This is a genomic window from Amycolatopsis lurida, assembly GCF_900105055.1.
In the GTDB taxonomy this organism is placed as follows: Bacteria; Actinomycetota; Actinomycetes; order Mycobacteriales; family Pseudonocardiaceae; genus Amycolatopsis; species Amycolatopsis lurida.
Map to the genome: position 1 here is coordinate 343,320 of NZ_FNTA01000004.1, position 56,505 is coordinate 399,824.

At 69.2% G+C, this 56,505-nt stretch carries 52 protein-coding genes and 2 pseudogenes (1 of these 54 cut by a window edge); 17 read left to right on the forward strand and 37 right to left on the reverse strand.

Translation table 11 applies throughout. The annotated features are described in order from the left end of the window. The 8 genes from BLW75_RS06865 to BLW75_RS06900 all read right to left on the reverse strand — a co-directional run. A protein-coding gene (locus BLW75_RS06865) for a type I polyketide synthase (protein WP_034316540.1) crosses the window boundary here: on the reverse strand, positions 1 to 2,761 show its start. 3,659 nt of this gene lie to the left of the window's left edge; only the first 2,761 of its 6,420 coding nucleotides appear in the window; it begins with the start codon at positions 2,759 to 2,761; the stop codon falls past the left edge of the window. Continuing rightward, positions 2,758 to 4,518 carry a fatty acyl-AMP ligase gene (locus BLW75_RS06870; RefSeq protein ID WP_034316542.1) on the reverse strand — a complete coding sequence of 587 codons (1,761 nt, stop codon included), beginning with the start codon at positions 4,516 to 4,518 and terminating at the stop codon, positions 2,758 to 2,760. The genes BLW75_RS06865 and BLW75_RS06870 overlap by 4 nt, the downstream gene beginning before the upstream one ends. A gap of 306 nt (positions 4,519 to 4,824) precedes the next feature. Continuing rightward, the gene (locus tag BLW75_RS06875; RefSeq protein WP_034316544.1) at positions 4,825 to 5,742 is read right to left on the reverse strand and encodes a helix-turn-helix transcriptional regulator; all 918 of its coding nucleotides are present in this window, start codon (positions 5,740 to 5,742) and stop codon (positions 4,825 to 4,827) included. Between the two features lie 174 nt (positions 5,743 to 5,916). After that, on the reverse strand, positions 5,917 to 7,686 hold the full coding sequence (locus BLW75_RS06880; RefSeq protein WP_034316546.1) for an alpha/beta hydrolase: 1,770 nt from the start codon (positions 7,684 to 7,686) through the stop codon (positions 5,917 to 5,919). Between the two features lie 253 nt (positions 7,687 to 7,939). Next, a complete protein-coding gene (ppk2, locus tag BLW75_RS06885; RefSeq protein WP_241783827.1) occupies positions 7,940 to 8,935 on the reverse strand; it encodes a polyphosphate kinase 2 in 996 nt (331 codons plus the stop codon). A gap of 10 nt (positions 8,936 to 8,945) precedes the next feature. Continuing rightward, positions 8,946 to 9,401: a flavodoxin family protein gene (locus BLW75_RS06890; protein ID WP_034316549.1), complete on the reverse strand. Its 456-nt coding sequence runs from the start codon at positions 9,399 to 9,401 to the stop codon at positions 8,946 to 8,948. A gap of 63 nt (positions 9,402 to 9,464) precedes the next feature. Next, positions 9,465 to 10,367 (reverse strand): serine hydrolase, encoded by a 903-nt coding sequence (locus BLW75_RS06895; RefSeq protein WP_034316552.1) that lies wholly within the window; start codon positions 10,365 to 10,367, stop codon positions 9,465 to 9,467. Then, the gene (locus BLW75_RS06900; RefSeq protein ID WP_034316555.1) at positions 10,364 to 11,245 is read right to left on the reverse strand and encodes a LysR family transcriptional regulator; all 882 of its coding nucleotides are present in this window, start codon (positions 11,243 to 11,245) and stop codon (positions 10,364 to 10,366) included. Before BLW75_RS06900 ends, BLW75_RS06895 begins: the two co-directional genes overlap by 4 nt. A 75-nt stretch (positions 11,246 to 11,320) precedes the next feature. Here BLW75_RS06900 and bla point away from each other — a divergent pair, with 75 nt between their 5' ends. Beyond that, a complete protein-coding gene (bla, locus tag BLW75_RS06905; RefSeq protein WP_034316557.1) occupies positions 11,321 to 12,214 on the forward strand; it encodes a class A beta-lactamase in 894 nt (297 codons plus the stop codon). Positions 12,215 to 12,262: 48 nt separating this feature from the next. Here the strand turns inward: bla and BLW75_RS06910 are convergent, their stop codons facing one another. The 3 genes from BLW75_RS06910 to BLW75_RS06920 all read right to left on the reverse strand — a co-directional run bounded on the left by BLW75_RS06910 (position 12,263) and on the right by BLW75_RS06920 (position 15,599). Then, the gene (locus BLW75_RS06910) at positions 12,263 to 14,137 is read right to left on the reverse strand and encodes a Calx-beta domain-containing protein (protein ID WP_034316558.1); all 1,875 of its coding nucleotides are present in this window, start codon (positions 14,135 to 14,137) and stop codon (positions 12,263 to 12,265) included. A 334-nt stretch (positions 14,138 to 14,471) separates the two neighbouring features. Further along, positions 14,472 to 15,014 carry a hypothetical protein gene (locus BLW75_RS06915; RefSeq protein WP_034316560.1) on the reverse strand — a complete coding sequence of 181 codons (543 nt, stop codon included), beginning with the start codon at positions 15,012 to 15,014 and terminating at the stop codon, positions 14,472 to 14,474. Between the two features lie 108 nt (positions 15,015 to 15,122). Beyond that, complete coding sequence (locus BLW75_RS06920) at positions 15,123 to 15,599, reverse strand: MarR family winged helix-turn-helix transcriptional regulator (protein WP_034316561.1); 477 nt, start codon at positions 15,597 to 15,599, stop codon at positions 15,123 to 15,125. 92 nt (positions 15,600 to 15,691) lie between these two features. Between BLW75_RS06920 and BLW75_RS06925 the strand changes: the two genes are divergently transcribed. The 3 genes from BLW75_RS06925 to BLW75_RS06935 all read left to right on the forward strand — a co-directional run bounded on the left by BLW75_RS06925 (position 15,692) and on the right by BLW75_RS06935 (position 17,569). Continuing rightward, a complete protein-coding gene (locus BLW75_RS06925; protein ID WP_091596985.1) occupies positions 15,692 to 16,117 on the forward strand; it encodes a Rid family hydrolase in 426 nt (141 codons plus the stop codon). Positions 16,118 to 16,198: 81 nt separating this feature from the next. Further along, on the forward strand, positions 16,199 to 16,588 hold the full coding sequence (locus BLW75_RS06930) for an ATP-binding protein (protein WP_241783825.1): 390 nt from the start codon (positions 16,199 to 16,201) through the stop codon (positions 16,586 to 16,588). A gap of 12 nt (positions 16,589 to 16,600) precedes the next feature. After that, a complete protein-coding gene (locus BLW75_RS06935) occupies positions 16,601 to 17,569 on the forward strand; it encodes a S66 peptidase family protein (RefSeq protein WP_244175779.1) in 969 nt (322 codons plus the stop codon). Here the strand turns inward: BLW75_RS06935 and BLW75_RS06940 are convergent. The 4 genes from BLW75_RS06940 to BLW75_RS06955 all read right to left on the reverse strand — a co-directional run bounded on the left by BLW75_RS06940 (position 17,511) and on the right by BLW75_RS06955 (position 20,555). Next, positions 17,511 to 18,281: an alpha/beta fold hydrolase gene (locus BLW75_RS06940; RefSeq protein ID WP_034306932.1), complete on the reverse strand. Its 771-nt coding sequence runs from the start codon at positions 18,279 to 18,281 to the stop codon at positions 17,511 to 17,513. The genes BLW75_RS06935 and BLW75_RS06940 overlap by 59 nt on opposite strands. After that, a complete protein-coding gene (locus BLW75_RS06945; RefSeq protein ID WP_034306934.1) occupies positions 18,278 to 18,796 on the reverse strand; it encodes a PadR family transcriptional regulator in 519 nt (172 codons plus the stop codon). Before BLW75_RS06945 ends, BLW75_RS06940 begins: the two co-directional genes overlap by 4 nt. Before the next feature lie 89 nt (positions 18,797 to 18,885). Next, positions 18,886 to 19,635 (reverse strand): aminoglycoside adenylyltransferase domain-containing protein, encoded by a 750-nt coding sequence (locus BLW75_RS06950; RefSeq protein WP_091596989.1) that lies wholly within the window; start codon positions 19,633 to 19,635, stop codon positions 18,886 to 18,888. Between the two features lie 17 nt (positions 19,636 to 19,652). Continuing rightward, positions 19,653 to 20,555 (reverse strand): NmrA/HSCARG family protein, encoded by a 903-nt coding sequence (locus BLW75_RS06955; RefSeq protein ID WP_034306937.1) that lies wholly within the window; start codon positions 20,553 to 20,555, stop codon positions 19,653 to 19,655. A gap of 97 nt (positions 20,556 to 20,652) precedes the next feature. Here BLW75_RS06955 and BLW75_RS06960 point away from each other — a divergent pair, with 97 nt between their 5' ends. Further along, positions 20,653 to 21,204: a TetR/AcrR family transcriptional regulator gene (locus BLW75_RS06960; protein ID WP_034306939.1), complete on the forward strand. Its 552-nt coding sequence runs from the start codon at positions 20,653 to 20,655 to the stop codon at positions 21,202 to 21,204. A 53-nt stretch (positions 21,205 to 21,257) separates the two neighbouring features. On the opposite strand, the gene BLW75_RS06965 is transcribed toward BLW75_RS06960, so the two are convergent. Continuing rightward, positions 21,258 to 24,938, reverse strand: coding sequence for a CARDB domain-containing protein (locus BLW75_RS06965; RefSeq protein ID WP_034306941.1), 3,681 nt, complete (start codon positions 24,936 to 24,938; stop codon positions 21,258 to 21,260). Between the two features lie 271 nt (positions 24,939 to 25,209). Between BLW75_RS06965 and BLW75_RS06970 the strand changes: the two genes are divergently transcribed. The 4 genes from BLW75_RS06970 to BLW75_RS43905 all read left to right on the forward strand — a co-directional run bounded on the left by BLW75_RS06970 (position 25,210) and on the right by BLW75_RS43905 (position 27,805). Continuing rightward, complete coding sequence (locus BLW75_RS06970) at positions 25,210 to 25,554, forward strand: hypothetical protein (protein ID WP_034306944.1); 345 nt, start codon at positions 25,210 to 25,212, stop codon at positions 25,552 to 25,554. A gap of 314 nt (positions 25,555 to 25,868) precedes the next feature. After that, a complete protein-coding gene (locus tag BLW75_RS06975; protein WP_034306946.1) occupies positions 25,869 to 26,522 on the forward strand; it encodes a S1 family peptidase in 654 nt (217 codons plus the stop codon). Between the two features lie 67 nt (positions 26,523 to 26,589). After that, positions 26,590 to 27,588 carry a LuxR C-terminal-related transcriptional regulator gene (locus BLW75_RS06980; RefSeq protein WP_034306948.1) on the forward strand — a complete coding sequence of 333 codons (999 nt, stop codon included), beginning with the start codon at positions 26,590 to 26,592 and terminating at the stop codon, positions 27,586 to 27,588. Positions 27,589 to 27,673: 85 nt separating this feature from the next. Further along, a complete protein-coding gene (locus BLW75_RS43905) occupies positions 27,674 to 27,805 on the forward strand; it encodes a hypothetical protein (RefSeq protein WP_277814939.1) in 132 nt (43 codons plus the stop codon). Here the strand turns inward: BLW75_RS43905 and BLW75_RS43150 are convergent. The 3 genes from BLW75_RS43150 to BLW75_RS06990 all read right to left on the reverse strand — a co-directional run bounded on the left by BLW75_RS43150 (position 27,795) and on the right by BLW75_RS06990 (position 29,876). Beyond that, positions 27,795 to 28,025 carry a hypothetical protein gene (locus tag BLW75_RS43150; protein WP_158005351.1) on the reverse strand — a complete coding sequence of 77 codons (231 nt, stop codon included), beginning with the start codon at positions 28,023 to 28,025 and terminating at the stop codon, positions 27,795 to 27,797. The genes BLW75_RS43905 and BLW75_RS43150 overlap by 11 nt on opposite strands. Before the next feature lie 55 nt (positions 28,026 to 28,080). Then, a complete protein-coding gene (locus BLW75_RS06985) occupies positions 28,081 to 28,833 on the reverse strand; it encodes a trypsin-like serine protease (RefSeq protein ID WP_034306950.1) in 753 nt (250 codons plus the stop codon). 74 nt (positions 28,834 to 28,907) lie between these two features. Beyond that, positions 28,908 to 29,876, reverse strand: a complete 969-nt coding sequence (locus tag BLW75_RS06990) for a LysR family transcriptional regulator (protein WP_034306952.1) — start codon at positions 29,874 to 29,876, stop codon at positions 28,908 to 28,910. Between the two features lie 93 nt (positions 29,877 to 29,969). Between BLW75_RS06990 and BLW75_RS06995 the strand changes: the two genes are divergently transcribed. After that, entirely contained in the window at positions 29,970 to 30,932 is a 963-nt protein-coding gene (locus tag BLW75_RS06995) for a M64 family metallopeptidase (protein WP_034306955.1), read from the forward strand. Positions 30,933 to 30,939: 7 nt separating this feature from the next. On the opposite strand, the gene BLW75_RS07000 is transcribed toward BLW75_RS06995, so the two are convergent. The 5 genes from BLW75_RS07000 to BLW75_RS43910 form a co-directional block, all read right to left on the reverse strand. Further along, positions 30,940 to 31,389: an SRPBCC family protein gene (locus tag BLW75_RS07000; protein ID WP_034306957.1), complete on the reverse strand. Its 450-nt coding sequence runs from the start codon at positions 31,387 to 31,389 to the stop codon at positions 30,940 to 30,942. A gap of 68 nt (positions 31,390 to 31,457) precedes the next feature. Beyond that, positions 31,458 to 32,348, reverse strand: a complete 891-nt coding sequence (locus BLW75_RS07005) for an AraC family transcriptional regulator (RefSeq protein WP_034306959.1) — start codon at positions 32,346 to 32,348, stop codon at positions 31,458 to 31,460. Between the two features lie 10 nt (positions 32,349 to 32,358). Beyond that, the gene (locus tag BLW75_RS07010) at positions 32,359 to 33,414 is read right to left on the reverse strand and encodes an LLM class flavin-dependent oxidoreductase (protein ID WP_034306961.1); all 1,056 of its coding nucleotides are present in this window, start codon (positions 33,412 to 33,414) and stop codon (positions 32,359 to 32,361) included. A 71-nt stretch (positions 33,415 to 33,485) separates the two neighbouring features. Then, positions 33,486 to 34,097, reverse strand: a complete 612-nt coding sequence (locus tag BLW75_RS07015; protein ID WP_034306963.1) for a SecDF P1 head subdomain-containing protein — start codon at positions 34,095 to 34,097, stop codon at positions 33,486 to 33,488. Between the two features lie 18 nt (positions 34,098 to 34,115). Further along, on the reverse strand, positions 34,116 to 35,120 hold the full coding sequence (locus tag BLW75_RS43910) for a YbhB/YbcL family Raf kinase inhibitor-like protein (RefSeq protein ID WP_034306966.1): 1,005 nt from the start codon (positions 35,118 to 35,120) through the stop codon (positions 34,116 to 34,118). A gap of 55 nt (positions 35,121 to 35,175) precedes the next feature. Here BLW75_RS43910 and BLW75_RS07025 point away from each other — a divergent pair, with 55 nt between their 5' ends. Continuing rightward, positions 35,176 to 35,829: a GntR family transcriptional regulator gene (locus BLW75_RS07025; RefSeq protein ID WP_034306968.1), complete on the forward strand. Its 654-nt coding sequence runs from the start codon at positions 35,176 to 35,178 to the stop codon at positions 35,827 to 35,829. A 66-nt stretch (positions 35,830 to 35,895) separates the two neighbouring features. On the opposite strand, the gene BLW75_RS07030 is transcribed toward BLW75_RS07025, so the two are convergent. The 4 genes from BLW75_RS07030 to BLW75_RS07045 form a co-directional block, all read right to left on the reverse strand. Next, complete coding sequence (locus BLW75_RS07030; RefSeq protein WP_034306970.1) at positions 35,896 to 36,777, reverse strand: hypothetical protein; 882 nt, start codon at positions 36,775 to 36,777, stop codon at positions 35,896 to 35,898. Positions 36,778 to 36,790: 13 nt separating this feature from the next. Continuing rightward, positions 36,791 to 38,086 (reverse strand): choice-of-anchor B family protein, encoded by a 1,296-nt coding sequence (locus BLW75_RS07035; protein ID WP_034306973.1) that lies wholly within the window; start codon positions 38,084 to 38,086, stop codon positions 36,791 to 36,793. A gap of 83 nt (positions 38,087 to 38,169) precedes the next feature. After that, positions 38,170 to 39,333 (reverse strand): epoxide hydrolase family protein, encoded by a 1,164-nt coding sequence (locus tag BLW75_RS07040; RefSeq protein WP_034306976.1) that lies wholly within the window; start codon positions 39,331 to 39,333, stop codon positions 38,170 to 38,172. A gap of 157 nt (positions 39,334 to 39,490) precedes the next feature. After that, a complete protein-coding gene (locus BLW75_RS07045) occupies positions 39,491 to 39,931 on the reverse strand; it encodes a hypothetical protein (protein ID WP_034306978.1) in 441 nt (146 codons plus the stop codon). Between the two features lie 131 nt (positions 39,932 to 40,062). Between BLW75_RS07045 and BLW75_RS44155 the strand changes: the two are divergent. Then, positions 40,063 to 40,386, forward strand: a pseudogene (locus BLW75_RS44155) (hypothetical protein); the annotation flags it as partial. Here BLW75_RS44155 and BLW75_RS07055 read toward each other — a convergent pair. Then, complete coding sequence (locus BLW75_RS07055) at positions 40,312 to 41,565, reverse strand: HNH endonuclease signature motif containing protein (protein WP_034307425.1); 1,254 nt, start codon at positions 41,563 to 41,565, stop codon at positions 40,312 to 40,314. The pseudogene BLW75_RS44155 and the gene BLW75_RS07055 sit on opposite strands and share 75 nt — an antisense overlap. 195 nt (positions 41,566 to 41,760) lie before the next feature. Here BLW75_RS07055 and BLW75_RS07060 point away from each other — a divergent pair. After that, positions 41,761 to 42,015: pseudogene (locus tag BLW75_RS07060) on the forward strand (AMP-binding enzyme); the annotation flags it as partial. On the opposite strand, the gene BLW75_RS07065 reads toward BLW75_RS07060, so the two are convergent. After that, on the reverse strand, positions 42,012 to 42,917 hold the full coding sequence (locus BLW75_RS07065) for an Lrp/AsnC family transcriptional regulator (RefSeq protein ID WP_034306983.1): 906 nt from the start codon (positions 42,915 to 42,917) through the stop codon (positions 42,012 to 42,014). The pseudogene BLW75_RS07060 and the gene BLW75_RS07065 overlap by 4 nt on opposite strands. A gap of 209 nt (positions 42,918 to 43,126) precedes the next feature. On the opposite strand from BLW75_RS07065, the gene BLW75_RS07070 reads away from it, so the two are divergent. Both BLW75_RS07070 and BLW75_RS07075 read left to right on the forward strand, forming a co-directional pair. Next, positions 43,127 to 44,788, forward strand: coding sequence for an amidohydrolase (locus BLW75_RS07070; protein ID WP_034306986.1), 1,662 nt, complete (start codon positions 43,127 to 43,129; stop codon positions 44,786 to 44,788). Next, on the forward strand, positions 44,785 to 46,074 hold the full coding sequence (locus tag BLW75_RS07075; RefSeq protein WP_034306988.1) for an MFS transporter: 1,290 nt from the start codon (positions 44,785 to 44,787) through the stop codon (positions 46,072 to 46,074). Before BLW75_RS07070 ends, BLW75_RS07075 begins: the two co-directional genes overlap by 4 nt. On the opposite strand, the gene BLW75_RS07080 is transcribed toward BLW75_RS07075, so the two are convergent. The 5 genes from BLW75_RS07080 to BLW75_RS07100 form a co-directional block, all read right to left on the reverse strand. Continuing rightward, a complete protein-coding gene (locus tag BLW75_RS07080) occupies positions 46,071 to 47,645 on the reverse strand; it encodes a succinic semialdehyde dehydrogenase (protein ID WP_034306991.1) in 1,575 nt (524 codons plus the stop codon). The genes BLW75_RS07075 and BLW75_RS07080 overlap by 4 nt on opposite strands. Positions 47,646 to 47,658: 13 nt before the next feature. Continuing rightward, the gene (locus BLW75_RS07085; protein WP_034306993.1) at positions 47,659 to 49,287 is read right to left on the reverse strand and encodes a GMC family oxidoreductase; all 1,629 of its coding nucleotides are present in this window, start codon (positions 49,285 to 49,287) and stop codon (positions 47,659 to 47,661) included. A gap of 117 nt (positions 49,288 to 49,404) precedes the next feature. After that, complete coding sequence (locus BLW75_RS07090) at positions 49,405 to 50,244, reverse strand: LLM class F420-dependent oxidoreductase (protein ID WP_034306995.1); 840 nt, start codon at positions 50,242 to 50,244, stop codon at positions 49,405 to 49,407. A gap of 44 nt (positions 50,245 to 50,288) precedes the next feature. Beyond that, entirely contained in the window at positions 50,289 to 51,455 is a 1,167-nt protein-coding gene (locus BLW75_RS07095) for a CaiB/BaiF CoA transferase family protein (protein WP_034306997.1), read from the reverse strand. Then, positions 51,452 to 52,609 (reverse strand): acyl-CoA dehydrogenase family protein, encoded by a 1,158-nt coding sequence (locus BLW75_RS07100; RefSeq protein ID WP_034306999.1) that lies wholly within the window; start codon positions 52,607 to 52,609, stop codon positions 51,452 to 51,454. Before BLW75_RS07100 ends, BLW75_RS07095 begins: the two co-directional genes overlap by 4 nt. Positions 52,610 to 52,738: 129 nt before the next feature. On the opposite strand from BLW75_RS07100, the gene BLW75_RS07105 reads away from it, so the two are divergent. Both BLW75_RS07105 and BLW75_RS07110 read left to right on the forward strand, forming a co-directional pair. Continuing rightward, positions 52,739 to 53,083, forward strand: a complete 345-nt coding sequence (locus tag BLW75_RS07105; protein ID WP_034307001.1) for a hypothetical protein — start codon at positions 52,739 to 52,741, stop codon at positions 53,081 to 53,083. A 61-nt stretch (positions 53,084 to 53,144) separates the two neighbouring features. Beyond that, a complete protein-coding gene (locus BLW75_RS07110) occupies positions 53,145 to 54,530 on the forward strand; it encodes an alpha/beta hydrolase family protein (RefSeq protein WP_034307003.1) in 1,386 nt (461 codons plus the stop codon). Here BLW75_RS07110 and BLW75_RS07115 read toward each other — a convergent pair. Both BLW75_RS07115 and BLW75_RS07120 read right to left on the reverse strand, forming a co-directional pair. Continuing rightward, positions 54,527 to 55,186 carry a S1 family peptidase gene (locus tag BLW75_RS07115; protein ID WP_034307005.1) on the reverse strand — a complete coding sequence of 220 codons (660 nt, stop codon included), beginning with the start codon at positions 55,184 to 55,186 and terminating at the stop codon, positions 54,527 to 54,529. The two genes, BLW75_RS07110 and BLW75_RS07115, sit on opposite strands and share 4 nt — an antisense overlap. 76 nt (positions 55,187 to 55,262) lie before the next feature. Then, positions 55,263 to 56,285, reverse strand: a complete 1,023-nt coding sequence (locus BLW75_RS07120) for an LLM class flavin-dependent oxidoreductase (protein ID WP_034307007.1) — start codon at positions 56,283 to 56,285, stop codon at positions 55,263 to 55,265. Positions 56,286 to 56,505: the final 220 nt, after the last annotated feature.

Sequence of the window (56,505 nt, forward strand, 5' to 3'; positions counted from 1 at the left end):
CGTCGAGCACGACGGGCTGCCCGAGAGTGTGGAGCCGGGCGAGCGTGGTCAGGAACGCCAGTCGCTCGTCGCCCTTGCGGCTCGCCGTCGGAAACGCGACCGCGCCGGTGCTCTGCTCGATCGCGGCCAGTGCCACCGGATGCGGCGAGATCTCGACGAACACGCCGTATCCGTCGGCGGTCGCCGCCGCCAGCGCCTGGCTGAAGCGCACGGGACGGCGCAGATTCGCCGCCCAGTACTCGACGTCGAACACCACTGACCTTTGTGGATCATCGAGAACGCTGCTGTAACAGGGAATCCGCACCGGTCGCGGGGGCAGGCCGCCGAGTTCGGCGCGGAGCCTGCCGAGAACCGCGTCAACGGCTTCCGAATGGCCCGCACCCCCGACCGGCAGCCGCTTCGCGAGCCTGCCGAGGCTCTCGACGTGCGAGACCAGCGCCTCGACCTGTTCGGCGCCGCCGCTGACGGTGCACTGGACCGGCGAGGCGTAGACCGCGACGGTGATCCCGGGGAAGTCCGTTTCCAGGTCGGCGAGTTCGGCCGCGGACAGTTCGACCACCGCCATCGCGCCGTCGCCGGACGCGTCGACCTCGGCCAGCAGCCGGGAGCGGATGGCCATCACGCGAAGGCCGTCGGCGACGTCCAGCGCCCCCGCGACGACGGCGGCCGCGACCTCGCCCATCGAATGCCCGAGCACCGCGGCCGGGACGACGCCGTGCGCGCGCCAGAGCCCGGCGAGGGCCAGCTGCATGCCGAACAACGCGAGCTGTGTCGCCGCGAGATCCGGCAGGTCCCGCGCGCCGGAGAACACCTCGCTCAGGGTGAAGCCCGCTTCGGCACGGAACACCGGATCGAGTGCCTCCACCTCGGCCCGGAACGCGGGCTCGGTGCGCAGCAGGAGGCGGCCCATCCCAGGCCACTGGGAGCCGTAGCCGGAGAAGACGAACACGACGCCCGGCACAGGTCCGGCCTCGCCGAAGACGACGTCACCGCTCGCGCTTCCGGCGGCCAGTTCCCGCAACGCGGAGGCCACCCGTTCGCGTCCCTCCGCGACCACCGCGCCCCGGAGGGGTAAATGGTCACGGCTCCGGGCCAGTGTCGCGGCGACCGTGTCCAGCGGGATCGAGCGGTGGGCGGGATCCTCCAGCCAGTCCGCCAGATCGGCCGCCCGCGCCCGGAGCACCTCGGCCGACCGCGCGGACAGCGCGAAGATCCGCGGGCGCCCGGTCTCCGTCCCGCGAGCGGCGAACGACGCGGCAGGCCATTCTTCGAGGACCACATGGGCGTTGGTGCCACCGAAGCCGAACGCGGAGACCCCGGCGCGCACGACGTCGGTGTAGCGCGGCCAGTCCGTCGCGGTGTCCACCACCCGGAGGCCGAGACCGGTGAAATCGACATGCGGGCTGGGTTCGTGATGACGCGGGGTCGGCGGCAGCCGCCGGTGGACCAGCGCGAGGACGACCTTGATCAGCCCGGCCATCCCGGCCGCGCCCTCCAGATGGCCCAGGTTCCCCTTCACCGAGCCGATCAGGAGCGGGCGGGCGGGTTCGCGTCCGGCTCCGAGCACCTCGCCGAGCGCGCCCGCCTCGATCGGATCCCCCACCTCGGTCCCGGTCCCGTGCGCCTCCACGTAGTCCACAGAGGACGGTTCGACACCCGCCGCCGCGTACGCGTCCCGCAACAGGTCGGCCTGCGCGCCGGGACTGGGCGCGACGAGACCATTGGACCGGCCGTCGGAGTTGACCGCGCTGCCGCGGATCACCGCGAGCACGCGGTCCCCCGCACGACGGGCGGCCTTCAGCGATCTGAGCACGATCACGCCGCAGCCTTCACCTCGGGCGATGCCGTCGGCGGCGGCGTCGAACGGTTTGCAGTACCCGTCCGGGGCCAGTACCCCGGCCCGCTGGAAGGACGCGGTGACCACCGGCGAGAGCAGCAGGTTCACCCCGGCGGCGAGCGCCGTCCCGCATTCGCCGCGGCGCAGGCTCTGCACCGCTTGATGCACCGCGACCAGCGACGACGAGCACGCGGTGTCGACGGTGAGACTCGGCCCGCGCAGATCGAAAAAGTACGACAGCCGGTTGGCGGCGATACTCGTCGCGGCACCGGTGGCGGACCAGACGTCGACGGTGGAGGGATCGGCCATCGTCAGGTGGCCGTACTCGCCCGCCGAAAGCCCGACGAACACCCCGGTCCGGCTTCCCCGCAACGTGGACGGCGGGATCCCGGCGTGCTCCAGCGCCGCCCACGCCACTTCGAGCAGCATCCGCTGCTGGGGATCCATCGCTTCGGCCTCGCCCGGGGTGATGCCGAAGAACTCGGCGTCGAAACCGGCGATGTCGCCGAGGAACCCGCCGCGCGAGGGGATCTCCCAGCGGTCCTCCGGAACGTCGCGGATGCCGTCGCGGCCGGCCTCCAGGAGACGCCAATAGCGCTCCGGGGAGTCCGCGCCGCCCGGCAGGCGACAGCCGACGCCGACGATTGCGATCGGTTCCTCTTCACGGCCTTCACCGCGCGCGAGCGTGGAGTCATCCACAGTGGACAGACGCGCGGCGAGGGCGGTGATCGTCGGGTACTGCCACACCAGGGTCGGCGGCAACGGACGGCCGAGATGCCGTCCCAGCTCCGCCGCCAGTTCCATCGACTCCCGCGAGGAAAGCCCGCTCTCGTGCAGCGGCCGGTCCGGATCGACATGCTCCGCGGGCGACCCGGTCCGCTTCGCCACCCGCGCGATGAGCCAGGCACGGATCTCCGCGGTCACCCGAGCCGCCGCGCGGTCAGCGAACCGTCCAGATAGGACTGCCGGCACCGGGCACGACTGATCTTGCCGCTGGAGGTGCGCGGCACCTCGCCCGGGGCGAGGAAGACCACGTCGTGCGGCCGCAGACCGTGCACGGCCGAGACCGCCCTCCGGATCTCCGTGGTCGCCACGGCGAGGTCGGCCCCGGTCTCCTTGGCACGCTCCACCAGCACCACCGCCGCTTCACCGTCTTCGCGCTCGATCGCGAAAGCCGCGGCGGAATGCGGCCGGACCGCGGGATGCGTCTCCACGGTCTGTTCGATGTCCTGCGGGTAGTGGTTCCGGCCGTCGACGATGACGAGATCCTTGAGTCTGCCGGTCATGAACAGTTCGCCCTCGTACCGCACGCCGAGATCGCCGGTCGCGAGCCAGCCCGCGCCGGACTCCGGATCGATGGGTGGCAGGCCGAACACGCCCTCGGAAGCGGCGGGCCGCCCCCAGTAGCCCACGCCGACGTTCGGGCCGTTGACCTGGATCTCCCCCACCCTGCCCGGTTCGACCAGCGCGCCGGTGACCGGATCGGCGATGCGGACCCGTTGTCCCACCGGGAATCCGCAGGAGACGAGCGTGGTGGCCGCCGCGCCGGGCAGTGCGGGCGTCGCGAGTCCGGCGGCGAGCCGGTCGCGGTCGAAGGCGACTTGCCGTGGTGCCTTGCCCGCTTCGGTGACGGAGACGAGCACTGTGGCCTCGGCCAGTCCGTAGGAGGACCGGTGCACCTCTGGGCGCAGCCCGCATTCCTCGAAAGCGCCGTGGAACTTCGCGATGGTCGAAGGAAGGACCGGCTCGCTGCCGTTGATCAGTGAGACGACCCGGCTCAGTTCGAGGTAGCTCTTCTCGTCCTCGGTGACCCGGGAAGCGGCATAGGAGTACGCGAAGTTCGGTGCCGCGCTGATCGCGCCGGGGCTGGCCGAGAGGGCGCGCAGCCACCGTGACGGACGTTCCAGGAAGGCGCGCGGATCCATCAGGACCGACGCCGCCCCCGCCGCCAGTGGCGCGCCGATCCCGAGGATCAGGCCCATGTCGTGGAAGAGCGGCAGCCAGCTGACGGTGGAGGTCGTCCCGGTTTCGATCGCGTAGGCGTCACAAGCCTGACGGGCGTTGGTGAGCGCGTTGCGGTGGGTCAGCATCACGCCCGCCGGCGTCCGCGTGGAACCGGACGTGTACTGCAGGTACGCCACTCCGTCCGGTTCCGGTCGCGGCCAGGAGCGATCACCGGCCGCGACCGGAGCTGTGGTGTCGACGGCGAGCACGGCGGGCCGCTCGAAATCCGTCGAGGCGAGGAAACCGGCGGCTTCGCCGAGTCCGTCGGTGGTCGTGAGCACGACCCTCGGGGCGCAGTCGGCGAGCACGGCGGCCAGCCTGCCCGCGTGCCCGGGGAGGCCCGGGGAAAACAGCGGGACCGCGACCAGCCCTGCTCGGATCGCGCCGAGGAAGGCGACGACGTAATCGACGGACTGCCCGGCCAGGATCGCGGCCCGGTCACCCGGACCGGTGAACCCGGTCAGCCGGATGGCGAGCGCGTCGACCCGGTCGTCGAGTTCGCGCCAGGACAGGGTGATCGCCCGGCCGTCCGCCCCGGCTCGATGGTCGAGGTAGGTCACCGCGACGTCGTCGCCGAGCCGCCACGCCCAGTACCTCAGCAGCGTCGCGAACGACTCCCCGCCGCGTGCGTCGTCCGGCGCGTGGGCGGCGACGACCGATTCCGAAATGGTTTCCATGGCCCCTCGTCGTGACGATTCGTGCAGGAGCGGGTGAATTCGGAACGGCGCCGTTGCCGAAAGCGGATTCCATTCCGGAGACCGTTCTTTTATCTGCCCGGAACTGTATTGACGTCCCGGGAAGAGTGTCAATGAAAGGATGATGGAACGCCGGCGAAAGCGCGGACGTGCTCACGGGGACGTGAGAAAGGGGGCACTCCGCTTGTCACTTCGGCACGAACTTCGGCGCGGGCGGATCGGCAGAACCCCGGCCACGCCCGTGTCGTCCGTCCAGTCACGCGTGATCGCCACTCGAGCACCGGCGATTCAGAGCCACCCCTGGCGCGAAGCCTGCGCTCCGAGCTGGAACCGGGTCCGCGCGCCGAGCAGTTCCTGCAACCGGCTGATCCGCCGGAGCACCGTTCGCTCACTGATGCCGAGCTCGCGCGCGATCGCCTCGTCGGTCAGGCCCCCGCTCAGCAGCGCGAGCAGGCGGCGCGTGGCGACGGTCGGTTCCTGCGCCGCTTCCGCCTCGTCCGGACCGCCCGCCCGCACCGGCACGGCCATCCGCCAGAACGATGCGAACAACTCGATCAGCGCGCTCAGCAGCATCGACGGATGGATCAGCAGGGCGAGCACGTCACCGGCGTCGGAATTCGGGACGGCGATCAGCGCCCGGTTGCCGTCGGCGATCACCAGCTTCAGCGGCAGCCCGGGGAACACCCTGGCCTGCTCCCCCAGGGCGATACTCGACTGCACCTGGGCGAACCCGTCGTCGTGCTGCAGCACGGACGAGTCGTAGACGACGCGGTACGCGATGCCGCGCGCCATCGAACCGGGCTGCACCGTGCTCACTTCGGCCTTCGGACTCATGTACGACCCCGGGTCCAGCGCGACGATGTCGACGGCCGCCTGGGTCTGCATGGCTTCGAAGGTGGCGATCACCTCGTCCCGGCTGCGCAGCACTTCGACGAAGTCCGCGTCCCGGCCCGTCCGCAGCGAGTAGGCGGCGCCGAGCACCTCGGCCGCTTCCCGCGCACGGATCGCCGCGGCCTCGTGCTGCGCCGCGAACGCCGACAGCGCCGCACGCGGCGGGCACACCTCGACCCCGGACGCACCCGCCCGGACCAGGCCGAACCGCTCCAGCTCCGCCAGCTCGGCGCCGGGCGTGATCGGACGCCCGTCCAGCAGGGCGCGGTACAACTGCTCGGCCTCCATCGACAGGCCCCGCGACTCGGCGAGCATGACGCTTCTCCTCCCCACCCCGGGATCGATCGACGTGACATCGATGTCACGATTCACCGTTCTTGAGGGGGAAAACGGCCGGATCGTGCGCCTGGACCGATAACGAAAGCGTCACAGATCATGACGGAGAGGCTCCCGCGAACCGCGGGAGCCTCTCGTCGACACCGTCCGAGATCAGGCGTTGGCGGGCATGCCCTTCTCGTCGGCTTCCGGCGTAGCGGTGCCTTCCAGCAGCTCACGGACGATCTCGTTCGCCTTGCGCACCTGGGGCGTGATCATCTTGATCTTGATCTTCCCGTCGTGCCCGAGGTGACCGCCGACCTCGACCGTCTTGTCCTCACCCGGCAGCGGCAGGCCCTGGCAGCCGGTGAACTTCTTCTTGGGCGTGAGCCCGGTCTGGAAGTAGGCGACGATCGGGTCGTCGACGCAGTCGGTGTTGTACGGGAAGATCCCGTGACTGCCTTCGTTGTCGACGCTGATCATCTTGGCGCCCGGCAGGCCCTTCGCGGTGGCGAGCGCGCCCTCGTACGGCGTGGCCGCGTCGAGTTCGGTCTGCGCGATCAGCAGCTTCGGGAACGTCTTGGCGTCCGGCGCCGGCTTGGCGTTGGCGGTCGGCCAGAACGCGCACAGCGGCGCGCCCGACAGGGCCATGATCGGCGCGATGAACGGCGCGTTCACGGTCAGATCGGCCTGCCAGAAGTTCCAGTAGTGCAGGTTCTGGTTCCACTGGCCGTCCTGGCAGCGGATCGCCTCGAACGCGGCGTCCCAGGTCTCGACCTCGGCACCACCCTGGTAGGAGGCCTTGCGCTCGACCGAATCCTTCTTCGCGATGGCCTCCAGCGCGTTGCCCTTGGCCTTGGTCAGGAACGCCTTGTTCGCGTCGGTCAGCCCGGGAGTGGCGAGCGCCTTCGCGACGACCTGCTCCAGCTTCTCCGCGTCGGTCCCGGCAGGCGCCGGTCCCTTCGCCAGCGCGGCCACCATCGAGGCCGCGGACGGGTACTGAGACGTGTCGTACATCGCCGGGATGATGAACCACGCGGCGTAGAGCATGCCCGCGAATTCCCGGGTGCCGCCCGCCTTCTCCCAGTTGCGGCGGATCTCGAGCGGGTCGGTGCCCACCTTGTACTTGGCGTCGTTGCGCGCGACGTAGGGCAGCAGCGCCTCCTGGAACTGGCGATCACGGCTGCGCGGCTGCAGGTCCCAGGTCTTCTCCAGCGTCGAGCGGCTCGCGTCGGTCGACGAGTCGAGCAGGAACCGGTGCGCCTTGGACGGGAACGTGGTGGCGTACCAGGTGCCGAGCCACGTGCCGTACGAGTAACCGATGTAGCTGGTCTTCTTCTCCCCGAGCAGCACCCGGATGAAGTCCATGTCGTACGCGGTCTGCTCGGTGGTGATGAACTTCGTCAGCGGGTTCTTGAGGCAGCCCTCGACCTTCGCCCGGCTGATCACGTTCTGGTCCGTGCTGTCCGGGACGGTGTAGCTACAGGTCAGCGGGGTGCTCTGGCCGACGCCGCGGGGGTCGAAACCGACGAAGTCGTACTGCGAGGCCAGCACGGGGCTGCGCATCGCCATCGCGGCGCCCCACGGGAGGCCTTCGCCGCCGGGGCCGCCGGGGTTGACCAGCGCGATGCCCTGCCTGCCGGTGCCGGGGTAGGCGGTCGCGGTCTTGGAGACGCGGACGCCGATGGTGTTGCCGTCCTGCGGGTTGTGCCAGTCACGCGGCACCTGGACGGTGGCGCAGGCGAGACCCTTGACCTTCTTCAGCTCGGCTTCCGTCGCCGGCGCGACCGAGGGGAACGAGCACTCGCCCCAGGCCACGGCCTGTTTGGCCAGCGCGCCGGCGAGCGCCGCGGTGTCCGGCTCGGCCTTGACCGCGGGTGCCGCACCCGCTGCCGGGGCCAGCACCAGGCCGGAGGCCAGGAACGCGCCGGCGACCACGGCCACCGTGCCCCTCCGCGTCTTTCTCGTACTACTGATCACCATGATCCCTTTCGACAGGAGCCCCCGACGTCCGTACGTGAAGTAAAGACGGGTGATCAGGTTTCCCACACGGCCGGTAGATGGCGGATACCCGACATGGCAGGATCTCGACACTCGCGTGATCAGACCCGTAACTCGCGTGATCAGAGGCGTAACTCGCGTGTTCCGCATTCAAGCACGCGAGTTACGTCCCTGATCACGCGAGTTACGCCTTCCCTCACGGATGCAGGCCGGGTCCGTGATCGGGGTCGGTCGACGGCGCGATCGGGGTCGGGCTGAGCGACGCCTCGTCCTCCCCCTCCTCCAGCAGGGTCGCCGCAGCGCCGACCACTTTCAGATCCGGGTCACCGACGGCGTCCTCGTCCTTGTCCGCGTAGTCCACGCGGGCGAGGACGCTGCGCATCGCCTCGATACGCGCACGCTTCTTGTCGTTGCTCTTGACCACCGTCCACGGCGCGATCTCCGTGTCGGTGGACCGGAACATCGCGACCTTCGCCTCGGTGTAGGCGTCCCAGCGGTCGAGCGACTTGATGTCGTTGGGACTCAGCTTCCATTGCCGCACCGGGTCGACCTGCCGGATGAGGAACCGGGTGCGCTGCTCGGATCTCGACACCGAGAACCAGAGTTTGACGAGCACGATCCCGTCGTCGACGAGCATCTCCTCGAACGTCGGCGCCTGCCGCATGAAGCGCTCGTACTGCTCGTCCGTGCAGTACCCCATCACCCGTTCGACGCCGGCCCGGTTGTACCAGGATCGGTCGAACAGCACGAGCTCGCCCTCGGTGGGCAGGTGGTTCACGTAGCGCTGGAAGTACCACTCCCCCTGCTCGCGTTCGGTGGGCTTGCTCAGCGCCACCACTCGCGCGCCACGCGGGTTGAGGTGTTCGGTGAACCGTTTGATGGTGCCACCCTTGCCCGCCGCGTCGCGTCCCTCGAACAGAATCACCATCCGGCCGCCGGTGTCCTTGATCCAGTACTGCAGTTTCAGCAGTTCGATCTGCAGCGACCGTTTCACGACGTCGTATTCCTCACGCGACATTCGCGTCGTGTACGGGTAGTTCTCCCGCCAGGTGTCGATCGGCGAGCCGTCGGGGCGGAGCAGGACCGGATCGTCGGCGTCGTCGTAGTCGACGACGAGACGCTGGTCCCTCAGTTCCGGGAAGTACGAGTGATCGAGCACGCGCCGCTGATACCCACGCCGGACGGCGCGCAAACGCGGCGCGTCAACCACCGAGCCCTTCGGCGAACCGTCGCGCCGCTTCGAGATCGACCGTACCGGGTCGGTTCTTGCCGATCCCGCCGACGAGCCTGAATGGCAGCCAGGTGTCGAAACCCCGGCACGAGAACGCGCCCACCACGTCGAAGCCTTTACGGCCTAGCGTCCGTGCCAGACGACGGGTGTAGCGCCGGAATCGCGGTTCCGGCAACCCGCTGGCGCTGAACACGAACGCCTTCCTTCGCTGCTTCGGCGGCATCTCCTCGGCGAGACGCCGCAGGCGGGGATGGAAGTCCATGCCGAAGATCCCCGAGCCGAAACCCACAAGGTCACAGGAATCGAGCTCGGCGGGGTCGATCTCCTCGGGGCTGACGACGCGGGCGCCGAGAACCCCGGCCAGCACTTCGGCGACCCTCGCCGTGTTGCCGTGGGACACCGAAACGCACACGATGACGACCTTCATGCCGATCCTCCACTTCGCCGGTTCTTTCCCCTTGAGAACCGGGCAGCGGCGTAGAACGTGACGTCACCCTTCGCGCAGGTGATCCCGCAGCGCCCGCGCCACGCGGGCCATCAGCACTTCGGCCTCCGGCTGGATCGCGGCGGGCACCCGGGATCCGGTCAGCGCGGCGATCGCGTACAGCCCGCCGTCGGCGTGTTCGACCACCCCGACCTCGTGCCGCAGGTTGAGCACCGTGCCGGTCTTGGACGACCATTTCGCGGCGTCGGAGACGAAATCCGGGCTCAGCCGCTGACGCAGCAGGTTCAGCCCCATGAGTTCACGCACCCGCGCCGCCACTTCCGCGTCTACTTTGGACGGCTTCCACAGCGCTTCGAGCAGGTTCACGAACGCGCGGGCCGAACCGGAACTCGCCCGGGTGACGTCGAGCTGCGGAACGGGATGGCCTTGCCCGGCGGTGCCCGCGTTGATCGCGAGCGCGTGCGCGAGGTGGACGTCGGCCGGGGCGAACCGTTCGGCGGGCGTGTCGCTGAGGTCTGCGGCCGGATGCCGTGCGGTGATCCCCGAAACGCCCCATTCGCGCGTCATCCTGGTGACCTCGGCGGGAGGTGTCAGCGCGAAGAGCGCGTCCGCGGCAGTCTCGTCGCTGATGGCCATCGTCAGGTAGAGCAGGTCGTCGATCGCCACCCTGGCCGGATGCCGGAACCGCGTCAGCCCGGTCGGTCCGGGGGCGGTGGCCCGCCCCGGCTCGACGTCGATCGGCGCGGAGCCGTCCAGCTCGCCCCGGCGGATCCGCTCCAGGGTCGCCGCGGCGAGCGGGATCTTCACCAGCGAGGCGCTCGGGAACTCCAGGTCCGGGTCGATGCCGACTTCGTATCCGGTCCGCAGATCGCGCACGAGGAACGAACCCCGCAGGCCGCCGTCGTCCAGCTCGGCGCGCAGCCCGAGGAGCAGGGTCTCCGTGTTCATGTCGTCTCCTCCGCGCCGAGACACCGGGCGATGTCCGGCCACAATCGTGCCCGGAGCCGCTGCGCGTCCTCGCCGGGCCCCGCCGTGATCTCGAAGCCGCGCGCGAGCCGGACCTCGCCGATCGGCCGCCAGTTCAGGCCGAGGTCGGTCGCCTGGGCCGTCGAACACAGCAGCAGATCGTCCGAACCGAACACCGCCGCGGCGGCCGCGGTGAGGGCATCGGCGACGGTCACCTGCGCGGGTCGCAAGCCCACCGAGTCACGGATGCGGAAGAGGCGATCCCGGATATGCGGCACGTCGTCCTCCGGCTGGATCCAGACCCGGCGAGGCACCCGGCCGGACCGGCCGACCCGCAGCGTTTCCAGGTGGAGCGCGCCCGCTCGCGACCTTCCCCCGCCCGCCAGCCCGAGTGGCACCGTCCAGCTGCCCTCTTCGGCGGGAACGGCCGTGAGCGCCGCGCGGACCTCCTGTGTGCGCACGAGTTCCGCCCGCTCCCCCGGCGGCGCCTGCCGGAACTCCAGGAAGACGTCCAGCGCTCGCGCCGCCGCGTCGAGTTCGGCGAGCTCACGGACGGTGCAGGTGCCCGGCATCGCCAGCCGCATCGGGCGCAGTTTGGCGCGCTGCGCGTCGTGCTCGAGGGCGTCGGCCAGTGACACCAGCCGTTTCGCCGACGGCAGCATGTCGCGGCCGAACGGCGTGAGCACGGCGCGGCGAGTGGAGCGGTCGAACAGCCGCTCGCCGAAATGCCGTTCCAGCGCGGCGATCCGGCGGCTCGCCACCGGCTGCGGGATGCGCGCGATCGCGGCTCCCGCGGTGAAGGTCCCGGCTTCGCTCACGCTCACGAACGCCCGGCAGCTCCCGATCAGGTCCACGACCACATGCTATGCCGATAATGCATGAAAGAGGTCGTTGGTGTCTTGGACAGCATGACCGGCGCTGGACAGACTGCGTGCATGTCCGTCACTTCTCGCCGCTGGGCCGCCCTGCTGGCGCTCTCGGTCGCGTCACTCGCCGCATGTTCCACACCCGCCCCCGCACCGCCGCCCACGGCCGCCACACCGGTCGCGGCGTCCGGGCGTGCCGACTTCGAACAGCTCGAACGCGCCTACCGCGCCCGGCTCGGGGTGTACGCGGTGGACACCGCGACAGGCCGAGAGGTCGCCTTCCGAGCCGACGAACGCTTCGCCTACGCCTCGACGCACAAGGTGTTCAGCGCCGGTGGCGTCCTGCAGCGGACGCCGGTCGCCGACCTGGACCGCACGGTGACCTACGAACGCAAGGACCTGGTCGTGAATTCGCCGGTCACGGAGAAACACGTGGCGACGGGGATGCCGCTGCGCGCCGTCATGGACGCGACCCTCCGGTACAGCGACAACACCGGCGGAAACCTGCTCTTCCGCGAACTCGGCGGCCCCGCAGGGCTCAACGCGGTCCTGCGCGCGATCGGCGACACCACGAGCCACGCCGACCGGATCGAACCGGAACTCAACGACACCGCGCCCGGCGACACCCGGGACACCAGCACACCGCGTGCGCTCGCCGTGAGCCTGCGCGCCTTCGCCCTCGGCGACGCCCTCCCCGAGGACAAACGCAAGATCCTGGTCGACATGATGCGGGCCAGCACCACCGGCGACCAGAACATCCGCGCCGGGGTGCCCGGCTGGCCGGTCGCCGACAAGACCGGAACGGCGTCCTACGGCACGCGCAACGACATCGGGGTCGTGTGGCCGCCGGGCCGCGCGCCGATCGTCGTCTCGGTACTGACCGACCGGTCGGAGAAGGACGCCGGGATCGACAACAAGCTCCTGGCCGACGCCACCGCGGCCGCGGTGAAAGCCCTCCCCTGAGCGAACCGCCGGGACGGACGAGGTTCCGTCCCGGCGGGATTCAGCGGCTCAGCGACGGCAGGGGTTGCCCGCCGGATGTGCCGGGGTTCCGTGCACGTCGGCCTGGGACTCCGCGAGCACGATCTTCGCGAGCGCGGTGTCCAGCGCGACGGCCTGCTGCTTCACCACGCCGTTCGCCACGGTCTGGCCGTTGAGCTTCAGCGAACCGATGACCAGCGGGATGGTCAGCGGCGCCGACCCGACGGTGATCGACTCGCCGTTGATCTTCAGCGAGGCGACGTGCGAACTGCCCGCCAGCACCGGCGCGAGCCCGCCCGGCGACGGCTGACAGGTCGCGGTCGCCTGTGACTGGATCACGCCGAGTTCGACGGTCAGCCCGAGCGTGCTGATCACCGTCTTGTCGATCTTGGCCGACGCCAGCGCGCGATCGCCCGCGGCCGGAGCCGCCGACTGGTCGTCCGGCGTGAGATCGGTCGACGCGGTCAGCACCTTGGTGTCGACCTTGATCAGGCCGGCGTTGAGCGTCGCGGCGGCGACGGTGCTGCTGTCGTCGGCACAGGGCAGGTTCGCCGGGTTGGCCCGCGCCGCGGTCACCCCGAGGACGTTCGCCGCGGTGCCGGTGCAGGAGAAGACGCCGTCACGGTCGTCGTCGACGATCGTGCCGACGCCGGTCGCGTCGATGAGGCCGGCGCCCGACGGGGCCGAGAGGTTCACCGTGAACGTCTCGTTCGGCTCGTCGACGGTGTCCGGGTTGACCAGGACGGTCACCGGTCTGGCCGTCTGGCCGGGAGCGAACGTGACCATCCCGCTCGCCGCCGTGTAGTCGGCGGGCGCGGACGCGGTGCCGTTGGCGGTCGCGTACTGGACCGTCACCGGATTCGGGCTGGGGCCGCCGAGCAGCGACACCGTGAACGTCGCCGGCACCTGCGCGCCACCGGAGCCTTCGCCGACGGTCACGTCGTCGATGCTCAAGCCGAGCACGCGCACGGTCGTGGTCTCGATGTACCCTCGCGAAACCCCGTCGACCTGGTAGTCGACGACGCATTGGTAGGTACCGGGAGCGGCACCGGCGGCGGCTTTGATCGTCTCGGTGAACGTGGCCACCCCGCCGCTGGTCACCTTGACGCTGCCCGGATCGTTCGTGGCGGTGAGCTGCGGGTCGCAACTGGTCACCTTCGGGGTCACCGTGACCTCGATGGACTTGATACCGTCCAAAATGGCCTGGGAGACCTGACCGGCCGGGACGTTGTTCAGCAGCACGCCACCCGTGGCCGAGGTGATGGCGGAAGCCTGCCCCGTGGCGTCGAGCGCGCCGACGTTGACGGCGACCACGCGGATCTTCGCCGCCTGCAACGCCGCGATGGTCTGGGCCAGGGTGTGCCCGCCGCTCGGGTCGTGCGACGGCGCGTCGCCGAACCACGCGATGATGCGGGTGCCGTCCGGCCGGAAGGCGACCGCCCCGGTGGCGAGCTGGTAGAGCGCGTTCAAGTTCGCCTCCGGCGTGTCCCCGCCGCCCGAGGCCGCCCATTGGTTGATCCCCGTCTGGACGGCGGTCGTGTCCCCGGTGATGCCCTGATTGACCTTGAACGGCACCGAGTCGGTGAAGTCCTTGTACTCGGCGACACCGAACTGCGCGGTCGGCTGCGCGGCGAGGACGTCGGCGGTGATGGCGCCGGCGTTCGTCCGCACGTTGCCGATCGGCCCGCCCATGCTGCCCGTGGTGTCCGCGAGCAGGACGAGGTCGGGATTCGGCGGCACGGCCGAGGTCGTCACGTTCTTGGTCACGGTCGTGCTCTGCCCCGCGTTCAGGGTGAGATCGAGCGTGGCCGGGTCCACTCCCGGTGGAGCCGCGGCGGCGACCGCGGTGGAGGCGAGCATCGACGAAACGGCGGCCAGGACGGCGAGCAATGGTCTTCGTGACATGGACTTCCCTTTCGAGACCCGGCCGGAGCCGGAATACCTGTGGGCTCCTGAAGAAGACGGAATTTTTCGCATTTCGTTAGCGCGAGAACCGGGCTTCACCCGGAGCGCCCTGTGTCAAGGTTCCCAACGGGGCTGTTACCGAGGGTCCGGGCTACGCGGACCAGGTGCGCATTGCACCGTCCAGCCGAAGGCGCTTCGGCACCTCTCACTCTTCAGTGTGAGAGGTGCCGAAGATTTCGGCGTTTTCCGTGGTCACCGCGCCGGGCAAAAATCCGAATTCACCGGCGAATACTCACCGAATGTCGCAACGGTCGATACCTCGGCGAGACCTCGATCAGTAGACGCACTGGATGATCGCGTCGTCCAAGCGGATGTACTTCGCCGGCCCGCCGTTGTTGCCGTAGATCGGCTGGAGATAGACGGTACCCACGCCGTTCAGATTGAGATTGTTCAGCGTGATGATCTGATAACCCGCCCGGTCGTCGATCCACTTCACCGTGTGGGAGATTTTCCGCCAGCCGACGGGGTCCCAGATCTCGAGGCCGATGTTCGCCCCGCCGCCGACCGGGTCGGCGTGGATCGCGGCGGCGCAATTCGATCGATTCGCCGGGAAACTCGCGAGCGACTTCGCGGTCCTCATCGCCGACCAGCCGTTGTCGGCGAAGAGCCAGCCGTTGTTGTTGCCGGTCCGCGCCACGCCCATGCCGATGTCGAACCACGAATGCCCGTCACCGCCTTGGATTCCCCGCTCCCATACGCCATGGGGATTCGATTCGTAACCGTCGGACCACTGCACGATCCCGGCGTGTGCCGTCCCCGCGACACCCACGAGTGCCATCAAAAACACCGACACGACGGCGAATATCTTCTTGAACACGAGAGTTCCCCCTCTTCGCGTGAATTGAACCCTGCCAGGGGAACAGAGTCCGGAACGCGTGCACAAGGGCCCTTCGCGCGCACAATCGACTGCCTCTCAGGACAGTGCCTAAGCGAGGTCGGCGGGCCGCGTCCGCAGTTTGGCGGCGATCCGCGCCAGCGCATGCTGATCCTCCGCGGTCAACGGGTCGAGAACGAGCTCCCGCACCGAACGGACGTGCGCGGGAGCGGCCGCGACGACCACGTCGTAGCCGTCGTCGGTGAGCACGGCGAGCGTGTACCGGCCGTCTCCGGGATCCGGCGTCCGCTCCACCCAGCCCCGCTGCTCGAAGCGTTTGACCACATTGGACAGACGCGAGAGCGAGCCGTTGGCGAGGTAGGCCAGCTCGCTCATCCGCAGCCGCCGGTCCGGGGCCTCCGAAATATGACTGAGGGTCAGGTACTCGAACAGCGTCAGCCCGGCGTCCTGCTGCAGCGGCGACTCGAGCCGCCCCGGCAGCAAGAGGACCAGGGAGACCAGCCCGGTCCAGGCCTCCTTTTCGGCAGGGGTCAGCCACAACGCGTCGTCGGGGTCCGGGGTGGCCATGGCGGAACCTTACCCAGAGCTCGATCACTTCACACGTAAAGTCAAATCGTGCTACTTTGACTTCAAGCATGAAGTCAACGAGGGGATTCACCATGACCCAGCCGGAGTTCTTCGCCACACCCGGCTACGGCGACCGGCAACTGAAGGTGATGCGCTACAGCCAGGCGGTGCGCGTCGGCGATCGCGTCGAGATCTCGGGGCAGGGCGGCTGGGACGACGACTTGAACTTCCCCGAATCGCTCGAAGAGGAGATCGTCAAGGCCTTCGAGAACGTCGGGCGGACCCTCGCCACGGCGGGCGCCACCTGGCGTGACGTCATCGCCGTGAACTCGTACCACGTCCCGGAAACTCCCGGTTTCCTCGGCGAGACCCACAACCGCGTGATGGTCGAGCAGTTCCGCGAGCACATGGGCGACCGCGCGCCGATCTGGACGGAGATCGGCGTCCCGGCCCTCGGCGCGCCGAAGATGCGGGTCGAGATCAGGGTCACCGCGATCACCGGACGCGCCCACGTGTGAACCCCGCACCCCTTGGGTACTCCCTCACTGCGCCCATGCTCTTGGCCAAGCTGGGAAACCCGCTAAGGAGAACGCGTGGGTATGACGAGAACACGACAGGCTTACGAATTCCCCACCGGCATCGCCCCGCCGCTGGGAGAGGTCCGGGCCTGGCTGCGAGAGCGGCTGAGCGAGGTCGGCCGCGCCACCATCGCGGACACCGAGCTGCTGACCACGGAACTGGTCACCAACGCGCACGAACACGCGGACGGCGTCGCCGAGCTCAGGGTCTCCGTACCCTCGGGCCGGGACGTCGTCCGCGTCGAAGTCGACGACCGCCGACCTCGGCTCCGGCCGTACCGCGTGGCCAAAGCGGATCCGACGAGCCCCCACGGGCGAGGGCTGGCACTGGTCGAGGCGATCAGCGACCGTTGGGGTGTGATCGCCCGCGCGGGACGCAAAACGGTGTGGGCGGAGATCCCGGTGCTCTGACACGATCATCCGGTGACAGCCTCGCGCAGCACCCTGATCGCGCCGATCCCGCGACCGGGTGATCACGTTCGCCTCGTCTCCCCCGCCAGCTTTCCCACCCGCGAGCAGGTCGCCGAAACCGCGGCCGTCCTGGAAAGCTGGGGGCTGGTCGTCGAAATCGGGACGCACGCGCTCGATCGCCGGGGTTACCTGGCAGGCCGGGATGAAGACCGGTTGGCCGATCTCGACGACGCGTTCCGCGATCCGGCCGTCCGCGCCGTGATCGCCACCCGCGGCGGTGCGGGCGCGTACCGCATCGCCGACGATCTCGACTTCGACGCGGTCCGGGCCGACCCCAAGCCGCTGGTCGGCTTCAGCGACATCACCGCCCTCCATCTCGCGCTCTGGCGGCACTGCGGGCTGGCGGGGATCCACGGTTTCGTGGCGGGTTCCCGTTCCGCGGCCGCGACCCGGCGGCTGCTGATGGACGGCGAGCCCGCCATCCTCCACCGCGATCCGCAGGCCATGACCGTCGCGGCCGAAGTGCCCGGCACCGCCACAGGTGACCTCGTCGGCGGGAATCTCGGCACCGTCGCCCACGCGGTCGGCGTCGGCCTGCCTTCGCTGGCAGGCGCCATCCTGTTCCTCGAAGCCGAGCGGACGATCGGCCTCGGGCAGGTCGACCGCCAGCTGACCCAGCTCATCCGGTCCGGCGCGCTCCACGGCGTACGAGGGATCGCGCTCGGCCGGTTTCCCGGCTTCGAGGACTACACCGATCGCGGCTGGACCCTCGTCGACGTCCTCAAGGACCGGGTGGGCGCGCTGGGCGTGCCGGTCCTCGGCGGAATCGACGTCGGACACGGCGCGGACCCGCTTTCCGTTCCGCTGGGACCGCTGGCCGTACTGGACACCGCCGCGGGCACGCTCACCGTCGCCCCGGCGGTCAGCTCACAAGACGCGGATCCACGGCTCCCCCGAGCCAAGCGCGAAGGACTCCGTTGAACAGCTCGGGATCCTCCACATTCCAGATGTGGTGCCTCCCCGGCACGAGCCGCGACCGCGTCTGGGGCGCGGCCCGCGCGATTGCCGCGAGGGATCGTCGCACCGCCGCGGAATCCTTCTCCCCCGCTGTCGCGAGCAGTGGCCCGGTATAGCGGCCCACCTCGGCGGGCACCCCGCCCGCGCACACCTCGGCGGCCATCGCGGACGCGGTTTCGCGGCGCACCGAGAGACCGTGTTCGACATACCGGGCGCGTGCATCTTCGGGAAGCCCGAAGACGGCGGCTTGGGCGCGCCAGTACCAGCGGGCTCGCGAGAATGCCGACTGCACCGCGCAGTACAAGCGCATCCCGGCGCCGGCGGGCGTGAGCGGCGCGCTGGTCAGGAACGCCGAACTCACCCGGTCCGGGTGCCGCGCCAGCACGCGCAAAGCCGTGAGTGCTCCGAGGGAGAGGCCGACGAGATCGAACGGACCGTCGACGCCGTACCCGGTCACTCTCGCGACGACGTCGTCCGCCACCGCGTCCAGGCCCGGCCAGCGCTCGCCGACCCGTTCGCCGAAGCCCGGCAAGTCCGGCGTGAGCACCGTCCGATCGCCGAACGCGGGCAGCTGCGCCTCCCACATCCAGTTCGCGACGTTGCCGCCGTGCAGCAGCACCACCGGCCGCTCCGTCGTGGCCGTCCCGGCGGAATGCACTTCGGGGAACGTGTTCACGCGAGCTCCTTCGCGAGCGCGTCGAGCCAGTCCAGTTCGACGCGCAGGTTCGCGATTCCGTAGTCCAGTGTGGACAGTCGCAGCCTGGCCGCCCGGTCGGGCGCGTCGGCGTCCGCCCGCGTCCGTTCGAATCGCTCCAGCCGCGCCCGGGTCGCCTCGCGGCGGGCAGTCAGGAGGGAGCGGAAGGCGTCGTCGTCGAGATCCGCACCGAAGAACACCCGCGCGAGGAACGGATCGCGTTCGACGTGCCGCTCGGGTTCGCTCGCCAGCCATTCGGCGAGCGCCGTCCGCCCCGCGACGGTGATGCGGTGTTCTTGCCGGTCCGGCGCCCCGGCGCCGGCGACGGTCTCGACCTCGGCGAGCCCGTCCGCGACGAGCCGGGCGAGGGTGCGATAGATCTGCGCCTTGTCCGCCACCCAGAAGTGCCCGACGGTCGATTCGAAATGACGTTTGAGGTCGTAGCCGGTCATGGGCGCGAGAGCGAGCAACCCCAGGATGAGGCGGGAAAGAACCATGTCACTAGTAGACTAGTCACCTATGGGACTTGTCAACTAGGCTAGGCCGAGCGCTGTTCCACAAACAGACGGAGCATCGTTCCGCTTTGTCAAACCCCCTTCGCCCGGGCCGCGAGCGCACGTGCGAGCGAGACCACCTCGGCCGAAAGTCCGGTCCAGTCATCGGAAGCCGTACCGAGGTAGCCCGCTCGCGCCCGCTGGAGCAGCGCGCGGCCGTCGCCGTCGAGCGTCGGCGCGACGGCCGCCGCCGCGGCGTCCTTCGAGACGATCCCGCCCGTCTCGACGGTCACGACGATGCGCGCGAGCGTGAGCAGGACATTGCGTTCGTCGCCTTCGATCTCGGCCAACAGACCGGGAACGACGCCGAGCGCCGAGTGACGGAGCAGCTCCCGCGGCACCGGATCGAGGAGTTCGGCGAGCGCGGGGCCGCGCAGAACGCGATGCGCCGCATGGGCGGTGGCCGCGAGGATCACGACGTCGGGATCCTCCACAGGCCGGGGAAGACGACCTCGCACGAGGTCTTCCCGAAGCCATTCCCCGTACTGGAAATCACGGCGCGACGGCTTGTCCCCGGCGACGATCCCCGTCAGTTCGATCGGACGGCGGTCCGCCGCGTCCGGGAATCGGGCGGCGTGGCCACGCCAACCCGAAAGCCGCACCAGCAGGGACACCAGCGCGGCGCGTTCCGATGCGCCGAGCGAGCGGCGGGTGACCAGCAGCAGATCGATGTCGCTGTCCGGTTTGAGCCCACCCGCCGCGGCGGAACCGTAGAGGTACAACCCGAGGACGCCGCCGGGATCTTCCCGGTCGAGATGGTCCAGCAGAGGCTCGATGCGCATGCCTCAACGATCACGCACTACGCAAGATATTTCCGCGCCCAGTCGGCGAATCCGGTGAGCGGGAGGCCGAGTTCCCGCGCGTATTCCGGACGTCCGGGCTGGCCGACCACGTTCAGCCACTCGTGCGAGGCGCCCATCGGCGGCATCCCGGCGGCGACCGCCTGCTCGACGGTCATGTCCGGTGCCGCCAGCGGGGTGCCCAGCACGCAGGAAAGGACCTCGGCGATCTCCGCCATGGTCAGGAAGTCGCTCGCCAACTCCAGTTCGACCCCGGTGAACCGCTCCGGTTCGGCGATGACCGCGGCGGCCGCGGTGCCGATGTCGTCGACGGCGGCCAGCGACAGTGACGTCGACGGCTTGATGACGCTCACCAGACCGCCGTCCACCCCGCGCGGGAAGAGGAACTTCATGTCGGGCAGGAAGTTCTCCATGAAGAAACCCGGCTTCAGCAGGGTCCACTGAGGAAATCCGGCTTCGCGGAGATGGTCTTGGATCGCGGCTTTGGCATCCAGCGTCGGCTCCATCGACGCCCAGCGCCCCTCGGCCCATCCCTCCGCCTCGACGTGCTGACCGGCGCCCGAAACGGAGGTGTGCACGAACTGCGGCACCCCGGCCGCCTTCGCGCCCTCGATGAGATTGACGCCTTGAGCCACCTCGCCGGCGAAATCGAATCCGTCGGCGTTCATGCCCGGCATCTGTACCGAGAAGACGGCGCGGGCGCCCTTGGCCGCCCGGATCACGGAATCGACGTCGCGGAGGTCGCCGACGACGAGTTCGGCGCCGAGCGCTTCGGCGGCTTTCGCCCTGGCCGGGTCGCGCACCAGCGCTCGGACGGGAACACCGGCCGCGAGCAGGGCACGAGCGGTCGCACCGCCCTGCCTGCCGGTGGCGCCGGTGACCAAAACGGGCGATGGGGACATGGTGACTCCTTCGGTCGACTAAGTGGCGGGGCCCGCCACTTATCGTCCGCTACGATATGGCGGGGCCCACCACTTACGCAAACTCCGAGGTGAAGACATGTCCGACGGCCGGCGTGCCGACGCACGGCGCAACTACGCGCGCATCCTCGCGGTCGCCGAGGAGGAGGTCGCGGCCCACGGCTCCGGCGCCTCCCTGGAGCAGATCGCGCGGACCGCCAACGTCGGCTCGGCGACCGTCCGGCGCCACTTCCCCACCCGGCGGGCACTGCTGGAGGCGGTCTCCGCGAACCGGATCGCGGCGTTGTGCGCCCGCGCCGTCGAACTGACCGGAAAGGACGACAGCCGGAAGGCGCTCCTGACCTGGCTCGACGAGGTCGTCACCTATTGCGTCTCCGCCCGCGGTTTGGCGGCCGCGCTCGCTTACGACGGTCCCCTGGAACACGAGAACTCTTGTTCCGCCGCCATCGAGGAAGCCGGGGATCCGCTCGTGCGACGGGCCGCACAGGACGGCGTGGTGTCTCCGGACGTCACGGTCGCCGATCTGATCACCCTGATCGTCGGCATCGTCCTGGCCACCGAGCACTACCCGGATCCCGCCGCGCAGGCGGACCGCCTGTTCCGGTTGGCCGTCGCGGGTCTGAGCCCCTAGGCATGACAAAGGGCCGGAGCGGTCTCCCGCTCCGGCCCCGAATCACTTCCGGCCTACCGCGTGCGGCGGCCCGACGAGACCACCGCGGGCACCGGCCCGCCGGTGATCACGAACTGCGACCCCGGCTCACGGACGATGTCGCCGTTCGCGGAGTTCGTGATCGTCACTTTCGTCAAGGTCGCACTACCGCGGGCGCCGCTCATCGCGAGGATGCCCGCTCCGTTGTTCGACTTGTCGATCTTGACGCCGCTGAGGGCCGCGGTCACGACGCCGCCGCCGGTCTTGAACTGGACACCGTCGTAGGTCGAATCGTGGATCTCCGTGTCCCGCAGGACCACCCCGGGGATGTCCTTGCCCTGCGCGAAGAACGTGATCGCGCCGAACTCCTGCTGTTCGCCCCAGAACACACCACCGCAGCGGTACAGGGCGTTGTTCGCGATGAGCGTCTCCCCGGAGAACGGCAGCGGGTCGTGATCCGTCGCCAGCATGATGCCCGGGTAGTTCATCGTGTCGTGGACGACGTTGTTCTCGATCTTGTTGCCGTAGCCGCCGTAGATCGCGATCCCGTTGGCACGCCACGGGAGCTGGATCGTGTTGTTGGCGAACACGTTGTCGTGCGCGATGTCCTGCGACGGATCCTTCACGTACTGGTTCGCCCACACCGCGAGCGAATCGTCACCGGTGGTGCGGAACGACGAGTTGAACACCTTCGAGTTCCGGGTGCCGTTGGTGAAGTTGATGCCGTCGGCGTAGGTGTTCCGGATCCGCATGCCGCTGAACTCGAGGCCGTCACCGGGGCCCCAGAGCGCAGGCAGGTTGCTGTAGTCCCGGCCGACCCACACACCGACGTTGGCGTGCTCGATCCACACGTTGGAGATCTTCGTGCCGGTACCGAAGCGGCCGTTGAGACCGACACCGCCTTCCGCGCCGCCGTCGCCGCCGCGGATCCGGCCGGAACCGAAGATGGCGATATCGGAGATCTGCGTGTTCTTGTCGATGTCGAACCCGAAATTGCCCTCGTGCGGATGGTTGATGCCGCCCGCGTTCTGCGGCTCGATCTGCGAGTACAGCTGCGAATGCCACATGCCCGCACCGCGGATCGTCACGTGGGAGATACCGATCTGGTTGTACTGGCCGCCGCCGTTGGGCACGTTCGGGTCGTCGGTCAGGATCTTCTTCTCCTGCCGCCATTGCCCCGCCGGGATCCAGACACAGCCGATCACGCCGTTCTGGTCGTCGGTCACCGCGCGCTGGATCGCCGCCGAGTCGTCGTTCCCGTCGTTCGGCACGGCGCCGTACTCCGTGATCGACACGCAGTTCGCGGGCTTCTCCGACGCGGGAGCGACCTGTTCCAGATCGATGAGGTCGACGATGTAGAACGTCGCGTTGTCACCGCTGTCCCGTTGCAGCTTGAACTTCGTGCCCGGTGGATACGACTGCGCCAGCAGCGCGTGCGACTCGTCGAACAACCGGCGCGCGTTGGCCTGCGGGGTGTTGGTCAGGCCTTCGGGATCGTCGGTGCTGCCATAGAGCCAGCTGTGCTTCGACGACAGCGTCAGCTTCTGCGCGAAAGTCCCGTTGACGTACAGGCTGAGTGTCGCGTCCTGCCCACCACCACCGGGGGCGTCGGGAATGGAGTTGCGCACGACGATCGAGTTCGCCTGGTTCGCCGACGTGAACTCCACGTACTGGCCCTGATTCGCCAGCCGCACGGACTTGCGGCCCGAGGATTCGGTCGCGAAGTTCGTGTGGCCGAAGGTGCGAAGCGGGTCGGCTTCCAGCAGCTGTCCTTGGTACTGCGCGGCTTCCGCCTCGTATTCGACATACGGGACCGCCGCGCCGCGGCCCACGACGATGGCCCGCGAGAGGCTGTTGTTGGACTCGTTGGTCTCCGTCACCGTACCGTTCGCGTCGGCCGTCGCGGTGAGGGTCGCCCCACCGTCGACGGCGGTCCACGTGCCCGAGATCGCGACGTTCACGGTGGCGCCCGCCTCGATCGCCCCGGTGGTGCCGGTCAGCGTGGTGCCGCCGACCGCCAGCCGGGTCACCGAAGCGCCCGCGCCGCTCGTGCCGCGGTTGCGCACCGCGACGGTGAAGGACACCGCGGCACCGGCCGCCGGATTGGGTGGGTTCGAGGTGACGCCGGTGACCTCGAGGTCGGGCCCCGGCGACTGGGCGATCACCAGCGGCATCGGTGAGGTGTAGGTGTTGTTCGTTTCGTCCTGCTCGGCCACCTTGCCCGCCGGGTCGGCGGTGGCGGCCACGGTGTACGTGCCCTGCGGACGCGTTCCCGCGTCGACGGTGACCGTGGCGGACTCGCCGGCGGCGAGCGCCCCGACCGGTGCGTCACCGGCGACGGTGCCGCCGAGGCTGACGTTCACGGTGGTGGCGGCCGCGTTCGCGGTGCCGGTGTTCTTCACCGTCGCCGACACGGCGAGCCTGCTGGTCTCCGTCGGGTTCGACGGCGTCCAGGTCGTGCCGGTGACGACGAGGTCCGGGTTCGGCGCGGGAGTGCCGATCACCTGGAATTCCGCGACCTGACCGCCGGGGGCACCCGAGTTGGCGAAGAACTGCAGGCGTACCTCCGCGGCGCGTCCGCTGACCGGGATGACCACCGAATTCCGGTGGCCGGCCGGGTCGAAGCGGTGGTCCGCTCGCGGCGACAGCGCGGTGAACGCGGTGGACCCCTGCGGACGACCGAGGACCTCGAAGTTCTGTGTCCGCGCGCCCCAGATCGCGTCCGGGTTGAGCTTCACCACGACCGAGTCGACGTCCGCGTCGACCCCGAGCTTCACCGTCAGCGCGTTCGGGTAGCCCGCGGCGGATTCCCAGTACGTGGCGGTGTTGTTGTCGTTGGCGTTGGCCGCGACGAACGCATGCACCGTCGACGTGGCCTCGATCGGTTTGCCCGCAGCCAGGTTCGCGCCCGCGCTCGTCCCGGAGCGCACGACGTGGTTGCTGTCGCCGGATTCGTTGCCCGCCACGTCCTTGGCGCGCACGAAGTACTCGACCCGGGTCCCCGTGGGCCTGGACTCGGTGAAGGTGGTGCCGGTGATCGTGGTGACCGGCGTCCCGTCGCGATAGACGGTGTAGCCGGAGACACCGACGTTGTCCGCCGAGGGCGACCACGTCAACCGGATCTGGCCGGCGGTGGGCTCGGTCAGCGCGAGATTCGCCGGCGCGCTCGGGGCCTGCGTGTCGCCGGTGTCCGGCCCGTACAGCTCGAATTCCGCGAGCTGCGCGGCGGGCCACCTCGAGTTCGCGGTGACCTGCAGCCGCACGTAGCGGGCCGACGCGGTCATCGGGATGGTGACGGTGTTGGTTCCGGGAGCGAACGCGTAACCGGTCGGCGCGGCGAGGTCGGTGAACGCCGTGCCGTCGGTGCTTCCGCGCACGGCCAGCGTCTGGGTGCGGGATTCCCAGCCCGCGGGCAGTTTCAGCATGATCCGCGAGAGGGATTTCGCCGTGCCGAGGTCGGCCTGGATCCACTGCGGGAACGCGTTGCCGGCCGATTCCCAGTAGCTCTCCTGATTCCCGTCGACGGCGTTCGCGACGGGATAACCGGGCAGCGCGCTGCTCGCCGACACCGTGCGGGTCAATGGCACTTCGGCGAGCGCCGCCGGAACAGGGTCGGGAGGTGGCCCGCTCGCGGCGGAAGCGAGGGAGAGTCCGGCGACGGAAAGCCCCGAGACCAGGAGACCGGCGATGAGCCGGGACAGGCGCATACGTGTCATGGCGTCTTCTCTTCTTTGAGACGGCGGGGAGGGAGCCAGAGCCGTACGAGCATGCAACAACCCGGAGACAAAACGCAAGAAGTTGACATCTTTCAGAAATTTCTCGACTGCCATCTGCGAGCGCCCGGCCTGGCAGCGACTGCGCTTACGCACGTACGCCCAGTTTCACCGCTTTTGTTTCCTGCGAACGAATACAAGATCGAGTATTCCGTGAATACGGAGTACAGCTGTACACTCAAATCCAGGCTAGCCGCGTGGAGGTCGATCCCTGATGGACGTTACGAAAACCCTGAGGTCCGCACTCACCGGGACGACGAACGAGTCGAGGTCCGCGGTCCGGGAGCTGCGACGGGAGACCGAAGACCTCGTGGCGCGCCGCGCCGGCCGGGCGGCGAACCGGCTGACCGAACTGGGCGAGCGGCTCGCCGATCTCGTCCTGATCTCCGGCAGCAGGCTCGCGGGCCTCGCCGAGCGGCACAACGTGGCCGCGGGTGAGGGAGTGCGCCGGGAGGCGGACCGGATCGGCGAGTCGGTCGAGCGTTTGTCCGCCACGCTTTCGGAGCGGACGATCCTGCTCGCCGAGGAACTGCTCGACGCCAGGCCCCGTCGTCGATGACCGCGAGATAACTTCCGAAGTACGTGAAGGCCCCCTTCATTGCGTCTAGCGCAGTGAAGGGGGCCTTCACGTACTTCAGGGGCTCCCCCGTGACACATCGGTGCCATCGGCACTCTCGTGCCGAAAGTGCAGGTCCGGTGCCGCCCGGCGCGGTCTTCTCCCGTCTTTAGTCGCTATCTACCGCCGTATCCGCCTGCCTAGCATGGGAAACCGATTTCGGATCCGGCCGGGCGATCCCTGGCGATCCGTCACGGCCGCAAAACGGGTGACCCGTCGATTTCCTTTCCCCGATTTCCCTGCATTGGAAGGCACCCATGCGCATCCGAGGTCTCCTCACCGCCCTGCTGTGCGCGGCCGGGCTCACGACGGTCGCTCCCGCCGCCGTCGCGGCCCCCATCATCGACGGCGAATACGCCCAGTCCGGCCCGTGGGCCGCCATGATCGAACAGAACGGCAGCCAGTGGTGCTCCGGTTCGATCATCAGCGCCCACTGGGTGCTCACGGCCGAGCACTGCGTCGACGAACCCGGCGCCGATTACTCCGTCCGGGTGGGCGACGTCGATCATCGGGCCGGAACGTACGCCGTGGTGACCGACATCCACACGCCCTCCAACGGCGCCGACATCGCGCTGCTGAGGCTCGACCGTTCGGTGAGCACGACGTACGCGTCCCTCGGTACTTCGGTCGCCGTCGGCGACACCGAACACGTTTACGGCTGGGGCTACAACGAAGACGGTGACCTGCAGCGCTACCTGAAGGTCGCCCGGATGACGGTGACCAGTGTCGGAAGTGGACTGATCAAGGCCCGCCGGGGCGACGGGCTGACCAACGGCGGCGACTCGGGCGGTCCGGTCTTCGTCGGCGGCAAGCAGGTCGGCGTGCACATCGCCGGCAACAAGGTGGACACCTCGACGCACACCAGCATCTCGGCGAACCGCACCTGGATCCGCGACACGTCGGGCGTCTAGGTTTCGGCGAACCGGTCCGGGAGTGGTGGCGCCACCACTCCCGGACCGCTGAGAAGGCAGGTGGAAAGTGGGATCGACGACTTCTCCGGATGGGCTCGGCGCGCAGCTGGCCAGACTGGGTCTCGGCGAGACCGCCGCCCGGATCTACCGGCGGATGCTCGAAAGCGCGCCCGTCACCGCCGACGAGCTGGCCTGGCGGGAGGACGACGCGGAGACCGTCCAGCTGGCACTGAAGGAGCTGGCCGACGCCGGGCTCGCGGTGTCGGCCGGAGTGGACGGGGCCGAATACCTCCCGGCGAATCCCAGCGAAGCGCTCACCGCGCTGACCACTCGACGGCAGGCCGAACTCCACGACGCGCGGCTCGCGGTCCAGACCGCGTACCGTGCCTTCCGTCGGGCGCATTCGGGGATGCCGAACGCGCAGGACCTGCTCGAAGTGGTCACCGGCGACGCCATCATCCCGCGGCTTCAGCACCTCGCGACCACGGTGCGGCATCAGGTGCGCCGCCTCGACTCCCCGCCCTACTTCACCGGCGGCCGCAGGAATCTGCTGGAGGAGGACCAACTACGGCGCGGGATCACCTACCGTTGTGTCTACAGTGGAGCTTCGCTCGGCGATCCCGGCTATCTCGCCGCGAACATCCTGCCGTGCCTGCGCGCCGGCGAACAGGCCCGCCTCCTGCCCGAGCTCCCGGTGAAACTCACGCTGTTCGACGACCGTGCGGCGACCATCGCGCTGACCATCCGCGAGGCGGATCGCAACCAGTCCATCGTCATCGTGCGCCCGTGCAGCCTTTTCTCCGCGCTGGAGGGACTGTTCGAAACCTCCTGGGCGGCCGCGCTTCCGCTCGACCGGTATGGACGGACTTCCGAGCAGCCGATCCGGCCGGCCGAACGGGAACTGCTGCTCCTGCTCGCCGCCGGGCGCAAGGACGACGAGATCGCCGCCGAACTCGGCGTCAGCAGGCGAACCCTGTTCCGCTATCTCGAAAACCTGATGGACCGCGCGGGTGTTTCCAGCCGGTTCCAGCTGGGGATCTTCGCCGCGCACAACGACTGGCTCTGAGTGCGGGGGCTCACCCGGACGGGGTCACCCAGGTGGCGGCGAAGGCACCGAAAGCGGATGGTGATCTTGGAAGGAGGGCGGAATCATGGGGAATCACCGACACCACACCGGCACCACGTCGCTCCGGATCGCCACCGCCGGCCTGCGGGTGGTCGCCGTCGCGGTCGCGGTCGCGGCCTGCGCCTGGCTCGCGCTCTGGCTCGCGTTCACCCTCTGAGTCCCGCCGGTCCCGGCTGGGCTTCCGGCGGGCTCTCGGGTTCCGGAACCGGGCGGTCCGGCCCCGGATCGGGGACCCGTTCGGGCACCCCGGGATCCGGGACCGGCTCCGGCCTGCCAGGGTCCGGGACCGGCTCGGGGATCCCGGGGTCGGGTACACCGGGGTCCGGCGGCATGGGGTTCGGCGGCGCCGGAGGCGCGGTCATTCGAGCATTCGTCATCGCACTACCTCCTGCTCACGCCACTACCCTGTCCGCCACCGGACGAAACGGCCCGTTAGCCCGTCCGGGTGGCGATCCAGTCCGCGATGACGTCCGCGCGCGAGGTCGTCTCGATCCCGGCGTGCGGGCACTCCGGCCCGGTGGCCTCCAGCGAGACCAAGGTGCCGCTGGTGCCTCCCGGGACGAAGTACGGCGCGCCGGAGTCGTAGGTGCAGGCACTGGTCGTGATCGAGGGTGCCGCGCCGCGGACACCGATCGTCGTCGGGGCCACCGTCGCCACCTGGACCGTGCCTTGCTGCATCCGGGTGGCCGGAGCGGGGTTCTTGGCGGTCAGGCTGCCCCACCCCGCCAGCGTCAGCTGCTGGCCGATCTTCGGGAGAACGCGGTTCACCGTCAGCGGGGTCACCGTGGTCACCGGGGTGTCCAGTTTGATGAGCGCGACGTCGTTTTCCTTCGCCTGCAGCACTTCGGTCGCCTTGCGGGCCACGCCTGACTCGATCGTCTCGTCGACGAGGCCCAGCGTCACCAAGGTGGGATACGGCACCTTGCCCGCGACGCGCTTGCGGTGCGCGTCGTGGAAGCAGTGCCCGGTGGTGACGACCCAGCCGGGCGCGACCAGCGCACCCGTGCAGTAACTGCTGTAGGTCGAGCCGTCCGGGCGGGGGATCTTCGTCATCGCGATCTTCGCGACGAACCCGAACTGCCCTGGTGGGACATCGGTGCCGTGGGCGACGTCCGGCGCGGCGAACGCGGCCGGAGCGGTGGTGATGGTCAGGACAGCAGCGGCCAGCAGGGCGCGCAGACGCAATTTCTTACCCTTCGTCGATGAGGTGATCCGAGGCTAAGACCACTGCGCGACAAGGGGAATTCCCCGACCAGGTGTCACCCGATGGCACGCCGGGCGGGTTGTTCGCGACGTTCGAGCCAACGCCGGTAGGGGTGACTGCTTTCGGTGTCGGACCGGTAGGCCGCTTCGGCCGCGGCGATCAAGACATCGCTTTCCGCGCCGAACGCGCCTTCCGTGCTCCAGGCGATCAGATACCGCATCCACAGCGGATCGTCCGCGAGGGGCCGGATCGCTATCCCGGGTGAGGTGGGAAAGGTGACTTGGCACGGGGAAATCGCCCGGCCGGCGGCGATCAGGCGTTGCAGGGGCCGCAACTCGGTGCTCCGGTGCGCGACCAGCGGCCGGAATCCCGCCTGGGCACAGGCTTCCTCGAAGCACTCCGGCCAGCCGGCACCGTCGGACGGCCCGAGCACCCACCGCTCCGCGGCCAGGTCGGCGAGGTCGATCTCGGCGCGGCGGGCGGCCGGATGGTCCGCGGCGATCGCCACGAACACCGGTTGCGTGGCCAAGGGCCGCGACGCCACCCCGGGGGCCGACGGCAGCCTGTGCCCGGGATAGTCGGCGACCACGGCGGCGTCGAGTTGCCCGCCTGCCACGAGATCCAGCAACCGCAACGGCGAGAACTCGGTGGTCACCGAAACCGCTTGCCCCCGGCCGGAATCACCGAGCCGGTCCGCCAGCTCGACGACCATCGAACCGCCGATCCCACCCAGCGCGACCGGACGCTTCTCGCCTTCCGCCAGGAAACGCGCCGCGTCCCGGTGCATCGTGTCCGCCGCGGCGAGGACGGCGCGGGCACGGACGAGCACACATTCACCGAACGCCGTTGGGAAGACCCCGTCCCGGCCTCGGACGAACAAGGTTCCCCCGAACGCGCGCTCGATCCGCTGCACGGCGGCGGTCAACGCGGGCTGGGTGCTCCCGAGCCCGATCGCCGCGCGCGTGATGCTGCCGGCGTCGGCGACGGCGCACACCACGCGAAGGTGACGTAACTCGACGTCCATCACGCGGACCTTATGGCCACTTGGGATGTGCCGGAAGCCGTCGAAAGTCGGGATCGTTTTTCGTACTCCCCCTCGTCCCCGCAAGGAGTACGCATGCGACGCGCCTGCCTGATGGTCGCGCTGACCGCCACCCTCGTCGCCGGGCTCGTTCCCGCGACGGCGTCGGCGGCGCCCGGATTCACGACGTCGATGGAGGCCTTCGAACCAGGAGGGACCATCACCCGGGTGGACGTCACCCGGCCCGCTTCGGACAGATCCGCCGCGCCGCGGCAGATCGCGAGCGCCGCCGCGGTGACCCCGATCGAAACCAACGGCCCCAGCGAGACCACCTTCGACCTGGTCTTCGTCGGTGACGGCTACACCTCGACGCAGCTGGGCACCTACTCGCAGCACGTCCGCAACAGCGTCGCGGCGCTGTTCGCCATCGAGCCGTACAAGAGCCACCGCAAGCAGTTCAACCTCTGGCAGGTCGACGTGGTGTCACCGCAGTCCGGCATCACCAACGACCCGACCCAGGGGGTGCGGCGCAACACCGCACTGGGCTCCTACTTCTGGTGCGGCGGCATCGAACGGCTGTTGTGCGTCAACGAAACCAAGGCGAACCAGTACGCCGCGGCCGCGCCGGACGTCGATCAGGTCATCATGCTGGCGAACACGACGAAGTACGGCGGCGCCGGCGGCGGGGTCGCGACCTCCTCGGGCGGCAACCTCCAGGCCAGCCAGATCGTCGCCCACGAACTCGGGCACTCCATCGGCGGGCTCGCCGACGAATACGATTACGGCACCTGCGACACCCGCGAGCCCCGGGAGCCCAACGCTTCCGCGCTCACGGCCCAGCAGATGAAGGACCGCCGGGCCAAGTGGTACGCCTGGCTCGGCAAGCCCTCCCCCGACGGCGGCACGGTCGGTGTCTTCGAGGGTTCCCGCTACTGCAAGACCGGGATGTACCGCCCCAGCGTGAACTCACTCATGCGCACCCTCGGCCAGCCCTTCAACCCGCCGAGCACCGAAGCGATGATCGCGGGCTTCCACCGCGAAGCCGCCCATCGGCACTGATTCCTCGTCATGGCCTCCGGACCGGGCCGCCGGCGTGCTCGGCGAGCCCGGTCGCCATGTCCCGCATGAAGCGGCGAAGGTACCAACGGAAGATCCACGCGTTGCCCTTGCCGACGCGATACGTTCCGTGCCAGCGGATCCGGGTTCCGCCGCCGGGTGTTTCGCACAGATCGACCGAGGCCTGGTAATCGACCATCACCGGGACGTCCACGCCCTCGTAAGCGAAGCGTCGTTCGGGGTCGAGGGCGGTGATCCGCTCCTTGGTGACCGTCTTGCCGGTGCGGAAGGCACGCACCGCGCCGACACCGTCGCGTCCGTCGGCGGAAAGTCCTTGCGACGCGGCGACTTCCAGGGAACCCACCCGTGACCAGACCGGCCAGCTGCGGGCGTCCAGCAACAGTGCCCACACCGCGGCGGGTGGCGCCGTCGATTCGGCGGTGACGTCGTACGACTGCATTCCACTCATAAGGCTCACCCTAGGAACGGGCGGACGGCGTCACCATGCGCCGGATTGCGCGGCGGCGATCAGGAATTGCGGTACTCCGACGGGCGCGACCCGGTGTGCTTCAGGAAAGCGGCCGACAAGGCGCCGGGAGTGGCGAATCCGCATCTGCCCGCGATGGCGGCGATCGGGAGATCCGTGTCGCGCAGCAGCCTTCGCGCTTCCTCCATCCGTAGCCCGCCGAGAAAACGGTGCGGGGTCTGGCCGGTCTTCTCCTTGAAGACCCGGATGAAGTGGTAGACGCTCAAATGCACTTCCCCGGCGATTTCGGCGACGGTGAGCGGTTCGGACAGCCGGTCGCGCATCATCGCCGCCGCGGCGCGAACCCGCTGGTCCTCCCGCCCCGCGTTCGGCGGCTCCGGTTTCCGCGCGTGGCGGGTGAGCAGATGCACGGCGAGAAAGGCAGCCGCGGATTCGGCGTAGAGATCGTCCTGCTCCCCGGCGTTCCCGACCGCCCGGACCAGCTCGTCGAGCAGCGGGTCTCCCCCGGCCACGGACGCGGCCATCGCCTCGTGGTCCACCGCGCGGCCGCCCAGCCGGGCGGCCACCGGCTCCACCGTGGTGCCCGGGATGTGCACCTGCAGGCTTCGCATCGTTTCGTCACCGCGGTAGCGGCGCTGCAGCGGCATGCCGGGAACGGCGAGCTCGAGCCGTCCCGGCCCCCACTGGTGCCGGTTCCACCGGCCTTCGCCGCGGCTCTCCATCACCGCCCGCCCCGAAAGCGGCAGGACCAGATGCAGATCCGCGACGCCGGGCAGCCGCATGTCCTCGGCGACGGGAACGTGGTCGAATCGCTGGACGAGCAGTGACTCCCAGCCGGAATCCTCCCAGCTGCAATACGTCCGCCGGACATAGCGGGACATGTCGAAACCGGTGTACGGCTGAAGGTCGAATCGCTCGGAATCGAACACCACGCCTCCGAGGCTAGCCGAGCAGCTCCTTCACGCGCGGGACGACCTGCTCGCCGTAAAGCCGGATCGAGTTCAGACGCTGCTCGTGCGGAAGCGCGCCGACGCTGTATTTGAGCTGGAATCGCGACAGGCCGAGGGTCCGCGCCGCCCACGCGATCTTCCGCGCGACGGTTTCCGGAGACCCGACGAACAGCGCGCCGCGCGGTCCCGCCATGGCGTCGTAGTCGGCCCTGGACATCGGGCCCCAGCCTCGTTCGGCGCCGATCTTGGCGAAAGCGGCCTGGTGATGCGAGAAGTGCTGGGCGACGGCGAGTTCGTCGGTCTCGGCGACGTGGCCGGGGCTGTGCATCGAGATCGGCAGCTCCTGGTGGCCCGCCTCCTTGACCGCGCGCCGGTACAGGTCCGCGAGCGGGGTGAACCGCTCCGGAGACCCACCGATCACGGCCATCACCAGCGGCAGGCCGTACGCGGCCGCGCGGACCACCGACTGCGGCGTGCCGCCGACCCCGACCCACGCGGGCAGACTGCCCGATTCGGTGACTGGGAAGGCCTGCGCGCCTTCCAGCGCGGGGCGGACGGTCCCGGACCAGTCGACCGGCTTCTCCCCCTGCAGATGCGTGAACAGGTCGAGCTTCTCGGCGAAGAGCGCTTCGTAGTCCTCCAGCGAGTACCCGAACAGCGGGAACGACTCGGTGAACGATCCCCGGCCGAGCGTGACTTCGGCGCGCCCCCGGGAAACGGCGTCCAGCGTGGCGAACCGCTCGTACACGCGCACCGGGTCGTCCGAGCTGAGCACCGTGACCGCCGTGCCCAGCCGGATCCGCTCGGTCTGCCCCGCGATCGCGGCCAGGACGACGTCCGGCGAAGACACCGCCATCTCGGCGCGGTGGTGCTCGCCGACACCGAAGTAGTCCACGCCCACCTGGTCGGCGAGGACGCCCTCGGCCACGACCTGGCGGATGGCTTCGGCCTGGCTCACCGGCTGGCCGTCGGCGCCGTTCTCGACGTCGCCGAACGTGTCCAGGCCGAAGGTCGGCGCCTGCGGGGTGCCCAGGATCTCGTAACCCATGTCCAACTCCTCAAGTAGTTGAACGCTCAAACGTCGGGTTGCGTGATCGTATTCCGCGCCCTCCCGAGAGCTCAGGCCCCGGCGATGTCCCGTGCCAGCTGACGGGCGTCGGACATGGTGAACTTGCCGGTGATCTGGGTTTCCCCGCCGGTGATGGCGGACTGGATCATCGGCGCGGTCAGCACCCGGCTCTTCAGCACCATCGCGACCTGCTTGCCTACGTTCGCCGCGGTCCAGTCGGCCCACGTCCGCCCGCCCGCGTCGGTGAAGCTGAGCCCGACCAGCGGGCCACCCGACTGCGAATCGAGCCGGACGTTCGCGCGGCTGAGGTCGGCCCCGGTGAGGAAGGCCGGGCCGAGCAGGTATTTGGTGCCCTGCACGCGGTCACAGCTGATCAGCGGGAGCGCCGGATCGTCACGGCCGTCCAGCGGGTCCGGCCCCTCCGAGCAGTCCAGTGCCGCCGCGGCGGCCTGCTGTCCGGCGGGATCGGTGCTCTGCCGGTTGGTCGCCGCGCCGGTCGCCGGACCCGGCGGGAACTCCGTCAGGACCGGGCGGAACCGCAGCCGCGACCCGTCCTTGATCGCGAAACTGTCGCCTTCGGGCTCCGCTTGGCCGGAAACCCCGCCCTGACATCCGGTGACACCGAGCAGGACGAGGGCGACCGCTACGAGAATATTCCGCACGGAGGCATTCTGCCGTGTTCAGTCGCCGCGCGTGGGTGAAATGCCTCGGCGCCGCACGGTCCGCTCGAGAATCCCGAGCGTGGCCTTGAGCGCCGACTCCGGGACCACGGGGAACGTGATGCGCTCCTTCCACTCCTCACCGACCTCCGACCAGTCGTAGTACGACGTCACCAGCGTGCCGCCCTCGGCAGGCTTCAGCCGGTAGCCGTAGATGTGCCGGGCATGCGGCCGGACCCGGCCTTCGACGGTCCAGGCGATCTCCTCGTCCGGGACGAGGGTGGTGATGACGACCTCGACGTCGTACTTGCCCAAGGGCACGTCCCCGAGCGCCTCCCGGTCCATGTGCACCACGAACCGGTCACCCGCCTGCTCGACCGGATCGCCTTCCGCGGCGAGGAGCATTCCCGACGCGTCGATGTCGACATGGCCCTCCGGGTCGCTCAAGACGGCGAAGATCGCGTCAGCGGGAGCCGGGATGAGCCGGGAGACCTCGATGCGTTCAGGGCCCGCGGTTTCCGCCGTGGCGACCAGGACAGCGCGACCGAGTACGCGCTGGGCGATGCTGAAGCCGAGGAACGCCGGCGTGCAATCGGCCGGAACGCCGAGCGACTCGACAGCGAGGGCGTGCACCACGACGAAGTAGCGGTGCACGCCGTGCCCGGCAGGCGGTGCCGCACCGAGGAAGCGGGCCAGGCGGGCGTCATTGGGCAGCTGAAAGGCGCCTTCGGGTAGCCCAGAGCCACTGTCGTCGCCGGCGCCCTCCGGCAGCTCCGTGACCGCGGCCGGGATGTCGGCCACCGCCCAGTGCCAGAAACCGGAACCGGTGGGGGCGTCGGGGTCGTAGACGGTGACGGCGTAGCTCTTCGTGCCGCGCGGGGCGCCGCTCCAGCTCAGGTGCGGTGAGACGTCCTTACCGGCCAGCTGATCGGGTGACCAGGCGGCACCGTCGGCGACAGAAGCGCTGGTGACGGCGAAAGAGGCCACCTCAGGCAGCCGGGCGAAGGGATCGTTGGCGAGGATCATAAATCGACTCTAACACAGATAATCGATTATTCTTTGGTTCGTCTATACTTCACGGATGGCTTCACCGGACAAGCGGATGCTCTCCGAGCAGGTGTACCACCGCCTGCGGGACGCGATCATGCGCGGCGACCACACCCCCGGCGCCCCGCTCAAACCGCAGGACCTCGCCAGGGAACACGGCGTGAGCCTGGCGGTCGTCCGCGAAGCCCTCGTGCGAGTGGTCGGCGACGGCCTCGCCGACCGCCTCCCCAACCGCGGGTTCGCCGTCCCGGCCTTCTCCGACCGCCGCTGGCAGGAGATCACGGAAGCCCGCCGGACGATCGAACCGCTCGTGCTGCGCCTCTCCGTGGAGCGCGGCGACCTCGAGTGGGAGAGCCGCGTTCGCGCCGCCCATCACCGGTTGAGCCGGACACCGCCGTTCGATGAAGGCGAGCACCTCAGCGGCGCGTGGTCCGAAGCCCACCGCGTCTTCCACCGGAGCTTGCTGGACGGCTGCGGAAACCCAGTCCTACTGGAGACCTTCGACCGGATGTGGACCGCGAGCGAACTCGCCCGCCGCTGGGCCGCGCAGCGCTCCCCCGGCCGCGACCACCTCGCCGAACATCGCCTGCTGGAGGAGACCGCGCTGGCCCGCGACGCCGACGCGGCGGCCGAGGCACTGACCCGGCATCTCACCCTGACCGCGGCGGCACTGACCGAGCAGTCGTAGATCCGGTCGGATTTCCGCGGTCGCCGGGCCGCCCGACGCCCGACATCCTGCCGGTCGCCGTTCCGGTCAGCCCACCGCGACCGTGATGGCCGCCGTGTGCACCCGCCCGCCATGGGAGAATTCGAGGAACAGCCGGTACTCCCCACGCTCCGAGAACAGCGAATGGAAGGTCAGCTCGCCGTCGACGAGTGCCGAGCCGAGCGGCTGCACCGGATGCAGATGCGTGGCCGACAACAGCATGGTGTGGAATCCGGTCATATGGCCGTTGGCGCCCAGGTGCGGGTCGACCGCGGTGACGAGCGCGCCGTCGAGGCCGCGGATGGCGAAGCGGAGGACCTGCGCGCGCATCACCGGGATCCGGGTCTCCCCGTCCACCCGCGTCACGCGGTATCCCGTCGACGTCATGGTTTCGCCCGCCGGAGCGGGCACCGGAACGAAGGTGGTGTCGCCCGGCACGGTGAACGGGACTCCGAGCACCACCGGATGCTTCGGATCCTTGGTGTCGAGCGGGACGAACTCGGCGAACATCCGGTAGGCGCCGCCGTCGGTCAGCGCGAGGCTCGTGTGCCAGGTGTCGCCGTCCAGCGTCGGGTGCACGTGCTGGAAGACGTTCATGTCGTCGCGTACGGCGAAGAAGTGCATCTGTTTGGTCTGGTTGTCCAGGAACCGGGTGACCGGACGCCCGTCGGGCCCGAGGATCCGGAACGCGACCGGTACCTCGGGACCCCGGGCGGCCGGCGTGGTCACCCGCTCGAACCGGTACCCGCTTTCCGCCTCCGACAGCCCGTCGCTGTGCGCGGCGGGAAGCAGATCCGCCGTCACGACGGGCTGCTGGTGAGCGGAGTGCGCGGAGCCGGGTGTCGGCCGGAGCGCGACGAACACCGCGGCCACGCCGATCACCAGCGCCAGCGCGAGGAACAACCAATCCGTGAACCGGGGCTTGCGCACGCCTGCCCTCCGGTCACTTGCCGCCGAGGTTCGGCTTCACCACGACCAGGCCCTGTTCGATGCCGTTCACGATGACGATGCCGCTGGCGAAGTACGGGTAATTGCTCCACGCGCCGTTGAAGCTCGCCGCGTTGCCCGCCGGGTAGATGTCGAAATAGCCGACCTCGGACAACCGCGCCGAAGCGACGCCGCTGACGTCGAGGATGCGGAGACCGGCCTGGTAGTTCGCCTGGTAGGAGTACTGGCCCTTGATGTACTGGTTGTGGTCGATCGCGGTGGCGGGCGAACTGTAGACACCGGTGTGCACGGGGGCGGACAGCTTGGCCAGGTCCCAGATGTAGGTCTTGGTGCGCTTGTCGGTGCCGCGCGACTCGTCCAGTTCGTCGTCGAGCAGGAAGTAGCGCTGATCGCCGGTCAGCCAGCCCTGGTGCGAGTACTGCGCGCCCGAGTAGCCCTTGCGCGAGATCTGGACCGGCCTGGCCTTGTCGGTGACGTCGACGATGGTGAGCGTGTCCTCGTTGGCGTTGAAGCAGATTTCCCGGCCGCTGTAGGCGGTGTCCGGGCCGCGGTAGACGACGCACTGCGTGTCGTGGGTGTAGCCGTCCTGGGACACGCAGCCCGCCTTGGCCGGCGCCTTCGGGTTCTGGATGTCGACGATATGCGGTCCGCCGCTGCACGTGTTGGAGCCGATGGCGTAGGCGAAACCGGTCTCCTCGTTGATCGCGATGTTGTGCGCGGGACCGAATTCCCGGTACAGCGCGTCGGCGGTGAAGGTCTGCGGTGTGGTGATGGTGCGGAGCCTGGTCAGGTCGAACACCTGCATCCCGTGCCCGGTGATGAAGTCGGCCACGATGAACGCGTGGTTCTTGTACACCTTCATGTCCCGCCATGAGCTGCTGCCGCCGTTGGAGGGCAGGTTGCCGAGGAACTTGGGCGAGGTCGGGACGCTCAGATCGACGAACGCGGTGCCGTTGGTCCGCCCGACGATGGCGTATTCCTTGCCGGACGACGGGTCGGTCCAGCCCCAGATGTCGTTGCCGTTCCCGCCGCCGAGGCCGGACAAGGGAAGCACGCTGAGCAGGTCGACGTTCTTGCACGGGTATTTGTCGGCCATGCCGTTGACGCACGGGACACCCGCGGCGGTGCCGGTGACGGCGTGCCGTTCCGCCGGAACATGGTCGGCGAGGAAGGTCCGGGCCGCGGCCTGTCCCTCCGCCGTTTCGGGATCGTGCGCGGACGCCGCCGTCATCGAAAACACCAACGCGGAAGCCGTCAGGACGGCCAACCCCATCATGCGCACGAGTTTCATGGAGTGCTCCTCACCGGGTTTCGGTCGGCTTCCGACGTTAAGAGCCCCCACTCCCGGTGTATCCCCCCGAACGTCGGGGGTTCTTAACCGTTTACCGGCAGATCCCGAAATGTTTCCCGGATTCCGGACACCAGCAGGTCCGGCTGCTCCAGTCCCGGGAAGTGCCCGCCGCGGTCGAGTTCGGTCCACCGGTGCAGGTTCGGGTAGCGGCGCTCCGCCCAGCGTCGCGCGGTCGGCCACGGGTCGGCGGGGAAAAGCGACACGGCGGTGGGCACGGTCACCGGCCGCGCGTTCTCCTCCTCCGCGCTGCGCGGCACCCATCGCATCGCCTCCCAGTACCAGCGAGCGCTCGAAGCACCGGTGCCGGTCAGCCAGTACAGCGCGATGGTGTCGACCTGCTCCGCCAAGCTCACCCCGCCGCCGTACTCCGGCCGGTCGTCGGTGTAGGCGGCGAACTTCTCCCCGAGCCAGGCGGCGAGCCCCGACGGCGAATCGAGCAGGGAGTAGCCGAGCGTCTGCGGGCGCGTGCCCATGAGCATCCCGAAGCCGTAGCCGTCGGACAGATGCAGATCACGCCGATCCAGCATGCGCCGTTCAGGTGCGCTCGGCGCCACCCGGTCCTCCGGCAACGGCGACGCCGACGGCATCGTCAGGTGCAGGCCCGCGACCCGGTCGGGCGCGTGGAGTGCCAGTTCCGTACTGACCACGGCACCCCAATCCCCGCCGTGGGCCCCGAACCGCCGGTACCCGAGCGCGGTCATCAGACCAGCCCACGCCCGAGCGGTCCGGCCAGGGTGCCAGCCGCGCTCGCTGGGCCGTTCGCTGAACCCGAAACCCGGCAACGAAGGCACGACCACGTCGAAGGCGTCACTCGCGGAACCACCGTGGGCCACCGGATCAGTGAGCGGCCTGATCACCTTTTCGAATTCGAGGATCGAACCCGGCCAGCCGTGGGTCAGGATCAGCGGGCGCGCCGTGCGCTCGGGCGAACGGACATGCCAGAACCCGATGTCCAGACAGTCGATCCGGGCCCGGTAGTGGGGAAGGGTATTCCACCGGATCTCCCGCGCCCGCCAGTCGTGTTCCCGCCACGCCCGGAGCAAGGCCGTCAACCGGGCCAGCTCGATCCCCTGGGTGGCGTCGGAAACCGTCTCGGCTTCGGGAAGGCGCACCCGGGCCAGGCGAGCGTGGAGATCGGCCAGCTCGCGATCGGGGACATGGATGGTGAACGGTTCGATTTCGGGCACGGCGCCGAAACTACGGTCGGCTCACGAGGTTTCCCATGCTCGGAATTGACGTTCGGCGATCAGGGATTGCGCACTTGCCGCTACCGCATCAGGCGCAGGGTGCCTTCGACCGCCGGGACGATCACGACACGCGATCCTGGTGGACCATCTCCTCGGATCAGGTCCGCTTGCGGCTCGCGATCTCGTCAGAGAGCCACCGCACCTGGGCGGGGTCGGCGTCCCGGGCAAGGGCGACGTAGTGGTCCATGACGGCCGGCCGATAGCGCACGGGCAACGTCTGTCCTGGGGCGAGCCGGGTGAGCTCGGTGATCGTGAGGTCTTCGTCCGCGATACCGCGGAACGAGATGCCGCCGGCGGTTTCCACGTCGAGCATCAGGACCACGCGCGGGCTTCCGTCGCCGCCGACCTCCCGCCAGTCGACGAGAACGCCGAGCGCAAGGGCCCCCGTCCGCAGTTCCGCGTTGCGCTTCCGCGCATCACTGCTCAGGAGCGGGTTCGGGGCGACGCCCGGGAAGGCGGGCCCGACGCCGAGCGATTCCCGACTCAGGTCGGGCCTGAGCTGCGCCATCAGATCGTTGAGCTTCTTCGAACCGAACATCCTAGCCTCTCACTCGCATCAGGTGCCGGAACCTCGGCTTGGCGCTTCGCCCCGTCTCGGCGGGGGCGCCGTCCGCGGTCGGTGCACCTGTCTGCCGGCCAAGCCGTGATCGATACTGACCCAACAGTAGCGGGCTTCCGAGAATCGCACAGTCGCGCGACATCGTGGACGCGGTGATGACCGTCGGCCTGATCCTGAACGTGCTCGCGCTCGTCAGCTCGGCGATCGTCTGGGAGTTCGGCGACCCTCATGTCGCGTCCTGCGGCAGGGCCGGGGTGGTGCCGCGGTCTGTGCGGAGCGGCGGTCACTCACGGCCCTCGCGACCGAGTGGACGCATGCCGAGGGGCCCGTCGCCGGTGTGGCCGACGGGCTCCTCGGGCTCAGGCGTGGTGCAGGGTGTTGCGGCGGGGATGTCGGAGCGGATCTCGGTATTGGGGTGGGATGAATTCCGGTAGCCCGTCGGCGGCCATGCGGACTTCCCAGTCGCCGTGGTGGATCAGCCGGTGATGGAATCCGCAGAGGAGTACGAGATTCCGGAGGTCGGTGGGTCCGCCGTCTGCCCAGTGATGAATGTGGTGAGCGTGGCAATTCTTGGGTTTCCGATGACAGCCGGGGAAGGCGCAGCCGCCGTCGCGGATGTTCAGTGCCCGGCGTTGGCCTGGGGTGACGAAGCGTCTGAGTCGTCCGACGTCGAGGGGTTCACCCGCGGCGTTCAGCACGACGGGCAGCATCAGGCAGTCGCAGGCAGCGAGTCGGGCTTCCCTCGCGGTCATCGTCCCGACGAAATCCAGACACGCGGTCCCGAGACCCGACTTCAACTCCTCAAGCCCAATGGTGACGTTCACCAACGTCCGATACCCGCTGGCGCCGGGCTGGTCCGGGCAGGCGATCGCCAGATCGAGAAGGTCGACCCAGGCGTCACCCATGCGCTCGCATTTCATCCGCAGATCGGCTTGCCCGAATTCGTCGACGGGTCGTGGCTGGGCGTAGGCCTCCAGGGCGGCGGCGGTGCGGGCACCGGTCTCGTCATCCAGGAGACCGGTGAGTTTCCAGAACCCGTCCTTGCGGCGCTCCAGGGTGATCTCCCGGCGCGGCTCAGCAGGTTCCGGGTCTTTGGGTTCGTCCCCGTCGGGGTCCAGTAACGCCAAAAGGTTCGCCTCGGCGTCCGCCAACTGGCGAGGACCAGCATTGCGAGCGAGAGTGGCGAGAATCTTCTCCGCGTTCGCCCGGTCCTCCACCGAGGTGTCGGCCGGAAGCCTCTTCAAGATCTCCAGGATCTGATCGATCCGCTCATCACCGACCAACCCCTCGGCAGCGACCGCGGCAGTGGCAGGCAGCGCGGCGGGAACCTCGCTGCCGTCCAACGCGCGGCTGGGATTCAGGGCGATCGCCCGCTTCACCACCGCACCCGCCTCACCGACCGACAACCCCGCGATATCGGCGAACCATGCAGCCGTACGGCCATACCCGTACAAATCCTTGACACCCCGAGACTCGACCTCCGCCAAATACCGCCCCAAACCCGCGGTAGCCATCCGAATCACCCGCAAAGACTGCTGCACGCCATGAGCAAGCTCCAGCTTGCCAGCGCGCCACAACTCCTGCGGCAACTCGGGAAGGAAAGTCTCGGACACACCCCCAGAATACCGCAATTCATCGAACATGTGTTCGTAATTTTAAGCAACCGTCATGCGGCTCATTTAACACTGAAGGGTGATTTGATTACGACTCTCCTTGCGTCCGGCGCAACCGAAGCACCGCGCCGTTCAGGACCAGAACACTCGTGACCCAACCACAAAGAACCCCACGCAGAGTAAGCGCTTACTTCCATGGCCTGCGAAGCGGTACAGGACTGCGCCGTGATCGGGCTGCCGCACGAGAAATGGGGCGAACAGATCACCGCCGTCGTCCAGCTCCACACCGGGAAAACCGTGTCGGCGCACGAACTCCGCACCGCCGTCAAGGAGCGGCTGGGCAGCATCAAGACCCCCAAGGAGATCCTGCTCTGGCCGGATCTCCCCCGGTCGAAGATCGGCAAGGTGCTCAAGACCGAGATCCGGAAAGCCTTGCTGGACAACGGCTAGCGCCGCGCGAGTTCGTCCGCGGTCGGCAACGGCCACTCGTAGCGTTCCTTGGCGATGCGGAGGTGGACCCACGTGTCCGCGGTCACGACGTCGGGCCTGCCGCTGATCTCTTCGAGCGCCCTGTCGAGGGCGCGGGCGGACTGTGCCGCGATGGTGGCGACGACGTCGAACCGGCCGATGGTCCTGGCCAGGAATTCGGTGTCGTCGCGCGCGGCGAGCGCTGCCGTCACGGAATCCCCGGCGCCCCGCACGTTCAGGCCGATCCCGCAGACCAGACCGGCGTCCGGGCGGGCGCGGCTGAGCACCGGCGCGATCCGGATGACGTCATGCTCCAGAAGGAAACGCACGCGGGTGCGGGTGGCCGACGGCGAAAGCCCGACATGCCCGGCGATGCTCGCGTAACTTTCCCTGCCGTCGGTCTGCAACCGCAGCATGATCGCGAGGTCGCGGTCGTCGAGCCGCAGCCAGGGCGGCAGCGGACGGCCGGGCATGAACAGGCCCTTGACCACGTCCACGTAGACGAGCGTGTTGACCTGCTCCACCTCCGGCAGGCCGCGGATGTCCGCCACCGTGCGGTACAGCTCCGGCGAATCGGGCAGCCGCAGCTCGGCGACGGTCTGGTACTCCCCGCTCACCGCGGAGACGAACGCCGCGGCCGGCAACGCCGCGATGGCGTCCGTTGTCTCCTGCGAGCGGCCCGACGTGCGGATCGCGAGATGCGCGTACGCGGTCAAGCCGAGGAACTCGGGATGGACCGCCGCGACCACGTTGAGCGAACCGTCGGCCTGCAGCTGCTCCAGCCGCGCCGACACCGCCGCCCGCGACGCCCCGACGCGCTTGGCCAGATCGGCCACGCTCATCCGGCCGTCCGCGCGTAAAGCCGCGACCAACGCGTCGTCCACGGCGGTTCTCCTCTGCTGAATTTCCGACGGCTCGCAGCACCATATCACCGGCCAATATGCCCGATAGGCAGTCGATACTGCGTGATCTGTCCATGATCGCCCACATATCGATCGTGAACACCGTCCGTAAACGACTGATCTGATTGCGCTCTCGGTTTTCGTCGCTTACCTTCGCCCCACTTCACCGACGAACCCCTGGAGTCCGCGCGATGCGTCTGCTGCCCCTCGATCGTTCAGTCCTCGACGCGAGAGCGACGATCCTGCTTCCCGACGAGCTGGTGACCGTCGACGACGCCACCGAAGGCGCCGAAGCGGTGCTCGTGTTCGGCGAGGAGATCGCCGCGGTCGGCTCGGTGGACGAGTGCCGCGCCCGCGCCGCGGGTCTCGGCCGCCCCGAGCCGGAAGTGCGACGGCTGCCTGGCACGCTCCTGCCCGGATTCATCGATCCACACGCGCATCCCTTGATGTACGGGCAGATGATGACCTGGGTGGACTGCGGCCCCGAGCGCGCGTCGACCATTCCCGAGATCGTCGCGCTGCTGCGTGAGGCTGCCGAGAACACCCCGGAGGGCAGGCCCGTCCGAGGTTATGGCTACGAGCACCGCAACCTCGCCGAGAAACGCCACCCCCGCAAGGAGGAGCTCGACGCGGTCGCCGAAGACCGCGAGGTCTACCTCATGAACGCGAGCGGCCACGGCGGCGTGGTCAACAGCTTCACCTTGCGGCGCAACGGCGTCACCCGTGACACCCCGGATCCCGACGGCGGGGTGTTCTTCCGTGACGAGCACGGCGAGCTCACCGGGGAGCTGTCGGACGCGGCGTGCAACATCCTCACCGGCGTCACCGGGGTGAAGGTCGGGCGGCACGGGCCGAACTTCCACCTCGAGGACGAGCCGGAGGAGCACGCGCGGCAGCTGGCCGCCGCACAGGAGAAATTCCTCGCCGCGGGCGTGACCGCGATCGGCGACGCCCAGGTGACGCGCCGCGAGTTCGACATGTACCTGCGGCTGGACGAAGCCGGCCTGCTCAAGACGCGTGTCCACATGTACCTGCTGTCGCATCTGCTCGACCAGGCGCTGGAAATGGGGCTGCACGGCGCTTTCGGCACCACTCGGCTCGCGTTCGCGGGGATCAAGTTCTACGCCGACGGCACGCTCGGCGGCTGGACCGCGTACTTCCCGGACGGCTACGTCGGCGATCCGTGCCGCACCGGGCAGCTCTACCACGACCCGAAGGACTACTCCGCGCTGATCGGCAAGGCGCACGAGGCCGGGCTCCAGACCGCGACCCACGCCCAGTCCCCCGACGCGATCGCCATGGTGCTCGACGCCATCGAGGACGCGCAGCGGCGAAATCCCCGGCCGGACGCCCGTCACCGCATCGAGCATTGCGGGCTGCCGTCCCCGGACCAGATCCAGCGTATGGCCGAGCTCGGCGTCCATCCCGTCAACCAGCCGCAGCATTACTACAACTGGGGCGAAGGCGTCACCGACGCCGTCGGCACCCCCGGCGAGCGGTTCAACCCCCTCGGTGAATTCCAGGCGGCGGGCGTGCCGGTCACGTTGAGCTCGGACGCCCCGGTCGCGGAGCCGAACCCGCTCGAAGCCATCCAGACCGCGGTGACCAGGACGACCCGTCGCGGTCACCGGCTCGGCGGGGACGACCTGCTGATCGACGTCCGCTCGGCCGTCGCCGCGCATACGATCGCCGGTGCCAAGGTGCTCGGCCGCGAACGCGACCTCGGCTCGATCACTCCCGGCAAACGCGCGGATTTCGTGCTGCTCGGCGAGAATCCCCTCACCTGCGAGCCGGACCGGATCGCCGGTATCCGCGTGGTGGAAACCTGGATCGACGGCGAGGTGGCCCGATGACCGTCCAGACCGGCACCCACTCGCTCCGCCGAGCCCGCCGGGCCGGGCTCGCGGCCTTCGTCGGCACCACGATCGAGTGGTACGACTTCTACATCTACGCCACGGCGGCGAGCCTGGTCTTCGGCACCGTGTTCTTTCCCGAAACGGGCGACCGGCTGACCGGTGTCGCGGCGGCCTTCGCGACCTACGCCGTCGGCTTCTTCGCGCGGCCGCTCGGCGGCATCGTGTTCGGCCACGTCGGTGACCGGGTGGGCCGCAAGACCGCGCTCGTGGTGACCCTGACCATGATGGGCGCGGCGACCTTCCTCGTCGGCTGCCTGCCCGGATACGCGCAGATCGGCACGTGGGCACCCATCCTGCTCGTGGTGCTCAGGTTCGTCCAGGGGCTCGCCGTCGGCGGCGAGTGGGGCGGTGCCGTGCTCATGGCCGTGGAACACGCGCCTCCGGACAAGAAGACCTTCTACGGCGCCTTCGCGCAGGCGGGGAACCCGGCGGGCGCGCTGCTGGCCACCGGTCTGTTCAGCCTCCTGAGCACCGGCGGCACCGAATGGCTCACGACGTGGGGCTGGCGGATCCCGTTCTTCGCGTCCGTGCTGCTCATCGGCGTCGGCCTCATCGTGCGCCTGAAGGTCGAAGAGTCCCCGGTCTTCGAGGAGACCGCCGAAGAAACCGGCGTGCCGATCCTGTACGCCGTCCGGACGAACTGGAAACCGATCCTGCTGGGCATCTGTGTACTGCCCGTCGCGGTCGGCGGCTATTACCTGGTCACCACCTTCGCGACGGCGTACGCGACCGATCCGGCCGTCGGCGTCTCCGAATCGCTCGTGCTCAACGCGCTCACCATCGCCGCGTTCGTCGAACTGGTCGTCAGCTTCGGCGCGGCCTGGCTCGGTGATCGCTTCGGCCGCGTGCGGGTGGTCGTGATCGGCCTGATCGGTGTCGCCATCCTCGCGGCTCCGCAGTTCCTGGTGCTCTCGACCAAGAACGCGGCGCTGATCATCGCGGCGTTCGTGGCGATGCGCCTGGCGATGACGGCGACCTACAGCCCGATCGCCGCCGTCCTGTCGCAGATGTTCCGTCCGCGGGCGCGGTACACCAGCATCTCGCTGTCGTACCAGCTGGCGGGCGCGCTCTTCGGCGGCCTTTCGCCGTTGGTGTCGACGCTGCTGTACCAGGCGACCGGCAGCATCTGGCCGGCGATCGGCCTGCTGATCGGCATGTGCGTGCTGAGCATCGTCTGCGTGCTGGCCGCGCCTCAGCACACCGACTCCGTGGACACGGCCTAGCGGATGCGCAACCGCCGCATGAGTTTCAGCCCGGACAGCATCCCTTCGACGTACTTCTCGTAGGTCTGGCCGCCGCGGGGACCCATGACCTGTTTCTTGAGCACCGCCACGTTCTTCACGTCGGTGTATTTGAGCAGGCCTTGGTCCCCGTGGCGGGCGCCGACGCCCGAATTCTTGACGCCGCCGGACGGCGTTCCCTTCGATGCGTACGCGGTGGCCAGGATGTCGTTGATGTTGACGTTGCCGGACTCGATCCGCGCCGCCACGGCGCGCGCGGCGCCGACGTCGGTGCCCCAGACCGAGGCGTTGAGTCCGTACTCGGTGTCGTTCGCGAGTGCGACGGCCTCGTCGACCGTGCGGTACTTGTGCAACGCGACGACGGGCCCGAAGGTTTCGGTGACGCCGCAGAGCATGTCCTTCGTGACGCCTTCGAGGATCGTCGGTTCGAAGAACGCCGGGCCGAGGTCCGGCCGTGGCTTTCCTCCACAGAGGACAGTCGCGCCCTTCGCGACGGCGTCGTCGACATGGGACTTGACCCGGTTCATGTGGTCGACGGAGACCAGCGAGCCCATGTCCGGCCCGAAGTCGTAGGCGGCGCGGACGTCGAGCGCCTTGGTCTTGGCCAGGTATGCATTCTTGAACTCGTCGTAACGAGACTCGGGCAGGTAGATCCGCTCGATGTGCATGCAGATCTGCCCGGTGTTGCCGAAAGCGCCGAAGATGGCGCCCTGCACGGTCTCGGCGAGGTCGGCGTCTTCGAGCACGATCATCGGGTTCTTGCCGCCGAGTTCGAGACAGCAGCCGATGAGGTTGCGGCCCGCCCGTTCGCCGATCACCCGGCCGGTGGCGGTGGAACCGGTGAACATCACATAGTTCGCCTGGTCGATGAGCGTCGGGCCGACATCCGGCCCCTCACCGCACACCACCTGGAACAACCCCTTCGGCAGTCCCGCTTTCTCCAGCAGCTCGACGCCGTAGAGCGGGGAGAGCGCGGTCTTGTTGTCGGGCTTCAGCACCACCGCGTTGCCGGCCATCAACGCCGGGACGGCGTCGGAAATGCCGGTGGCGAACGGGAAGTTCCACGGCGCGATGATCCCGACCACGCCCTTGGGCTGCCTGACCTCGGTGGACGTCGTCAGGAACGGGACCGGCCCGCCCCGTTTGGCCGGTGCCAGCAGCCTGGCGGCCCGCGTGAGGTAATGGCTCATCACCATCGCCGGGTCGCAGGTCTCCTCGATCGCCATCCGCCGGTTCTTGCCGCTCTCGGCCTGGATGAGGTCGGTGACGATCGGCGCGTTGTCGACGAAGAGCGTGTGCGCCCGTTTGAACACCTCCAGCCGCTGCTTGAGCGGGGTGGCGGCCCACTTCTCCTGCGCGGCGCGCGCGGTGGCGAACGCCTGCTCGATGTCGGCGGGTGTCGATTGAGGCAGCTCGACGAGCACGTCGCCGGTGTAGACCTCAGTGAGCTTCCAGGTCGCGCCGGACGAGCCCGGCACGCGGGCGGCGAGCCGCTGAAGGAACGCGTCGGTCACCGACGCCGGACGGGTGAGCGCGAGCGGTGTGACGGTCATGGCCCTCTTTCCGTCAGTTGTCCGAGAGGACGAGCTGCGCGCCCATCTCGCCGATCATGATGGCGGGCGCGTTGGTGTTGCCGCCGGTGATCGACGGCATGATCGACGCGTCGCAGACCCGCAGACCGTCGACGCCGCGGACCTTGAGGTCAGGGCTCACGACGGCGAGCTCGTCGACGCCCATCCGGCAGGTGCCGACACCGTGGTACACCGACGTCGCGCGGTTCAGGATCGCGTCGCGCAACTCCTGGCCCCGCAGCGACTTGCCCGGGTGGAGTTCTTCCTTGATCGAACCGTTGAACGCCCCCGAAGCGAAGATCTCGCGGACCATCTCCGAGCCCTCCCCGAGCACTTCGAGATCGGCCGGGTCGGACAGGTACTGGGGGTCGATGAGCGGCGCCGCCGTGGGATCAGCCGAGGCCAGACGCAGCGTGCCGCGGCTCTTCGGGTAGATCAGCGTGGTCAGCACGGTGAGCGCGGGCCGTTTGTCGACGTCGTGCCGGATCGGCGCGTCCTGGTTGGGCGTCACGTACGCCCACGGCAGGAGGTGCAACTGGAGATCGGGCACCTCGGCGGCCTGGGAGGTCTTGAGGAACGCGACCGCCTCGAAGACCGAGTTCGCCAGGAATGTCGTGCCGGGCCGCAGCAGTTCGCTGACGAGGCCGCGCGCGAAGTACGGCGGCGTGCCCCGGTTCTTGCTCGACGACGCGCGGAAGGTCAGCGCGTGGAACATGTGGTCGTGCAGGTTGTCGCCGACCGGCAGGTCCGCGACGACGTCGATGCCGTGCTCCTTGAGGTGCTCGGCGTGGCCGATCCCGGACAACATCAGCAGGTGCGCGGACCCGACGAAGCCCGCCGAGAGGATGACCTCCTTGCCCGCGCGGAGGATTCGCTGTCCCCCGTTCGCGTCGACGACCTCGACGCCGACCGCGCGGCCGTTCTCGATGACGACCTTCTTCGCCAGCACCCCGGACTGGACCTCCAGCGTGGCCGGCGCGAGGTGGTGGATGTAGCCGCGCGAGGCGCTGTACCGCAGGCCGTCGGCGGCGTTCTGCTGCATCCTGCTGACGCCCTCTTGGGACTCGGCGTTGTAGTCGTCGAGGATCTCGCAGCCGATCGCGTCGGCGGTCGCCTGGAGGAATTGGAGCGTGCCCTCCTGCGGGGTCTTGTTGCGGGTGACCCGGATCGGCCCGCCCGCGCCCCGGAACTCGCTCTCGCCGTCCTCGAAGTCCTCCATCCGCTTGTACGCGGCGTTGACGCTGTCGGCGTCCCAGCCCTTGTTGCCCTCGGCGGCCCAGGAGTCGAAGTTGGCGCGGTTGCCGCGGACGTAGACCATGCCGTTGATGGAGCTGGAGCCGCCGACCACCTTGCCGCGCGGCACCGGCATCCGCCGATCGAGAACGTGTTTCTGCGGCACCGAGTAGTAGCCCCAGTCGAACGGTTTCTTGAGCTGGGGCACCGCGTGCATCGGGCCGACCAGCCCCGGCTTCCTGACGAGCAGCTTGTCGTCGCTCTTGCCTGCCTCGAGCACGATCACGCTGGCACCGGACTCCGCCAGCCTGCCCGCGATCGCGGCCCCCGAGCTGCCCGATCCGACGACCACGTAGTCGGCCTCGTCGCCGCGCGCAGCCCTGTTCGCCATGTCCGCTCCTCGGTCCGCCCACCGTGCAGAACTGTAACCTGTTCTAGTTCTGTCACCGTATAGCGAGACCGGCCGGTTCCGCAACGGGCGGTCGCTCCCCGGCCGGTCTTCGAGACCTCAGCGCAGCGGTTCGAGCACCTTCGCCAGCGGCTCCAGCACGGCCGGGGTGTGCGGCGGCGGGAGGTAGATGATCGCCAGGTCGAGGCCCGCTTCACCGAGGGCTTCGACGTCCGCGGCGACCTTGGCGTAGTCACCGTCCGTACCGAGCCGGACGTGCGAGGACAGGGTGATCTCGCTCGGATCCCGGCCGATGTCCGCGCAGTGCCGGTGCAGCACCGCACGCTTGTGCGCGAACTCCTCCGGCGTGCCGCCGACGAAATTCCAGTGCTGGGCGTACTTGGCGGCCGTGCGCAGGGTCCGCTTCTCGCCGCTGCCGCCGATGCAGATCGGCGGATGCGGCTTCTGCACGCCCTTCGGTTCGCAGCGGGCGTCGGTCAGCTGGTAGTGCTCGCCCTGGAACGTGGTGGTCTCCTGGGTCAGCAGGCCGACGAGCACCTCGCAGGCTTCCTCGAACCGGTCACTGCGTTCCTTGATGGTGCCCAGTTCCATGCCGTACGCGCCGGATTCCTCCTCGTTCCAGCCCGCGCCGACACCGATCTCCAGCCGGCCGCCGGAGACGATGTCCAGTGTCGCGGCCATGTTCGCGAGAAGCGCGGGGTGACGGTAGTGGATCCCGCTGACCAGCGTGCCCAGCCGGAGCCGTTTCGTGGCCTGCGCGAGCGCGGTGAGCGTCACCCACCCTTCCAGGCACGGACCGGTCGAATCCGAGAAAATGGGATAGAAGTGGTCGAAGGTCCAGCCGGATTCGAAGAGCTCGATCTCGTCGGCGGCCTGCCACACGGCGAGCATGTCGGACCAGACGGTGTCCTGCGGCGAAGTCTTGATGGCGAATCGCATGATCTCGAGCGTAAACCTGGAGTTCCTCCAGTCGCTCACGGAATTCAGCGGGCGATGCCACGGCGAAGGTAATCGTCGGCGTCCACTCCGGACTCGACGAGCAACGCTCGCGTGTGTTCGCCCAGCGACGGGACGTCGCCCATGCACGCCTCGAAATCGTCGAAGGTCACCGGCGGCAGCAAAGCTTCGATCCGGGCGAATTCGGTGCCGACCTCGCGCCAGCGATCACGGGCCCGCAGCTGGGGATGCTCGGCGACCTGGGCGACGTCCTTGAGCTGGGCGGCGGGAACCCCGGCCGCGGCGAGCTTTTCGTCGAGTTCGCTGTTGGACCACAGGGAGGTCCGGGCCGCGACGGCGGCGTCGCATTCCGCGCGGTGGGCCACGCGCTGCACGTTCGTGGTGAAACGCGGGTCGTCGGCGAGTTCGGGCGCGTCGAGGACGTCGGTGACGAGGGTGCGCCAGCCGGTGTCGTTCTGGACGCCGATCAGCATCTGGCCGTCGCGCGTGGGAAAGGCGTCGTACGGCGCGATCGAACTGTGGCTCAGCCCCATCCGCTCCGGCTCGGTCCCGGCGTACATCCGGGTGTTGAGCGCGTAGCCCATCCATTCGACGGTGGCTTCCAGCATGGAAACCTCGATCGTCGCGCCCTCGCCGGTACGCCAGCGGCGCAGCAACGCCGCCAAAACCGCCTGCGCGCAATACATGCCCGAGGCGATGTCGGCGGTCGGGATCCCGGTCTTCGCCGGAGCTTCCGGGGTGCCGGTGATCGCGATGAGGCCGGCCTCGGCCTGGATCAGCATGTCGTAGGCCTTGCGCTGCTCCATCGGCCCGCCCGAGCCGAAGCCGGACAGGTTCACCACGACCAGCTCCGGGTGCTCCGCCCGCGGATCACCGAAACCGAGCCGCTCCGCAGCGCCCGGGGCGAGGTTCTGCACGAACACGTCGGCCTTCGCGACCAGCCGCCGGACGACGTCACGGCCTTCGGCGGACTTGAGGTCGACGGCGAGCGACTCCTTGCCGCGGTTGAGCCAGACGAAATGCGCACCGCTGCCGTGTACGGCATGGTCGTAGGCGCGGGCGAAATCCCCGCCGTCGACGCGTTCGACCTTGATCACGCGTGCGCCGAGGTCGGCGAGGCTGCGGGTGGCCAGCGGGGCGGCGACGGCCTGCTCGATGGCGACGACCGTGACCCCGTCGAGTGGCCGGGTCATGCTTTCTTCTTCTCGGCCCGCACCAGGCCACCGCCGATGATCAGCCGCTGGATCTCACTGGTGCCCTCGTACAACCGCATCAACCGGACGTCGCGGTAGATGCGTTCGACCGCGACCTCGCGCATGTACCCACTGCCTCCGTGAACCTGCACCGCGAGATCCGCGGCCTTCCCCGCCATTTCGGTGCAGAACAACTTCGCGGCCGACGGCGCGATCCGCCGGTCCTCTCCCGTCACGTACAACCGCGCGGCCTCACGGGCGAGCGCACGGCCGGCGAGCACACCGGTCTGCTGATCGGCGAGCATCGCCTGCACCAGCTGGAAATCCCCGATCGGTGTGCCACCCTGAGTCGCCGTCGCGGCATACGAGACCGACTCGTCGAGCGCCCGCTGCGCCGTCCCGACCGCCAGGCCCGCCATATGGATCCGGCCGCGCGCCAGCGACGTCATCGCCGCCTTGTACCCGACCTCCCCGTCTCCGCCGACCAGCGCCTCCGGCCCGACACGGACCTGCGAGAACGTGACGTCCGCGGTACGCGAACCCTCCTGCCCCATCTTGGCGTCCTTCGCCCCCACCGTGATGCCAGGCGCGTCGGCGGGCACCAGGAACACCGCGATGCCGCTGTCGATGCGCGCGAAAACCACGAACAACCCGGCCTCGGTGGCGTTGGTGATGAACTGCTTGCCGCCGTCGAGCACCCAGCCGTCGCCGTCCGGTTTCGCGCTGGTCCGCAGACCGGCCGGGTTAGATCCGGCGCCCGGCTCGGTGAGCGCGAACGACGCGACGACCTCACCCGACGCGATACCCGGCAACCACCGCGCCCGCTGCTCGTCCGTGCCGAACCCGACCAGCACCTGCCCGGCGATCCCGTTGTTCGTCCCGAACATCGACCGCAACGCCAAGGACGTGTACCCCAGCGTCATCGCCACCTCGACGTCCTGCACCAGATCGAGGCCGAGCCCGCCCCACTCCTGCGGGATCGCGTAACCGAACAACCCCATCTCCGCGGCCTGCGCCCGCAGATCGGCCGGGATGGCGTCCGTGCTCATGATCTCCAGCTCGCGAGGCATCACCCGGGTGCGGACGAAGTCGTCGATCTGGCCGAGAACGTCCGCGAACACGTCGCCGGGGACGTCGGGGTTTCCGGTGTACATGCCCCTCACTATCGATCACCGGCCCCGGCCGGGTCCACACCCTCGGGTGGACCTGACGGCAAGACCTATCGGAGATGTCGATCACCGTCCTAACGTCGAAGGGCCCGTTTTCCGGAAAGGACACGTTTCATGCGCACACGAACCGCTTTCCTCGCCGTCGCCAGTGCCGTCGCCCTGTGCTTCACGATCCCCGCGGTGGCTTCGGCGGCCGAAGGCGAATTCAGCTACCGCTACTACGACGAAGACGAAGAGCTCCAAATGGGCGTGCTGGTCGATCCGCCCAGTGGCGAGTGCATCGAGATCCCCGAAATCGCCGACTGGGACGTCGACGCGTTCCGCCCGCGCAACGACACCGATTCGAGGGCGGTGGTGTTCCTGGACGACGACTGCGCGAGCGATTCCTACTTCGTGCTCCGCCCCATGGGCGGCCGCGGTTCGGACCGACTTCTCTTCCGCTCGGTCATCTTCGGTTAGGCCAAGCGGGCGTCGACAATTCACCCTGCTCGCCGGAAAGATGACTCGCGGGGTGATTGTCATGGTTCGGCGCCGTCTGACCTTCCTTGTCCTGCTGGCCATCGTGCTGGGGCTGGTGGTCGTTCCCCGTGCCTCGGCGACAGGCCCGGCCACCAGGTACGAGGGCGAGCTCGAAGGCGCGCGCTATCTGGTACTGGTGCCGGAAAACTGGAACGGCACGCTCATGCTGTGGAGCCACGGGATGTACTCCCTGGCCTACCCGGAGCCGGAGCGGATCGCGCTGACCTCACAGCCCACCACGGAGTCCTATCTGCTGGAGCAGGGGTACGCGCTGGCCGCGTCGCAGTACCGGACCGTGCGCGGCTGGTCGATCGAGGAGGCGCTCACCGACCAGATCCGGTTGCACGACTGGTTCTCCCGCACCGTCGGCCCGCCGCGCCGGACCATCGCGGCCGGCGAATCGATCGGGGCGATCACCGCGACCCTGCTCGCCGAGCGGAACCCGCGCCGGTTCGCCGGTCTGATGACCTTCTGCGGCAACCTCGCCGGCGGGGCCGCGCACTGGAACTCCGGTCTCGATCTCGGGTACGCGCTGAACACGTTGCTCGACGCGCGACTGGACCTGGTGCGCATCGCCGATCCCGCGGCCAACGCGGGCCGGTTCACCGACGTGGTGCGGGCCGCCACCGCGAACCCGCAAGGCCAGGCCCGGCTCGCACTGGCGAACGCGCTGGCCGAAATCCCCGGCTGGTTCGACGCCACCCGCCCCCGCCCGACGGCTGTCGCCGACCAGGTTTTCTGGCAGGGCGTCTGGGATCGCTTCTACCGCGTCAGCGCGTTCGGCGTCGACAGGGTCGCGTTGGAACAGCGCGCGGGCGGCAACCCGAGCTGGAACGTGGGCGTCGACTACCGGCGGATCCTCGCGAAGGCAGGTGAGCGGCCGCTGGTGGAACGCGCGTACTCGGAAGCGGGCCTTGACCTCGCCGCCGACCTTGAAAAACTGGCGAAAGCGCCGCGAGTCGCGCCCGATCCGGCGGCCGCCGGCTATCTGGCGCGGTTCGGGCTGCCACTGGGACGCACGCCGGTCCCTGTGCTGACCATGCACACCGTCGCGGACGGCACCGCGCCGGCGGCGCACGAACGCGCCTACGCCGAGCGAGTCGCGCTGGCCGGTGACCGGGACGACCTCCGTCAGCTGTTCGTGAACCGGGCCGGGCACTGTGTGTTCACCGCGTCCGAGGAGATCACCGCCCTGCGCACGCTGGAGCGGCGGCTGAACGCCGGGCAGTGGCCGTCGAGCGCGCCTGCCGCGCTGAACTCCGAAGCCGGCGGGCTCGCCCCGGAACACCAGACGATCTTCGACGCCGTCGGAGAAGCGCGGGTGACGACCACTCCGGCGTTCGCGCGGCACTCCCCTCCCCCGTATCCGAGGGTCCTGCCGTTCTAAGCGCCGGTGAGGATCGTCAGCCCGTAGGCCGACAGGACGCGGTTGACCGGGACGAAGTACGTGGTGCCGCCGCTGGAGCAGTTCCCGCTGCCGCCGACCAGCACTCCCTGCGCCTGCGTCCCGCTGACGAACGGCCCGCCGTTGTCACCCGGCTCGGCGCACACGGAGGTCCGGGTCAACCCGGTCAGCGTTCCTTCGGGGAAGGTGATCGACACGTTCTTCGCCTGGATGATCCCGCAGCGCCAGCCGGTGGTCGCTCCGTACCGGCACACCGACGCTCCGACCGGCGCCTCGACCGCCCCGGTGATCGTCACGCGGCCGTCGGTGGGCGGGATCGAGCCCACCAGCCGCCAGTCGGTCGTATTGGTCACGCGGATGACGATCGCGCCGGTCGGCGGGACCTGGGCGCCCACGACCACCCCGACCACGCGGCCCGCGCTGCGGATGGTGTCGCCGGGTTTGCCACAGGCGGAACTCGCGATCAGGTAGCCGGTCTTGCCGGAGACGGCGGCGAATCCCGCCGTGCAGCGGGACGCGGCACTGCTCTGCAGCACGCTCCCGCCTCCGAGCGGGGCGGGAGCGCTCGCTTGCGCGGTCGGCGACAGGGCCAGACCGAACGCCAGGACAAGGCTGGACAGGGATCGGGGCAGTCGCACGGGACCCTCCGATGGCCGGGGATCCCACGATCGTAACGAGCGAGCGGCCCCGGCCCATCCGCCGAACCGCGCATTCTCAGCGCCAGCCGAGCTCCGGCGCGACGTGCTCGAGGATGCTCTCCAGCACGTGCGCGTTGTACTCGACACCGAGCTGGTTCGGGATGGTCAGCAACAAGGTGTCCGCGGCCTCGATCGCCTCGTCCTCCTTGAGCGCCCGCACCAGCTCGTCCGGCTCGGCGGCGTACGACCGGCCGAAGATCGCCCTGGTCGTCTCGTCGATCATGCCGACCTGGTCCCGAGAGTCCCGATCGCGGCCGAAATAGGCGCGGTCCAGGTCGTTGGTCAACGCGAAGATGCTGCGGCTGACCGACACCCGCGGCTCGCGCGAGTGGCCGGCCTTCTTCCAGGCTTCGCGGTAGGCCTCGATCTGCTTGCGCTGCTGAACGTGCAGCGGCTCCCCCGTCTCGTCGTCCTTGAGCGTGGAACTCTGCAGGTTCATGCCCTGCTCCGCCGCCCACACCGCGGTCGCGTTCGAGCTGGAACCCCACCAGATCCGCTCGCGCAATCCCTCCGAGTGCGGCTCCAGCCGCAGCAGCCCCGGCGGGTTGGCGAACATCGGCCGCGGATTCGGCTGCGCGAACCCCTCGCCGTCAAGCAGCTTGAGGAAGACCTCGGTGCGCTGCCGGGCCATGTCCGCGACGGTCTGCCCCTCCGCCGGGCCGTAACCGAAGTACCGCCAGCCGTCGATCACCTGCTCCGGGGATCCCCGGCTCACCCCGAGCTGGAGCCTGCCCCTCGAAATGAGGTCGGCGGCGCCCGCCTCCTCCGCCATGTACATCGGGTTCTCGTAGCGCATGTCGATCACGCCGGTACCGATCTCGATCTTCGACGTGCGCGCCCCGATCGCCGACAGCAACGGGAACGGACTGCCCGCCTGCCGCGCGAAGTGGTGCACACGGAAGTACGCGCCGTCCACGCCGAGCTCCTCGGCCGCGACGGCCAGGTCGATCGACTGATGCAGGAAGTCGGCGGCGGACCGCGTCTCGGAGTGCGCGCTCGCCGACCAGTGGCCGAAGGACAGGAAACCAATCTTCTTCACAGCACGTGTAAGCGTCCGATGACCGGGTTTGATTCCCAGCCGCCCACACCTGCCCGTGACCCGCTGTCATCATCAGTCACGATGCGTGCTTTCGGCGTCCGACCTGGGGAATTGCCCCCGTCGCTCACCCATGCAGGGGCACGGAATCTGTCGGAGGGTAACCGATCATCATCTCAATGTCGGTCTGCGTGACGATACATACCCCCCTGATTGAGGCCTT

Coding starts and splice junctions, on each gene's coding strand:
- BLW75_RS06870 (WP_034316542.1), bottom strand. CDS start 4,518: ATGGAAACCATTTCGGAATCGGTCGTCGCCGCCCACGCGCCGGACGAC.
- BLW75_RS06875 (WP_034316544.1), bottom strand. CDS start 5,742: ATGCTCGCCGAGTCGCGGGGCCTGTCGATGGAGGCCGAGCAGTTGTAC.
- BLW75_RS06890 (WP_034316549.1), bottom strand. CDS start 9,401: ATGAAGGTCGTCATCGTGTGCGTTTCGGTGTCCCACGGCAACACGGCG.
- BLW75_RS06895 (WP_034316552.1), bottom strand. CDS start 10,367: ATGAACACGGAGACCCTGCTCCTCGGGCTGCGCGCCGAGCTGGACGAC.
- bla (WP_034316557.1), top strand. CDS start 11,321: ATGTCCGTCACTTCTCGCCGCTGGGCCGCCCTGCTGGCGCTCTCGGTC.
- BLW75_RS06910 (WP_034316558.1), bottom strand. CDS start 14,137: ATGTCACGAAGACCATTGCTCGCCGTCCTGGCCGCCGTTTCGTCGATG.
- BLW75_RS06920 (WP_034316561.1), bottom strand. CDS start 15,599: ATGGCCACCCCGGACCCCGACGACGCGTTGTGGCTGACCCCTGCCGAA.
- BLW75_RS06925 (WP_091596985.1), top strand. CDS start 15,692: ATGACCCAGCCGGAGTTCTTCGCCACACCCGGCTACGGCGACCGGCAA.
- BLW75_RS06930 (WP_241783825.1), top strand. CDS start 16,199: ATGACGAGAACACGACAGGCTTACGAATTCCCCACCGGCATCGCCCCG.
- BLW75_RS06945 (WP_034306934.1), bottom strand. CDS start 18,796: ATGGTTCTTTCCCGCCTCATCCTGGGGTTGCTCGCTCTCGCGCCCATG.
- BLW75_RS06950 (WP_091596989.1), bottom strand. CDS start 19,635: ATGCGCATCGAGCCTCTGCTGGACCATCTCGACCGGGAAGATCCCGGC.
- BLW75_RS06955 (WP_034306937.1), bottom strand. CDS start 20,555: ATGTCCCCATCGCCCGTTTTGGTCACCGGCGCCACCGGCAGGCAGGGC.
- BLW75_RS06960 (WP_034306939.1), top strand. CDS start 20,653: ATGTCCGACGGCCGGCGTGCCGACGCACGGCGCAACTACGCGCGCATC.
- BLW75_RS06965 (WP_034306941.1), bottom strand. CDS start 24,938: ATGACACGTATGCGCCTGTCCCGGCTCATCGCCGGTCTCCTGGTCTCG.
- BLW75_RS06970 (WP_034306944.1), top strand. CDS start 25,210: ATGGACGTTACGAAAACCCTGAGGTCCGCACTCACCGGGACGACGAAC.
- BLW75_RS06975 (WP_034306946.1), top strand. CDS start 25,869: ATGCGCATCCGAGGTCTCCTCACCGCCCTGCTGTGCGCGGCCGGGCTC.
- BLW75_RS43905 (WP_277814939.1), top strand. CDS start 27,674: ATGGGGAATCACCGACACCACACCGGCACCACGTCGCTCCGGATCGCC.
- BLW75_RS43150 (WP_158005351.1), bottom strand. CDS start 28,025: ATGACGAATGCTCGAATGACCGCGCCTCCGGCGCCGCCGAACCCCATG.
- BLW75_RS06990 (WP_034306952.1), bottom strand. CDS start 29,876: ATGGACGTCGAGTTACGTCACCTTCGCGTGGTGTGCGCCGTCGCCGAC.
- BLW75_RS06995 (WP_034306955.1), top strand. CDS start 29,970: ATGCGACGCGCCTGCCTGATGGTCGCGCTGACCGCCACCCTCGTCGCC.
- BLW75_RS07000 (WP_034306957.1), bottom strand. CDS start 31,389: ATGCAGTCGTACGACGTCACCGCCGAATCGACGGCGCCACCCGCCGCG.
- BLW75_RS07010 (WP_034306961.1), bottom strand. CDS start 33,414: ATGGGTTACGAGATCCTGGGCACCCCGCAGGCGCCGACCTTCGGCCTG.
- BLW75_RS43910 (WP_034306966.1), bottom strand. CDS start 35,120: ATGATCCTCGCCAACGATCCCTTCGCCCGGCTGCCTGAGGTGGCCTCT.
- BLW75_RS07025 (WP_034306968.1), top strand. CDS start 35,176: ATGGCTTCACCGGACAAGCGGATGCTCTCCGAGCAGGTGTACCACCGC.
- BLW75_RS07035 (WP_034306973.1), bottom strand. CDS start 38,086: ATGAAACTCGTGCGCATGATGGGGTTGGCCGTCCTGACGGCTTCCGCG.
- BLW75_RS07045 (WP_034306978.1), bottom strand. CDS start 39,931: ATGTTCGGTTCGAAGAAGCTCAACGATCTGATGGCGCAGCTCAGGCCC.
- BLW75_RS07070 (WP_034306986.1), top strand. CDS start 43,127: ATGCGTCTGCTGCCCCTCGATCGTTCAGTCCTCGACGCGAGAGCGACG.
- BLW75_RS07075 (WP_034306988.1), top strand. CDS start 44,785: ATGACCGTCCAGACCGGCACCCACTCGCTCCGCCGAGCCCGCCGGGCC.
- BLW75_RS07080 (WP_034306991.1), bottom strand. CDS start 47,645: ATGACCGTCACACCGCTCGCGCTCACCCGTCCGGCGTCGGTGACCGAC.
- BLW75_RS07085 (WP_034306993.1), bottom strand. CDS start 49,287: ATGGCGAACAGGGCTGCGCGCGGCGACGAGGCCGACTACGTGGTCGTC.
- BLW75_RS07090 (WP_034306995.1), bottom strand. CDS start 50,244: ATGCGATTCGCCATCAAGACTTCGCCGCAGGACACCGTCTGGTCCGAC.
- BLW75_RS07095 (WP_034306997.1), bottom strand. CDS start 51,455: ATGACCCGGCCACTCGACGGGGTCACGGTCGTCGCCATCGAGCAGGCC.
- BLW75_RS07100 (WP_034306999.1), bottom strand. CDS start 52,609: ATGTACACCGGAAACCCCGACGTCCCCGGCGACGTGTTCGCGGACGTT.
- BLW75_RS07105 (WP_034307001.1), top strand. CDS start 52,739: ATGCGCACACGAACCGCTTTCCTCGCCGTCGCCAGTGCCGTCGCCCTG.
- BLW75_RS07110 (WP_034307003.1), top strand. CDS start 53,145: ATGGTTCGGCGCCGTCTGACCTTCCTTGTCCTGCTGGCCATCGTGCTG.